The organism is Hymenobacter sp. BT18 (genome assembly GCF_012273015.1).
GTDB classification, from domain to species: Bacteria; Bacteroidota; Bacteroidia; order Cytophagales; family Hymenobacteraceae; genus Hymenobacter; species Hymenobacter lutimineralis.
The window spans coordinates 1,956,388-2,014,058 of the sequence record NZ_CP050954.1; the positions used below are offsets into that span (position 1 = coordinate 1,956,388).

41 protein-coding genes and 1 riboswitch (1 of these 42 running past the window's edge) are annotated in these 57,671 nt (G+C 58.7%); of the genes, 27 read left to right on the forward strand and 14 right to left on the reverse strand.

The annotated features are described in order from the left end of the window. A protein-coding gene (locus HER32_RS08275) for a lamin tail domain-containing protein (RefSeq protein WP_168681530.1) crosses the window boundary here: on the reverse strand, positions 1-2,261 show its 5' portion. Its footprint begins 343 nt before the window's first position; only the first 2,261 of its 2,604 coding nucleotides appear in the window; it begins with the start codon at positions 2,259-2,261; its stop codon lies off the left edge, out of view. A gap of 117 nt (positions 2,262-2,378) precedes the next feature. Between HER32_RS08275 and HER32_RS08280 the strand changes: the two genes are divergently transcribed. After that, positions 2,379-3,374, forward strand: a complete 996-nt coding sequence (locus tag HER32_RS08280) for an aspartate-semialdehyde dehydrogenase (protein ID WP_168681531.1) — start codon at positions 2,379-2,381, stop codon at positions 3,372-3,374. A 108-nt stretch (positions 3,375-3,482) separates the two neighbouring features. Here the strand turns inward: HER32_RS08280 and HER32_RS08285 are convergent, their stop codons facing one another. The 3 genes from HER32_RS08285 to HER32_RS08295 all read right to left on the reverse strand — a co-directional run bounded on the left by HER32_RS08285 (position 3,483) and on the right by HER32_RS08295 (position 8,741). Continuing rightward, complete coding sequence (locus tag HER32_RS08285) at positions 3,483-4,238, reverse strand: alpha/beta fold hydrolase (RefSeq protein ID WP_168681532.1); 756 nt, start codon at positions 4,236-4,238, stop codon at positions 3,483-3,485. Between the two features lie 127 nt (positions 4,239-4,365). Then, positions 4,366-7,827, reverse strand: coding sequence for a T9SS type A sorting domain-containing protein (locus HER32_RS08290; RefSeq protein ID WP_168681533.1), 3,462 nt, complete (start codon positions 7,825-7,827; stop codon positions 4,366-4,368). 380 nt (positions 7,828-8,207) lie between these two features. Next, positions 8,208-8,741, reverse strand: coding sequence for a YceI family protein (locus HER32_RS08295; protein ID WP_149069514.1), 534 nt, complete (start codon positions 8,739-8,741; stop codon positions 8,208-8,210). Positions 8,742-9,097: 356 nt separating this feature from the next. Between HER32_RS08295 and HER32_RS08300 the strand changes: the two genes are divergently transcribed. Beyond that, complete coding sequence (locus tag HER32_RS08300; protein ID WP_168681534.1) at positions 9,098-12,532, forward strand: PAS domain S-box protein; 3,435 nt, start codon at positions 9,098-9,100, stop codon at positions 12,530-12,532. A 123-nt stretch (positions 12,533-12,655) separates the two neighbouring features. Here HER32_RS08300 and HER32_RS08305 read toward each other — a convergent pair whose 3' ends face one another. Together HER32_RS08305 and dxs are read right to left on the reverse strand one after the other, a co-directional pair. Continuing rightward, complete coding sequence (locus HER32_RS08305; RefSeq protein WP_168681535.1) at positions 12,656-14,194, reverse strand: T9SS type A sorting domain-containing protein; 1,539 nt, start codon at positions 14,192-14,194, stop codon at positions 12,656-12,658. Between the two features lie 508 nt (positions 14,195-14,702). Further along, complete coding sequence (gene dxs / locus HER32_RS08310; protein ID WP_149069517.1) at positions 14,703-16,646, reverse strand: 1-deoxy-D-xylulose-5-phosphate synthase; 1,944 nt, start codon at positions 16,644-16,646, stop codon at positions 14,703-14,705. A 210-nt stretch (positions 16,647-16,856) separates the two neighbouring features. On the opposite strand from dxs, the gene HER32_RS08315 reads away from it, so the two are divergent. After that, positions 16,857-17,936 carry a YbhN family protein gene (locus HER32_RS08315; protein WP_168681536.1) on the forward strand — a complete coding sequence of 360 codons (1,080 nt, stop codon included), beginning with the start codon at positions 16,857-16,859 and terminating at the stop codon, positions 17,934-17,936. A gap of 18 nt (positions 17,937-17,954) precedes the next feature. Here the strand turns inward: HER32_RS08315 and HER32_RS08320 are convergent, their stop codons facing one another. Together HER32_RS08320 and HER32_RS08325 are read right to left on the reverse strand one after the other, a co-directional pair. Next, positions 17,955-20,537, reverse strand: a complete 2,583-nt coding sequence (locus HER32_RS08320) for an erythromycin esterase family protein (RefSeq protein ID WP_168681537.1) — start codon at positions 20,535-20,537, stop codon at positions 17,955-17,957. A 190-nt stretch (positions 20,538-20,727) separates the two neighbouring features. After that, positions 20,728-21,144 (reverse strand): lipocalin family protein, encoded by a 417-nt coding sequence (locus HER32_RS08325; protein WP_149069520.1) that lies wholly within the window; start codon positions 21,142-21,144, stop codon positions 20,728-20,730. A gap of 229 nt (positions 21,145-21,373) precedes the next feature. On the opposite strand from HER32_RS08325, the gene HER32_RS08330 reads away from it, so the two are divergent. From HER32_RS08330 to HER32_RS08350, 5 genes are all read left to right on the forward strand, one after another. Further along, positions 21,374-21,664: a LysM peptidoglycan-binding domain-containing protein gene (locus HER32_RS08330; protein WP_149069521.1), complete on the forward strand. Its 291-nt coding sequence runs from the start codon at positions 21,374-21,376 to the stop codon at positions 21,662-21,664. A 349-nt stretch (positions 21,665-22,013) separates the two neighbouring features. Further along, positions 22,014-22,127: riboswitch (SAM riboswitch) on the forward strand. Between the two features lie 374 nt (positions 22,128-22,501). Next, positions 22,502-23,884 (forward strand): O-acetylhomoserine aminocarboxypropyltransferase/cysteine synthase family protein, encoded by a 1,383-nt coding sequence (locus HER32_RS08335; RefSeq protein ID WP_149069522.1) that lies wholly within the window; start codon positions 22,502-22,504, stop codon positions 23,882-23,884. A 222-nt stretch (positions 23,885-24,106) separates the two neighbouring features. After that, the gene (metX, locus tag HER32_RS08340) at positions 24,107-25,144 is read left to right on the forward strand and encodes a homoserine O-acetyltransferase family protein (protein ID WP_168681538.1); all 1,038 of its coding nucleotides are present in this window, start codon (positions 24,107-24,109) and stop codon (positions 25,142-25,144) included. Positions 25,145-25,265: 121 nt separating this feature from the next. Then, the gene (locus tag HER32_RS08345) at positions 25,266-26,132 is read left to right on the forward strand and encodes a hypothetical protein (RefSeq protein WP_168681539.1); all 867 of its coding nucleotides are present in this window, start codon (positions 25,266-25,268) and stop codon (positions 26,130-26,132) included. A gap of 85 nt (positions 26,133-26,217) precedes the next feature. Continuing rightward, on the forward strand, positions 26,218-27,123 hold the full coding sequence (locus HER32_RS08350) for an LD-carboxypeptidase (RefSeq protein ID WP_168681540.1): 906 nt from the start codon (positions 26,218-26,220) through the stop codon (positions 27,121-27,123). Between the two features lie 76 nt (positions 27,124-27,199). Here the strand turns inward: HER32_RS08350 and HER32_RS08355 are convergent, their stop codons facing one another. From HER32_RS08355 to HER32_RS08365, 3 genes are all read right to left on the reverse strand, one after another. Beyond that, a complete protein-coding gene (locus tag HER32_RS08355) occupies positions 27,200-28,228 on the reverse strand; it encodes a M28 family peptidase (protein ID WP_168681541.1) in 1,029 nt (342 codons plus the stop codon). 114 nt (positions 28,229-28,342) lie between these two features. Beyond that, positions 28,343-29,848, reverse strand: a complete 1,506-nt coding sequence (cysS, locus tag HER32_RS08360; RefSeq protein WP_149069527.1) for a cysteine--tRNA ligase — start codon at positions 29,846-29,848, stop codon at positions 28,343-28,345. Between the two features lie 240 nt (positions 29,849-30,088). Then, the gene (locus tag HER32_RS08365; RefSeq protein ID WP_168681542.1) at positions 30,089-31,201 is read right to left on the reverse strand and encodes an endonuclease/exonuclease/phosphatase family protein; all 1,113 of its coding nucleotides are present in this window, start codon (positions 31,199-31,201) and stop codon (positions 30,089-30,091) included. Between the two features lie 119 nt (positions 31,202-31,320). On the opposite strand from HER32_RS08365, the gene HER32_RS08370 reads away from it, so the two are divergent. From HER32_RS08370 to HER32_RS08400, 7 genes are all read left to right on the forward strand, one after another. Then, complete coding sequence (locus tag HER32_RS08370; protein ID WP_168681543.1) at positions 31,321-34,797, forward strand: gliding motility-associated C-terminal domain-containing protein; 3,477 nt, start codon at positions 31,321-31,323, stop codon at positions 34,795-34,797. 121 nt (positions 34,798-34,918) lie between these two features. Continuing rightward, positions 34,919-35,389 carry a ribosome maturation factor RimP gene (rimP, locus tag HER32_RS08375; RefSeq protein WP_232066444.1) on the forward strand — a complete coding sequence of 157 codons (471 nt, stop codon included), beginning with the start codon at positions 34,919-34,921 and terminating at the stop codon, positions 35,387-35,389. Positions 35,390-35,479: 90 nt separating this feature from the next. After that, a complete protein-coding gene (gene nusA, locus HER32_RS08380) occupies positions 35,480-36,760 on the forward strand; it encodes a transcription termination factor NusA (protein ID WP_149069530.1) in 1,281 nt (426 codons plus the stop codon). A gap of 121 nt (positions 36,761-36,881) precedes the next feature. Continuing rightward, positions 36,882-39,929: a translation initiation factor IF-2 gene (infB, locus tag HER32_RS08385; protein WP_168681544.1), complete on the forward strand. Its 3,048-nt coding sequence runs from the start codon at positions 36,882-36,884 to the stop codon at positions 39,927-39,929. A gap of 214 nt (positions 39,930-40,143) precedes the next feature. Then, positions 40,144-41,001 carry a porin family protein gene (locus HER32_RS08390; protein WP_168679483.1) on the forward strand — a complete coding sequence of 286 codons (858 nt, stop codon included), beginning with the start codon at positions 40,144-40,146 and terminating at the stop codon, positions 40,999-41,001. A 99-nt stretch (positions 41,002-41,100) separates the two neighbouring features. After that, positions 41,101-41,655, forward strand: a complete 555-nt coding sequence (locus tag HER32_RS08395) for an OmpA family protein (RefSeq protein WP_149069532.1) — start codon at positions 41,101-41,103, stop codon at positions 41,653-41,655. A 183-nt stretch (positions 41,656-41,838) separates the two neighbouring features. Next, positions 41,839-42,366 (forward strand): hypothetical protein, encoded by a 528-nt coding sequence (locus HER32_RS08400; RefSeq protein ID WP_168681545.1) that lies wholly within the window; start codon positions 41,839-41,841, stop codon positions 42,364-42,366. A gap of 196 nt (positions 42,367-42,562) precedes the next feature. Here the strand turns inward: HER32_RS08400 and mscL are convergent, their stop codons facing one another. Further along, positions 42,563-42,985, reverse strand: a complete 423-nt coding sequence (gene mscL / locus HER32_RS08405; protein WP_149069534.1) for a large conductance mechanosensitive channel protein MscL — start codon at positions 42,983-42,985, stop codon at positions 42,563-42,565. Between the two features lie 153 nt (positions 42,986-43,138). On the opposite strand from mscL, the gene HER32_RS08410 reads away from it, so the two are divergent. The 7 genes from HER32_RS08410 to HER32_RS08440 all read left to right on the forward strand — a co-directional run bounded on the left by HER32_RS08410 (position 43,139) and on the right by HER32_RS08440 (position 51,112). Continuing rightward, on the forward strand, positions 43,139-43,927 hold the full coding sequence (locus HER32_RS08410; protein ID WP_149069535.1) for an enoyl-CoA hydratase/isomerase family protein: 789 nt from the start codon (positions 43,139-43,141) through the stop codon (positions 43,925-43,927). Positions 43,928-44,000: 73 nt separating this feature from the next. Further along, on the forward strand, positions 44,001-45,503 hold the full coding sequence (locus HER32_RS08415; protein ID WP_168681546.1) for a polysaccharide biosynthesis C-terminal domain-containing protein: 1,503 nt from the start codon (positions 44,001-44,003) through the stop codon (positions 45,501-45,503). A 76-nt stretch (positions 45,504-45,579) separates the two neighbouring features. After that, positions 45,580-46,014: a dUTP diphosphatase gene (gene dut / locus HER32_RS08420; protein WP_168681547.1), complete on the forward strand. Its 435-nt coding sequence runs from the start codon at positions 45,580-45,582 to the stop codon at positions 46,012-46,014. Positions 46,015-46,123: 109 nt separating this feature from the next. Continuing rightward, positions 46,124-47,134, forward strand: coding sequence for a sugar nucleotidyltransferase (locus tag HER32_RS08425; RefSeq protein WP_168681548.1), 1,011 nt, complete (start codon positions 46,124-46,126; stop codon positions 47,132-47,134). A gap of 88 nt (positions 47,135-47,222) precedes the next feature. Beyond that, complete coding sequence (locus HER32_RS08430; protein WP_149069539.1) at positions 47,223-49,019, forward strand: tetratricopeptide repeat protein; 1,797 nt, start codon at positions 47,223-47,225, stop codon at positions 49,017-49,019. After that, positions 49,012-49,788 (forward strand): DUF4292 domain-containing protein, encoded by a 777-nt coding sequence (locus HER32_RS08435; RefSeq protein WP_168681549.1) that lies wholly within the window; start codon positions 49,012-49,014, stop codon positions 49,786-49,788. The genes HER32_RS08430 and HER32_RS08435 overlap by 8 nt, the downstream gene beginning before the upstream one ends. Beyond that, positions 49,772-51,112: a murein hydrolase activator EnvC family protein gene (locus tag HER32_RS08440; RefSeq protein WP_232066446.1), complete on the forward strand. Its 1,341-nt coding sequence runs from the start codon at positions 49,772-49,774 to the stop codon at positions 51,110-51,112. The genes HER32_RS08435 and HER32_RS08440 overlap by 17 nt, the downstream gene beginning before the upstream one ends. Before the next feature lie 309 nt (positions 51,113-51,421). Here HER32_RS08440 and HER32_RS20405 read toward each other — a convergent pair whose 3' ends face one another. Both HER32_RS20405 and HER32_RS08450 read right to left on the reverse strand, forming a co-directional pair. Then, the gene (locus HER32_RS20405) at positions 51,422-51,625 is read right to left on the reverse strand and encodes a LytTR family transcriptional regulator DNA-binding domain-containing protein (protein ID WP_410503893.1); all 204 of its coding nucleotides are present in this window, start codon (positions 51,623-51,625) and stop codon (positions 51,422-51,424) included. A 15-nt stretch (positions 51,626-51,640) separates the two neighbouring features. Beyond that, positions 51,641-52,318 (reverse strand): GAF domain-containing protein, encoded by a 678-nt coding sequence (locus tag HER32_RS08450; RefSeq protein WP_168681551.1) that lies wholly within the window; start codon positions 52,316-52,318, stop codon positions 51,641-51,643. A gap of 368 nt (positions 52,319-52,686) precedes the next feature. Here HER32_RS08450 and HER32_RS08455 point away from each other — a divergent pair, with 368 nt between their 5' ends. The 5 genes from HER32_RS08455 to HER32_RS08475 all read left to right on the forward strand — a co-directional run bounded on the left by HER32_RS08455 (position 52,687) and on the right by HER32_RS08475 (position 57,538). Further along, a complete protein-coding gene (locus HER32_RS08455; RefSeq protein WP_187631984.1) occupies positions 52,687-52,911 on the forward strand; it encodes a twin-arginine translocase TatA/TatE family subunit in 225 nt (74 codons plus the stop codon). 11 nt (positions 52,912-52,922) lie between these two features. Continuing rightward, the gene (locus HER32_RS20360; protein ID WP_168681552.1) at positions 52,923-53,312 is read left to right on the forward strand and encodes a twin-arginine translocase TatA/TatE family subunit; all 390 of its coding nucleotides are present in this window, start codon (positions 52,923-52,925) and stop codon (positions 53,310-53,312) included. A 12-nt stretch (positions 53,313-53,324) separates the two neighbouring features. Then, positions 53,325-54,767 carry an Asp-tRNA(Asn)/Glu-tRNA(Gln) amidotransferase subunit GatA gene (gene gatA, locus HER32_RS08465; RefSeq protein ID WP_168681553.1) on the forward strand — a complete coding sequence of 481 codons (1,443 nt, stop codon included), beginning with the start codon at positions 53,325-53,327 and terminating at the stop codon, positions 54,765-54,767. Further along, the gene (locus HER32_RS08470; protein ID WP_168681554.1) at positions 54,767-56,773 is read left to right on the forward strand and encodes a LysM peptidoglycan-binding domain-containing protein; all 2,007 of its coding nucleotides are present in this window, start codon (positions 54,767-54,769) and stop codon (positions 56,771-56,773) included. Before gatA ends, HER32_RS08470 begins: the two co-directional genes overlap by 1 nt. A gap of 162 nt (positions 56,774-56,935) precedes the next feature. Next, positions 56,936-57,538, forward strand: coding sequence for a hypothetical protein (locus HER32_RS08475; protein WP_149069545.1), 603 nt, complete (start codon positions 56,936-56,938; stop codon positions 57,536-57,538). Positions 57,539-57,671: the final 133 nt, after the last annotated feature.

Consider the following 57,671-nt stretch of genomic DNA (forward strand, 5'->3'; position numbering starts at 1 on the left):
TGCGAGTTGCGCCGGCCCGGCGTGGCATAGCCCACACTAGCCGCCGCCGAGTGGTAGTTGGCTGCGTCGTTGCCCCCATCGGCCCGGATGCGCTCCAGCGACACGCCGTTTACATCATCGAGCAAAGCCAAGTGCTGCTTGGCACTGTACGGTACCCGCTCGAAAGGCGCCCCGCTCCGGTCAAACAGCGTAACGATGCCCGCATCATCGGGAAAGGTAGCCAGGTCATCGACCTCCAGAAAGGCGGTTGGCTCGGCGCTGGTTGGGTACTGGGCCTGCACCACATCGGGCCGCTCCGTAAGCACTACCAGCTGGCCGGGAGCCAGCACAAACGGCACCTCACTGATGGCGGAGGCATCCACGACGCCATCGGGTTTTTCGTTGCCCAGCTGCCAGCCCTGTAGGTTGATGTACTTAGCCGAGCGGTTGAGCAGCTCCACAAAATCGTAGCCGCCGGTGCGGGGGTTAAACAGGATTTCGTTTATGACTACGTCGCCACGCGCAGCCGCGGAAGGCAGGGCCACCGTAGCCGTAGCAGCCGCGCCCGTCGCATTGCCCACGCAGTCGGTGGTGCGCTGCACACTCACGGTTACGGGCTGGCTGGGCTGCAAAGGAGAAGTCAGGGTCAGGTCTATAGCGCGAAAATCGGGGCTGATGGGCGCTACCTGCGCAATGCTCTGCCCATTGACGCTGTACAGCGCCGGGTTGGCTGCCGCTACGCTGTCCAGCTTTTCGCTGAAGAACAACCGAATGGAGGTAGCTGTGAGGGCCAGGGCGCGCTGCAAAGCCGCCGGCCGATTGTCGGCGTTGGCCGTGCGCACGGCGTTGGCCCGCCCCGGTGTGCCCCCGCTGGGGTCGGTACTGGCGGTCCAGTTTTCGAGGCCCCCGCACGGGTTAGTCGTGTCTATCATCTCCAACGCCCAGCCTCCTTCATGCTTTTCCGAATCCTTGTACCAGGTATCCGAGTAGCGCACCTCAAACAGGGTTTGGCCCGCAGGGCTGCGCAGCACCAGTTGGTCGCCCCCGTTGCTGAGGCTGGGAAAATTGCTTACCCCGAACACTTTGCCGTAGCTGGCAAACTGCTCGGCACGGGTGCTGCCGCACACCACCGCATACTCCCCGGGCAGCAAAGTAGCGGTAGCCGGAAACACGGCCGGATTCCCACTGCTTCCGGGCTTGAGCAGGCGCACTCCGCTCAGGTTGATGATGTTGGCGGTTGGGTTGTGGATTTCCAGGTACTCCGAGGCAGGCAGGCCCACCACCGGCGTTTCATCCGCCAGTATTTCGGTGATGACGACTTGGTTTACGCCGGGCAGGATAGCGAAGCCACTGTTGGTAAAGCTCAGCGTAAAAGGCCCTGCTAGTACGTTCCCGGCCAGGTCGGCTATGTTGCGCAGCACGAGGGCGTTGCTGCCCGTCGGCAGATCAGCGGCCAGGGTGAGGTGCACTACGTTCTGGTTTTGCGCATCCCGCGTAGCCGTGAGCACCGCGGGGTCGCCGTTGAGCTGGTAGCTGCCAGTGGCCTGAGGCGTGGCTACAGCCTCATCAAACACCACGTCGAGCTGGCGGGCGGCGGTAGGCGTAGCGCGCACCACGCTTGGGGCCAGCCGGTCCGTCACCTTGAAATCATCAAACAGAAAATTGCGGCTGTTGCTGGACGAATACGTGAGCAGCACGCCCAGGTAGTTGCTTTGCAGGTAGGTATTGTCTTCGCCGATGCCTTCCAGCTGGTAGCTTTGCCCCGTGCCGGTGTAGTCTACTTCCAGCGTCCAGCCATCGGCCAGGGAGCGGGTGACGCGCACCCGCGCGAGGTTGTTGGTGGCGGAGTTCAGGCTCTGGTCGCGGCCATTTACCACGTACACGGGGCTGCCGGAGGCATCTTTCCGAAACAGGCTCACCTCATCGGGGGTGCCGCCCAGCCGCACAAAGTAGCCGCGGTTGCCGGCTCCTTTCAAGTCGGCCTGCTCCGAAAGCAGCCACACATCGGCATAATTGCCCGAGCTGGTGGCCAGCTTCAGATTGGCATAAAACTCCCAGGTAGCCCCATTGGCCGTGGTACTGGCCGTGGACAGCTGCAGCACCGTGCCGGTGGTAGCGGGTCCGTTCGCCTGTAGCTGGAGCTGCGCATTTACTTCGAAGCTGGCGGCGTCGCCGGCCCAGGCGGGGTTCTGGGTAAAGTTGCCGTCGGTGAATGATTCCGTTAGCTGGGCGGCAGCAGGCAGCGCCAGAAGCGCGAGCAGACAACAGAAGAGTAAGCGCACAGGGACAGCCGTTTAGGGTAGCAGATGCGTCGTTAGAAATCGGAGACGGGAGAAATATACCGAGAAATCAATCCGGATGCTAGTGTACATTTACACCCGATAAACCCTGTAAATCGTATGAAAGTAGCTGTCGTTGGCGCCACCGGCCTGGTCGGGGGTGAAATGCTGAAAGTACTGGCCGAGCGCCAGTTCCCCGTCACGGAATTGATTCCGGTGGCTTCCGAGAAATCGGTGGGTCAGGAAATCGAGTTCCAGGGCAAAAAATTCAAGGTGGTGAGCATGGACGACGCCATTGCGGCCCGTCCGGAGGTAGCCATTTTCTCGGCGGGCGGCACTACGTCCAAGGAGCATGCTCCCCGCTTTGCCGCCGTGGGTACCATAGTTATCGACAACTCTTCGGCCTGGCGCATGGACCCCACCAAGAAGCTGGTGGTGTCGGAAATCAACGCCAAAGACCTCACCCCCGAGGATAAAATCATTGCCAATCCCAATTGCTCTACCATTCAGATGGTGGTGGCCCTCAACCAGCTGCACGCCGCTTACAAAGTGCAGCGCATTGTGGTAAGCACCTACCAAAGCGTAACGGGCACTGGTAAAAAGGCTGTAGACCAGCTCCTGGAAGAGCGGGCCGGCCAAACGGCATCCAACCCGGCTTACCCCCATCGCATCGACCTGAACGTGCTGCCCCACATCGACGTGTTTGAGGATAACGGCTACACCAAGGAGGAGATGAAAATGGTGAAGGAAACCAAGAAAATTTTCGGCGACGACTCCATCCGCGTGACGGCCACCACCGTGCGGATTCCCGTAATGGGCGGCCACTCAGAATCCGTAAACGTGGAATTTGCCGAGGAATTTGACCTAGATGAGGTACGCGAGATTCTGCGCCGTACGGAAGGCGTGGAAGTGGTAGACGACGTGAAAAACAACGTATACCCCATGCCCAAAGACGCCCACGGCAAAGACGCCGTGCTGGTGGGCCGCCTCCGCCGCGACGAGTCTCAACCCCGCACCCTCAACATGTGGGTGGTGGCCGACAACCTGCGCAAAGGGGCCGCCACCAATGCCGTGCAGATTGCTGAGAAGATGCTTGAAATGGGGTTGCTGAAGTAAATCCTTATGCTGGTCTTACAAGCCCCGGAGCAACTGCTCTGGGGCTTTTTTGTGCTCGTGGGTGAGGTTGTGGCTGCACGAGCCTAACCTAGTAAGCCTAGGCCTTATTTACTCAAACACCACCCCGGCAAAGTCCACCACCGCCCGCCGCGTTAAGTCCGGCGCTTCAAAGTACCCCAGGTGCCCCACGTTATCGAGTAGTAGCGCGTGGCTTTGGGCCGGCAGCAGCAACTGGGGCAGCAGGCTGTCGATGGGAACGGCCACATCCTCCTTGCCCGCAATAAACAAGACTGGAAAGGCGGCTTCCCGTAGCACGTTGGTGCGGTCGGGCCGGTTTTTCATAGCCTCCAGCATACCTATTACGGTAGCCTCAGGAGTAGAACGGCCAATATCTTCCAGAAGCTGCTGGGGTTCCAGCATCCGCTCCCGGTTGGCAGGCGCAAACAGCGGCCGGATAAACGACTCCATAAACCGGGCTACGCCGTGACGGCGCACAAAGTCAATGTTCTTGTCGCGGTTGCCTTTCTTTTCCTCCGTGTCCGGCAGGGCCGTTGAGTGGAACAGCACCAAACCGGCTACCATTTCGGGGTAGCGCTCGGCAAAGGCCAATGCTACGTACCCGCCCATGCTGTGGCACACCAGCAAAACCCGTGGTACATTTTTCTGGCGCAACTGCCCAGCTACGTAGCGGGCCTGCGCCTCAATAGAGTAGTCGCGGATGTCGTGTACGTTGGTACCGTGTCCGGGCAGATTCAGGGTGAGCAGACGGTACTGATCGGGAAACTCGCGGGTAAACTCCGTCCACACTTCGCGCGACTCAGCAAAACCGTGGAGAAACAGAATAACAGGGGAAGAAGTAGACATAGCAGCAAAAACACGACAACGACGTGAGCCTGGTAATCCCAGGATTTGCCCGTAAAGGTAAAAGGCCACAGAAAAAGCCAGCCCCAAAGGGGACTGGCTTTTTCTGTGGCCTTTTACCTTTACGGGCTTACTTGCGGCTCAGCTTCAGCACCTGCTTTTGCGCGCCCTGCTGAACCGTGAGGTAATAAACTCCGGCCCCGAGTGCAGCACTTTGCGGCAGCGGAATCTCCTGCAGCCCTACCGTAGCCGTCTTTAGCGTACGAGTAAGCAGCGTCCGGCCCAGCACATCCTGCACGGTGCAGGTGATGGGGCTCTGGCCTACGCTGTAGATCTGCACCGTCACATCTTGCTCGAAGGGGTTGGGGAATACCGTTGCTTTGAAAGCCTGCGCCGTAGCAGGCAATTGCAGTGTCTTAGCATCCGAGAAGTTAGTTTCACCCGACACATCTACCTGGCGCAGGCGGTAATACACCGTGCTTCCGGGAGCCGCTACCACGCTGCCATCCACGAACTGGTAGGTAGTGCGGGCCAGCGTGTTGCCGGCCCCTTTCTGCTGCCCAATGGTACGGAAGTTTTTTCCGTCGAGGCTGCGCTCAATGGCGAAATAGTCGCTGTTTTTCTCCGAGGAAGTAACCCAGACCAGCTTAGCGCTGGTGCCGGTCCAGGTAGCCGTGAAGCTCACCAGTTCCACCGGCAGTGGTACACTCACCGTCACCTGCTTGGAGTTGGTGCAGGTACCGGTAGTGCCCGTCACGGTGTAGGTGGTGGTAGTGGTCGGGGTGGCTACCACAGTAGCACCAGTAGTAGAACTCAGGCCCGCAGCCGGCGACCAGCTATAAGTATTTGCTCCGCTGGCCGTGAGCGTGGCTGGGCTGGTACCCGAGGCCGGCGTTACCACGATGGTAGGCACCGGATTAACGGTAACCGTGACCGTGGATGTGTTGGTGCAACCGCTGGCGTTAGTCCCAGTCACAGTGTAGATGGTGGTGGTAGTCGGCGAAGCAAATACCGACGAGCCAGAGGTAGCGCTCAGCCCCGTGCTGGGCGACCAAGTGTAGGTTGAAGCGCCCAGGGCGTTCAGCACAGTACCGTTGCCTTCGCAGATTTCGGGGGAAACAGCCGTAGCGCTTACAGTCGGCAGCGGGTTTACCGTGAAGGTGAGGGTCTGAGTTGTTGAGTTACAGGTAGCCGTTCTGCCAATTACCGTGTACACGTACGTGGTGGCGGTGGAAGCCGTAGGCGTTACGGAAAGGGTGTTGCCCGTTTCAGCCAGGGTAGTTGCAGCGGCGCTTCCAATCTTTTGCGTCCAGGTATAGGAAGTAGCGCCACCGCTGGTTGTCGCCAGCGTAAGAGGCGTGCCGGAGCAGGTAGCGCCAGAGGCCGGGCCACCCGTTATAGCCGTAATGGTAGGCGTGGGGTTCACTGTGATGGTGCGCTGCTGGGCAGCGGAGGAGCAGTTGGCGTTGCTGGCTACCAGTGAGTATACCGTCGTGGCCGAGGGCGTCACCGTAATGGCAGCCGTCGTGCCGGCCGAAGTCGTCACCCCATCCGTTGTGGCCGTCCAAGCATAGGAGGTGGCATTGGTGGCCGTGGCCGTCAGCGTCACCTGCGTGCCGGAGCAGACAGTTTGCGAGGGACTAATGACAATGGTATTGATAACCGGCGTGGGGTTCACCGTGATGGTCGTCTGCTGGGCAGCAGAAGAGCAGTTAGCAGCCGACCGGCCGATTACAGAATACGTGGTCGTAGCCGAGGGCGTCACGCTGATCGAAGCCGTCGTAGACGAGATGGAGGAAGTTACGCCGTTGGTCGTAGCCGTCCAGGTGTAGGTTGCCGCTCCGCTTGTCGTCAGCGTCACCTGCGTGCCGGAACACACCGTCGAAGATGGGCTAACCGTAATCGGCGTAAGAGTCGGCGTGGGGTTCACCGTGATGGTCGTCTGCTGAGCAGCCGAGGAGCAGCTGGCGTTGCTGGCTACTAGCGAGTATACCGTCGTGGCTGAGGGCGTCACCGTAATGGCAGCCGTTGTGCCGGCCGAAGTCGTTACCCCGTTGGTCGTGGCAGTCCAAGCGTAGGAAGTAGCGTTAGTGGCCGTAGCCGTCAGCGTCACCTGCGTGCCGGAGCACACCGTCGAAGAAGGGCTGACAGCAATGTTCGTGATAACCGGCGTCTGGTTGACCGTGATGGTCGTCTGCTGAGCGGCGGAGGTACAGTTGCCCGTTGCCGACTTGCCTGTCACAGAATACGTGGTAGTAGCCGAAGGCGTCACATTGATTGACGCAGTGGTGAAGGAAAGCGTTGAGGTTACCCCACCCGTTGTAGCTGTCCAAGTGTAGGTTGCCACGTTGGTACCTGTGGTAGACAAGGTTACCTGAGTGCCAGAGCAGACCGTAGACGAAGGGCTAACCGTGATGGGCGTAATCGTAGGCGGTGTTACTACTGTTATGGTAACGTTGCGCGTGAGCGTCTGACCGCATACTACAGACGTAACAGTATACTGCGTGGTAACGGAGGGAGAAGCGGTTACGGTGGCGCCGGTGGTGGCACTTAGGCCCGTAGCCGGCGACCAGGTGAAGGTAGCGCCCGTGATGTTAGAAGAAGCGGTGAGAAGCGTAGAGCCCGTGCCGCAGGTGGTAGCCGAGGTAGGCGTTACGCTCAGCGTAGGCGCCGATGTCACCGTTACCGTCACATCCTTGGTCTGGGCATCGGTGCAGGTGGTGCCGCTGTAGGTTACCCGGTAGGTGGTAGTAGCCGTAGGGCTTACGGTAATGGCAGCCCCGGTGCCCACGGTGGTTCCAGTGGCCGGAATCGTCCAGGTGTACGTGCCGCCGGTAAGGTTTGAAGCGGCCGTGAGGGTAGTCGGGCTACCGGCACAAATGCCGGGCGCTGCGGGCGTTACCGTGAGGGTGGGCACCACCAGCGTAATCTGCTGGGTGGCAGTGCCGCAGCTGGCCGTGTTGGTCGTAACGGTGTAGGTAGAAGTAACAGTGGGCGTTACATTAAGCGTACCGGTCGTGTTCGACTGGGTAGTGATGCCGGGACCCGAGAAGGTATACACGGCCTGGGTAGCTGGGGGCACTGGCACCCCGCCGGTGGCCGTGAGCGTGGTGGTAGTACCCGAGCAAATGGTGGTAACGTTGTTGGTGGCGCTAAGTCGGAGCGAAGGCGTCACCGTAATTTCCGCACGCGTTACCTTCACCAAGTTACACAAGGTAGTGGTAGAGGTAATGCGGTAGAGAGTAGTAGTGCTGGGCGTTACAGTAATGCTATTCTGCACCCCGGCCGGCACGTTGGAGTAAGATTGTATGGTCGTAGTCTGGGTGCTGCCATTCACGGTGGTTTCAGCCTGGACTACAATGTTAGCCTCTGAATCCGGGTTAAACGTCAGCGTTACCGCCCCGCCGTTAGCCGTAGTAGGACAGGTAGTGGTAGTGGCCGAGCCGGTACCGTTGTTTACCGTAAGCGTGGCCGTACCGGTAGTGGTGGGATAAATCAGGTCCAGCTTTCCCGAACACTGGCCATAGCTGGTGCTTAGGCCTGCCCATAGCAACAGGCTCAGCAAACTCAAAAGGGAGTACCAGTTTTTCATAATGTATTTTTTTTAAGTGTCAGACTGCTAACGAAGTGGTAAGGGCACAGCGCAGAAACCTGTCCACAAATATACAAAATTTACTTCAATACTTCATAATTCACGATTGTCTGCCATTGCAGCATAACAGGTAGTTAAGCCGAAAATCAACTCGTATTTTGGTTACATTATATTAGAATAACACAAATCATACCTTGCGTGGGCCCAGGTACAGCTATGGGCACCTACCTTTGTTTTTCACTTTCTGAACGCGCTTTTACGGCGGTGCTTACGCCACAGATAGGCAACTTGGCGCCTTTGATATTCGTATAAGCCGCGCACGCCGCAAAAAAAAGACCCTCGGGGCCCGGGAGTCTTTTTTTTGCGGCGTGCGCGGCTTACTAGGCTTGCTTGGCAAACTGCACATTGGCAAACAGCTTTACCTCGTCGCCCACCACAATGGCGCCGGCTTCGGTAATCCCGTCCCAAGTAAGGCCAAACTCTTTGCGGCTGATCTTACCGCTCACCTCAAAACCGGCTTTCTGGTTGCCGTAAAAATCGGTAGCCGAGCCGCCGTACTCCACCTGCAAAGTAACGGGCTTCGTGGTGCCTCGCAGCGTGAGGTTGCCCAACAGCTGGTACTCCCCTTCCCCGGTTTTCTGCATCGAAGTAGATTCGAAAATGAGCTGAGGGTACGACTCTGCGTCGAAAAAATCCCCCGACTTCAAGTGTTGGTCACGTTGCTCCTGGTTGGTATCAATGCTGCTGATATCGGCCGTGAAACGAACCTTAGCCGTTGCAAAGTCATCCTCCTCGGTTTCAGCTTCCCCGGCAAACTGCTTAAACGAGCCCGTAACCGTAGAAATGACGAGGTGTTTTACCTTGAACTGAACTTCAGTGTGTGTGGGGTCGATAACCCATTTGGTAGTAGCCATGGTGCTGAAAGGAAAAAGTGAGGGTAGACGAAGAAAATAACCTACGCGCTGGGTGGCAGAGTAGTAGAACAAAGATATGAATAATGTACCTACATACGTGTACATACATCTATTTATTTTTTGTCTACCGCTCCCGCAGTGTAGTTGCCCAGGTTTGGAAGCTGCTAGGCTTCCCCCAACAAAGCATAGTCCGGCCTTTTTTAGAAATCCCATCGGCGGCTTCTAGTATATAGCGTGGCAAGTAGTACCTTACTTCTTGGGACTCACACCTACCCCATTCGTTTACCCGCCCGCTCTATTCGTCCGTGAATGCACCGCCTATAATACCAGCTGATTCCTGGCAACGGGATTTTGCTTTGCTGGAAGAAGTATTTGATGCCGTCGTTGTGCTCAACTCCGCCGGGCAGCTTACGTGGATAAATGCGGGTTTTCAGCAGCTGTTTGGGTTTACGGCACCCCAGCAGGTCCCCGATTTGCTTATCAGTGCGCTGGCTGGTACCGGCACCACCCCGGAAGTGTTCCGGCAGCAGCTGGCTACGGCCCGGCGCCTGCGCTACGAAGCGCCGTTCCAGCAGGCTAGTGGCGCCCTCCGCTGGATGCGTCTGCAAGTGCAGCCCCTGCCGGCAAGCCACGGGTCGGAGGACTTGTTTGTGGGTCTGCTCGAAGATATTGCCGAGTGGAAAGATATGCTACTGGAGCGGGAAGAGCGGTTCCGCTACCTCACCGAACACATTCCGGGCGTACTCTTTCAGTGGCGTGAGCTGAGCCCCGAACAATTTGGCCTCAGCTACATCAGCCCCCAGCTTGCCAATATCTTTGGCCTGCTGCCCGAGCAGGTGTACCATCTGGTTGATTTTCTGCATCCAGAGGACCGCCCCGGCTGGCATAAAGCCCTGCGCCAGGTACGCCGCCTGGGCGGCGAATGGTCGTTTGAGGGGCGCCTGCTGGTACCCGGACAGCCCATGCGCTGGTGCCGGGGCAGCGCCGTTTGCTCGCCGTCTGCCACCCACGGCCGCCTCTACAGCGGCATTCTGCTGGACGTAACCGACCTAAAAAACGCCGAGGAAACCGTGCAGGCCAACGAGCAGCGCTGGCGTTCGGCCATTGAGCGGTTCGGCGACGGCGCCTGGGAGTTCAACTACCAAACCGGGGAGGATTACTTCTCGGAAGCGTACCGCACCATGCTGGGCTACAGCGAGGAGGAGTTTGCTAAACTCCCTACCTGGCAGCACCACGTGCACCCCGACGACCAGCCCCTGAGCCTGGAAGCGGCCAACGCCTACCTGCGCGGCGAAACGCCCCTTTATTCGGTAGAGCGCCGCCTGCTTTGCAAGGATGGCTCGTATAAATGGGTGCTCACGCGCGGCATCATCACCAAGCGCGACGCCCAGGGCGAACCGCTCATCATGACGGGGGTACATACTGATATATCAGCCGTGAAGCAGGCCACGGCGGCCCTGGAGGCCAGCACCCTGCGCCTGTATACTACTATTTCCAACTTCCAGGAGGGCATTCTGCTGGAAGATGAGCACCGGCGCGTGGTGCTGGCCAATGAGGCCGTATGCCGCATTTTTCGGCTGGAAGCCACGGCCGAGCAGCTGGTTGGCTACGATACCTCCCTGTTGGGCCAGGATATCCAGCACCGGTTTCTGCAGCCCGAAGCATTCCTGGCCCGCTACACGGCCATTGTGCAAAGCCGCCAGCTGGTTACCGGGGAGCTGTTTGTGCTGGATGACGGCCGCACCCTGCAGTGTGACTTCGCGCCCATCTTCGTAGAAAGCCGCTACATCGGTCACCTTTGGAAGTTTGAGGACATTACCGAGCGCAAAAACAACGAGGACATGCTGCGCCGGCGGGAGGAGAAATACCGAGGCATCATCGAAAACATGAACCTGGGCCTTGTAGAAATGGACCTCGATCTGCGGGTAACCTACGTCAACCAAGCATTCTGCGACATCACCGACTACTCCCGGGAGGAATTTGAGGCTCAGCCCGTGATGATGTACATGCTTAGCCCCACGGATCTGGAGATGATGCGCCAGAAAGACCGGCGCCGGCAGCTGGGCGAATCGGAAACCTACGAGCTGGTGATTACCAGCAAAACCGGCGACACCAAATGGCTCCTGGTGAGTGCGGCACCCCTCTACGGCGACGACCGCAAGGTATTCGGCACCATTGGCATCACCCTCGACATCACCCACCAAAAGCGCCTGGAAAACCATCTGCGCGCCGCCAAAGACCAGGCCGAGGACTCGGCCCGGGCCAAAGAGCTGTTTCTGGCCAACATGAGCCACGAAATCCGGACGCCCATGAACGCCATTCTGGGCATGGGCCAGCTGCTGGCCAAAACGCCCCTCAACGCCGAGCAGCAGAACTACCTGCACGCCATTGCCACCTCCGGCGAAAACCTGCTGGTTATTCTGAACGATATCCTCGATTTGTCGAAAATCGGGGCTAGCCAGCTCTTGATTGAGCGCATCGGGTTCAGCGCCGTGACCTTGTTGAAGCAGGTGGAAAAAAGCCTGCACTTCCGGGCCGAAGAAAAGGGCCTCAGCTTTGGCGTAGTGGCCGACGACCAGTTGCCGCCCGTGCTGCTGGGCGACCCGTACCGCATCACGCAGGTGCTGCTGAACCTGGCTGGCAACGCCATCAAGTTCACGGAAAAAGGCGCCGTAGCCATCCGGTGCGAATTGCTGGACGCCACCGATACGGATGTGCTGCTGCGCTTTGTGGTAGCTGATACGGGTATTGGCATCGACGCCGACTACCTAGTGGATATCTTCAATGAGTTCAGCCAGGAAGACTCTTCCGTGACGCGCAAGTTTGGCGGTACGGGCCTGGGTTTGAGCATTAGTCGCCGGCTGGTAAACCTGATGGGCGGAGAAATTGAAATCGACAGCCAGAAGCACCAGGGCACGCGCAGCCAGTTTACGTTGCGCCTAGCCATTGGTACGGCCGCCGATCTGCCCCAGAAAACGCTGATTACCTCGGCCACCCGGGAAAGACTGCGGGGCCAGCGGGTGCTGCTCGTGGAAGACAACCACTTCAACCGGCAGATTGCCAAAGGCTTCCTGCAAAACTCCGGCCTGGTGGTAGTGGAAGCCGAGAATGGGGCCGCCGCCGTGGAGCTGGCCCGCGACCACGCCTTCGATGCGATTCTGATGGACGTGCAGATGCCGATTATGAACGGGCTGGAAGCGACGGCCTATTTGCGGCACCAGCTGGGCCTTGTCACGCCCATTATTGCCCTCACGGCCAATGCCATTAAAGGAGAGCGGGAGAAATGCCTGAAAGCGGGCATGAACGACTACCTGGCCAAGCCTTTCCAGGAAGAAGAGCTATTGAAGCTCCTGTGCCTTTGGACCCTTGGCGAAAGCACCCTGGAACCAGGCCCGGCACCGGCTACGGCTCTGGCGCCCACCCCGGCCCCGGCTTTGTATAACCTCGACATTGTGCACAAAATCGGGCAGGGCGACGCCTCCTTTACCGTGCTTATGTTGGAGTCTTTTATCGAAAGCTGCCAGGAAGCCATTACGGAGCTGGAAGCGGCCGTTGCCGCCCAAAGCTCGGATGCTATGCGCGCCGCCACCCACAAGCTCAAGCCCAGCCTGGAGCACCTGGAAGTGTTTCGCCTGCTGCCCACCGTGCAGGAGCTGGACGTCTGGCGCCAGCCCTTCGACGCAGCCGTGCTGCTACCACGAATTTCGGAAACTGTGGCCGGGCTCGAAGAGCTCATCACCCACATGCAGCAGGAGCTGCACACGCTGCAGGCCGAGCTGGGGACGGAGTAAAAATTCGTTACTGAAGCCCCACAGGCATTTTTGCTCTTTACTACTGGTGAGGCGAGAAAACAGGCAGTCACAAAAAAAGCCAGACCGGTAGGCCTGGCTTTTTTGTGGTAGGAGAAAGAAAGACTAGCGACGACGCACCTTTAGCATCTGCTGCTGCTCGCCCTGGCGCACGGACAAGTAGTAAAGGCCGGGGGCCAGACTCGAAAGACGGGAAACTTCGTATACGCTCACGCCAGCCTTGGTGCTCAAAGTCTGTGTGAGCAGCAACTTGCCCATCATATCATATACCCGTACCAGAGCCGTACCGGTAGCGGCCTCACCCAACGACACTTTTAACGTCTGTTCGAAAGGGTTGGGATAAGCCGTTACCTGCAAAGGGCGGCCGCTAACGGGTACTTGCACCGTGCTAACATCAGATAAGGCAGCCGTTCCGTTTCGGTCAACCTGCTTGAGGCGGTAGTAAAGCCGGGCGAAAGGAGCCTTGGCCATGGCTTCATCGACGTAGCTGTAATCGGTGCGGGCTACCGTGGAGCCGGCCCCGCTACGCTTGCCCACCGCCACAAAGGTCTGCCCATCTATACTGCGCTGCACCTCAAAGTAATGGTTGTCGCGCTCGGAGGCCGTAGCCCAAACTATTCTGGGGCCCGCGGCGCTCCACACGGCTTTAAAGCCAGTGAGTTCAACGGGCAGCGTGCCAGTCACAGTAATGGTGAGGTTCTGTGTACTGGTGCAGTTGCCAGCGGCCGTAGTACCCGTCACCGCGTACGTAGTCGTGCGCTGGGGGGTCACCGTGATGGAGCTGGTGGTGGTAGGCAGCGTAGTGGTGGTAGCCCCTATCGTAGCCGTCCACGTGTAGGTAGAACCAGAGGCGCCATTGGCGGCCGCAAGTGTCACCGACTGGGGAGTATCGCGGCTGATGGTGTTATCGGCATCGTTGGAAGTCAGGGACAGGCTGTTGGCATTGACTGTAATGGAGCCTTGCGCCGCGCCGCTGGAGCAACTCGGAATAGCCCCTCTGACGGTGTACGTAGTGGTAACACTGGGTGTAACCGTAAATGAAACCGTTCCGCCGGTGGTAGAAGTTGCTGTGGCCACCGTAGTACCGGCCGCATTTACAAGCGTATACGAAGAGTTGGCCACCAGATTGTTGGCCGATATTGTAACCGGCGTACCGGGGCAAACAGCCCCCACGGCATTGGATGCTACTGTAATCTGGTTGGTGGCTACATTGATAGTCTGCACCGTGTTGTTACCGCAGGTAGTGGTATTGGCGCGCACGTAGTAGTTGGTGCTAGTGGTCGGAACAACATCTGCAAACGCATCCGTAGAAGATTTCAGAATGGTCTCGGTACCACTGGCGTTGATGGTGTAGAACGTGTAGATGGTACCAGCCGGCGGGGTCTCGCCGTTCACGGCGGCCGTCAACCGCACCGTGGTATTGGGGCAAACGGTACCACTAACGGTAGAGCCGCTTTGCGAAGCCGTCAGGCTCAGAACCGGGCTAGAACTGAAGGCTATTACGTCGAACTTATCGTTGGAGCAACTGGTAAGACGGCTGGTAAGCTGATACGTGCGGCCGGAGGAAGCAGTAGGCAGCGTAAACGTGACCGTGTTTGTATTAGCCGTGGCAACGAGGTTGTCGAGCGTCGCCGTTTGTAACACTGGCCCAAGCGTAACCGTGAAATTCCCACCGTTACCGCTGCCCTGCGGCACAGCAATACCCGCAGCATCCCGGAGTTCAAAAATTGATTCTCCAGTCTGGGCTTCCAGCGTAATGATAACACGATTGGAAGTGGAAGATGATGTGCCTGGACAGTAAGTGAAACTTCCCAGGTTGGTACCATTGGTTACCTTCTGCCCGGTAACAGAATTGGGGGCAACCAACGAAAAGTTGGAGGAACACTGTGCCAGTGCACCATGAATAGTGCCACCCAGAAGCAGAACCACCAAGAAAGTGAGGTTGTAGAAAATCTTCATGCGAAGGGTTATCTGGTAATTAAGAGAACTGTGTTCCGCACATGAACGGTTAAGCTCCTCGTACTGGTTCACTATTCCATAGTTTATTTTGAATACATTATTATTCCAATCACCAAAGGCATTATTTCACGCAAGGGACTTGTCCTTTTACCAGAACATCAAATTATAAGGAAACCATTCAGGGGCATCCCTGCTAGACCAGGGTGGGTTCAGGCCTTGTGGTTGCTTCTACCTTTCCCGCCATTTCGCGCAGGGCGGCAGCAATACCGTCGGCGTCGAAACCGCATTCTTTGTAGAGCTCATCCTGGGTGCCGTGCTCTACAATCCGGTCGGGGATGCCGAGACGCTTTACGGGGAGGCTGTAGCCGTGGTCGGCCAGGAACTCCAGCACAGCCGCGCCAAATCCTCCTTGCAGGCAGCCATCTTCTACCGTCACAATGGCTTTGTACTGGCGCGCAATGGCATGGAGCATTTCCTCATCCAGGGGCTTGCAGAAGCGCAAGTCGTAGTGCCCGGGGTTGAGTCCTTCTGCTACCAGCTTCTGGGTGGCTTTTACGGCGTAGTTGCCAATGTGCCCAATGCTGAGCACCGCCACTCCCTGGCCTTCGCGCACTACGCGGCCGGTGCCAATGGCCAGTCTCTTCAGAGGCTTGCGCCACTCCGGCATCACGCCTTCGCCGCGCGGGTAGCGGAGGCTGAAGGGGCCGGCGTTTTCAGGCAGCGTAGCGGTATACATCAGGTTGCGCAGTTCCTCCTCGTTCATGGGAGCGGCCACTACCATGTTGGGGATGCAGCGCATGTAGGCCAGGTCGTAGCAGCCGTGGTGGGTAGGACCATCGGCTCCGGCAAAGCCGGCGCGGTCGAGGCAGAACACCACGTGCAGGTTTTGCAGGGCTACATCGTGCACTACCTGGTCGTAGGCCCGCTGCATGAAGGAAGAGTAGATGTTGCAGAAGGGTATTAGCCCCTGCGTAGCCAGCCCCGCCGAAAACGTGACGGCGTGCTGTTCAGCAATGCCCACATCGAAGGCGCGGTCGGGCATGGCCTTCATCATGATGTTCAGCGACGAGCCCGAGGGCATTGCCGGCGTCACGCCCATGATCTTGTCGTTCTGCTCGGCCAGCTCCACCAACGTGTGCCCAAATACATCCTGGTACTTGGGCGGCTGGGGTTTGTCGGGGACTTTCTTGTATATCTCCCCCGTGATTTTGTCGAACAAGCCGGGGGCGTGCCACAGGGTCTGGTCTTTCTCGGCCAGCGCGTAGCCTTTGCCTTTCACCGTCACGCAGTGCAGCAGCTTGGGGCCGGGAATGCTCTTCAGGTCGTGCAGAATGGTAGCCAGGTGCTGCACGTCGTGGCCATCCACGGGGCCGAAGTAGCGGAAGTTAAGGGCTTCAAACAGGTTGCCTTGCTTGAGTAGCGTGGCTTTCATGGCCTGCTCCACGCGGCGGGCTATCTGCTGAGGATTGGGGCCGAACTTGCTGAGCTTGCCCAGCACATTCCATAACTCGTCGCGCACCTTGTTGTAGGTGCGGGAGGTAGTAATATCGGTGAGGTATTCCTTGAGCGCGCCCACGTTGGGGTCGATGCTCATGCAGTTGTCGTTGAGGATAACGAGCAGGTTGGACTTTTCTACCCCCGCATGGTTGAGGGCCTCGAAGGCCATACCCGCCGTCATAGCGCCGTCGCCGATGACGGCAATGTGCTGGCGGTCGAACTCCTTTTTATAGTCGGAAGCCACGGCCATGCCCAGCGCGGCTCCAATGCTGGTGCTGCTGTGGCCCACGCCAAAGGCGTCATAAGGACTTTCACTGCGCTTCGGGAAACCCGACATGCCGTGGTAGCGGCGATTGGTGGGGAACTGGTCGCGGCGGCCGGTCAGGATTTTGTGGCCGTAGGCCTGGTGGCCCACATCCCAGACCAGCTGGTCGTAGGGCGTATTGAACACGTAGTGCAGCGCGACAGTCAGCTCCACCACGCCCAGGGAAGCCCCAAAGTGGCCTCCGTAGATGGATACCGAATCGATGATAAATTGCCGCAGCTCCTGGCTTACCTGCACCAACTGGTCGGGGCTCAGCTTTTTAAGGTCGTCGGGCGAGTTTATAGCGGCCAACAAGGCACCAGGTTCAACAATCATCTTCGGAAATAAAGTAGGGACGAAACTGACGAGACAACAGGGAGTTAAGCCGAAAGGTTGGCCGCTTCTTTTACCCCGGTGCCACGTAGTGGCCAAAGGTACGAGTTTTCCCTACTACCGGTTGAGCCGGAACGACATTCCTGCCCGCACGTACGCCTCCTTACTGGGGCCGATTAATGGCTACCTTTGTGCATACTTTTCGCTTCGCTTATGCCCGTAACGCAGCCCACCCAGGAACAGCAACTGCTCGACAAGCTCCGGCCTTCGCGCATTGTGCTGCCCGTGCTGCTGGGCCTGAGCGTGGTGGGCTTTATGTTCTGGCGCAGCTACAAGCCCGGCGACTTGGCCCCGCTGGCCAACGCCAGTCCGCTGTGGCTGCTGGTCACCCTGCTGGTGCTGGTGGCCCGCGACGCCGGCTACGTGTACCGCATCCGCCACATTTCGGAGCGGGTGCTCAGCTGGCGCGCTTCGCTGGACGTGATTATGATCTGGGAGTTTTCCTCGTGCATTCTGCCCTCGGCGGTGGGCGGCACGTCGGTGGCGCCGTTCCTGCTCAACAAAGAAGGCATCACGCTGGGCAAGTCGTTGGCCTACGTGATGGTAACGGCCCTGCTCGACAACCTCTACTATGTGGTGATGGTGCCGCTGGTGGTGTGGCTGGCGCACGAGGGCCTGTACCCCGATGAGAACCTGAACAGCGGCTTTATGACCACGCTGAAGGTGGCCTTTGGGCTCAGCTACGTGATGGTAACAGCCTACTCCGTGCTCATGCTGTACGCGCTGTTCATCAACCCCTTGTCGGTGAAGCGTGTACTGGTGCGACTGTTTTCCTTGCGCATCCTCCGCCGCTGGCGCCCGAAGGCCTACCAGCACGCCAACGAGATGGTGTGGGCCTCTACCCAGATCCGGGGAAATGGGGCAGGCTACTGGCTGCGGGCGGTGCTCAGCACCGTGTTCGTGTGGACGGCGCGCTACTTGGTTATTGGCTGCCTGATTGCGGCTTTCGTGCCCACCACGCCCAGTGAATTCACCATGATGTTTGCCCGCAACATCACATACAAAGTTATCCTGCTAGTGGCCATTACGCCGGGCGGAGCGGGCATTGCGGAAGGCGCATTTCCCACGTTCTTCGGCAAGTTCATCGGCACACCTACCATGACCAACTTTATCGTGCTGCTTTACCGCATCGTCACGTACTACTTGTATTTGGTATTAGGAGCCGTGTTTCTACCCCGCTGGATTACGCGCGTATTCGGGCGGCGGCCCGAGCCCGGCAGCCTGGGCCTGTAGCTTTAGTTTCTTACTCCTTTACTTCTTGGTGGCTTCCAGCTCCGGGGCCAGTTCGGCGGGTAAGGGACGCTGATAAGTTCGCCAAAACTCGGGGCGGTACGGGGTATGCTGCAACTGCACGTGTACCATCTCGGCAGCTCGGGGGGCAAGCTTCGGGTTCAGGGGCAAGACTGCGGTACCCGCGGGTAGGCTAGTAAAGTACTCCTCCCCGCTGCCTTGGTAGTAGAAAGGCCTCCCTCCCAGCCGGCGGCCGATGGCCAAACTCTGAGACACGCTGACGGCAGTGTGGTAGCGGCCGTTGCTTCCCTTTTCATAGAGCACAATATTGGCCGACCGGTTCTCGGAGAAGACTTCGGTATAGAGCCGGGAAATCTGATTGTTGCGGCCGTAGTATTTGCGGGAAACAGAGTTATAACGGACGGTATCAAACTGCCACAAGGCCTCGTAGCGTACCACGGCATAATCATCCTGGCGTACATAGACCTTGCCCGAGTAGCTTTTTTCCAGGTAGGTACCCGTGCTGCGGTGGGTAGCGCGCTTCACGGCAAAATTGATAACGTACACCGTAGCTCCGGCATATTGCTGGATGGTATCCAGGCGCAACACGTACTTGCCTAGCGTAGCCGACTTGAACAGCGGGGACGTCCGGACGGGGTCAGTTGTTTCGGCCCCACTCCCGATGGGTAACCCTACGGGCCTGGTAGAGTCAGCTGGCTGAATGACCAGGTGCTTTTCCTGAACCCGGCGCTTAGTGAAGGGCCCGGCCATCAGAAAGCCGCCATCCCGATGACGGTACCCGGCCGGCTCGAACAACTGGCTTGTATACTCCAGCTCGGTCTGCACCGTGTCGAAGTTGCTGATGCGGCGGTGCGTGTACACCTGCGCCAGGTAATCCTGCTGCTCGTAGTTGGTTTCGGCCGCCTGAATCACCTTTTTCATGATGCGCTTTGGATCCTGGGACTGGGCACTTACCCGCACATTGGCCAGGGCAAAAGCGGCCGGCACCAGGTGGAGCGTGAGCTTACCCGCAGGTTGCGCCGCCAGGATGAGTGCCTCGTACCCAATGCTGCTTACCTGCACCAGCTCACCCCGCCGCACTTCCAGCCGGAAGCTCCCCTGCGCATTAGCCGTTACTCCTGCACTCCGGGCGGGCACGGCTACCGTTGCAAACGGCACCGGCCGGCCCGTTTTGCGGTCGAGCACCGTACCATTAAGCGTCAGGGCAGCCCCCGTTTTCCCAATAGGCCGAGCCGCCGGGTTCAGGCGGCCAGGAGCAACTGGAACTTCGCTGGGTTTTGCCGGGGTTTCGGCTGGCTCCGCCGCTACGGCCGGCGCGGCCCCGTGCGGCGGGTTCACCGACTTCAGGAACAGGAACCCATCCACTACTTCACTCCACGGGCCGGTTTGGGGCTTGTATTCGAAGGCATAGGTGGTCAGCACTTTGCCGGGCGCATCGTGCTTCAGGCTCACGAAAGCGTATTCCTGGCCCGTGGCCAGCAGCTCGGCTTCCAGAGTGCCCGCGGCCGGCACTGGTACGGTTTGGTAGCCGCCCATGCCCAAAAAGCCATGGGTGCCGCCACCGGCCAGCGTGCCCAGCACATACACAGCATCTTCACCCAGAGCAGCTTTCACGGCCCGGCCCATGGGCTTATAGGTTTTGATTTCCGCATCGTCGAGCTTTTCCACCTTGTTCGACAGATGCGGCAGGGCACCCCAGCAGACTACTTTTTCCTGCGGGTGCTGGCGCAGATACCACAGCAGGTTGGCGGCCATCTGCGCATCACGGGGGTTGCTGTCGGTGGCTTTAAACTCGGTGGAGTCCTTCACGCCGGGGTCGTTGGCGGCATAGTCGTGGGCGGCGGCCTGCAGGCTCCGCAGATTCTGGAGCCAGAAGGTGGCCCGTTCCCGCCGTTTGGCATCGGAGCCAGCCGCCACTTTTTCCAACAAACGGCGGGCTTTGCCCAGCTGCAGATCGAAGAGCTGGATCTGGTGAGACGGCGGAAACAGAAAATGCTCCCCCATCATGCTCAGGCACTCGTCGAGGTAGTCGTAGGCAATGCCATCGGCTCCTTTTTCGGGTTTGAGCAGATTTTCCAGCTCTTCCAGCAGTTCCTCCTGGTAAGCTCCGCTCAGCTGGTAGTCGAACCCGGCTACTTTTAGTTTACCGGGCCCTAGCAGCGGTAGCACCTCCCGAAATTCGCGGGTGCTGGTCCACACGCCAAACACGCTGTTGTCGATGGCTTCAGCGGCCGAAGTACCGGCCTCCATAGCCCGCTGAGCTCTATCAAGCTCATAAAAGCCACTTTCAAAAGCCACCGTGGTGAAGCCCAAGCGCGCCTGCAGAAACTGTAGCAGCCGGACTTTGGCCTCAAACACGTTGCCTTCGCCGTGGGTGGGCTCCCCCAGCATAACTACCCGGGCGCCGCCTATTTCCTGGCGCAAAAATTCCAGGTCACCGAAGTCGGTATCTGTAGGACTAATGCTGCGAATGGGGTGCGCAGCCATTGCCGAGCTGGCGGGAACAGTTTGCGCTCCGCAAATCGTGGCAATGGTACTACACAGCAAGGTTAGCAGCCAGCGGTAGAGGTAATGATTGGGCATAGAAGGCCAGGGAATAAAAGCTAATGCGCCGTAAGCTACCAAGTGGTGCCGAGTTGGCTTGCTTAGGTGAGCCATCCGACGGGGTAAAAGCTGCATGGCGCACGGCCATATATCAAAAAAGCCCTTCCGCACGAGGCAGAAGGGCTTTTTCGAGTTTTTCAGACTGCTTTTTTAAACCTGGCAGCAAAGGTTATTCTTTTTCGAGGCGCAGCTCGGCCCCCGCGGGGCTCTTCAGCGTAAGCTTGTCGTCGGTCAAGGTTACTACGTCAAAGGTGTTGCTTTGGGCACCGCCATCGGGCGTCATCGTGATTTTATTGGTTCCCTGGTCGAAAGTGTATTTGCCGGCCGTGCTGCCCGCGGGCGAGGCCATGTTGTACTGACCGTTGGCGTAGAACGTAATTCGTTCGTCTTCCTGGGCATCCGTCTGGGCTACTTTGTCGCCAGTGGCGCTCAGCTCCTTGTCGGTTTTCCAGACTTTGCTGTCGGTGCCGTAGAGCATGTTTACGCCCTCAACTTTGCCTTCTTTGCTACCACAGGACGAGGCAAACAAGGCGACCAGCACCAGCAAAGCGGCCAGGTAGCGGAATGGGTTGGTTTGATTTTTCATCGGAAAGAATAGGGAGTTGGTGAACGGAGAGAGTTCAGGGTAAGCAGCTAACTGGCACTATATAGCCAACCAGCCACTTGTGCCCCTCTTACGGCGCAGGTGCAGAAGATGTTTGCGCCCACTCGGTACAAAAACTAATTGCCCCGATCGGCGTATGAAAGCGCAACCCTGCAGGCATCTCCCTGATAGCCGGTTACTTCTCCCTACACCTTTAAACTTTCGCACCACCATGGGACTATTTGATTTCCTTTCCGACAAAGGCGAAAAAAAGCCAGTTACTCCCGTAACGAACCCCGCTCCCGCTGGCAATACTGATTTCTTCGGCAACGCCAACCAAACTACCGCAGCTACCGGTGACACCTACACCGTAGTTAGCGGCGACTCGCTCTCGAAAATTGCCAAGCACCACTACGGTGACGCTGCCAAATGGCACCAGATCTACGATGCCAACAAAGCCACTATTGGCGCCAACCCCGACCACATTGAGGTAGGCCAAGTGCTAACGCTGCCTAAGCTGTAAGCCAGAAGCCATCCTGTTAATATCCAAAAAAGCCACGCCCCGAAGCGTGGCTTTTTTGTTGGTTTTTCGTGCTAAACCAGCATTAGTTTTAACCGCTAACGCTTGAATCAGCTACGTTTACCTTCCCCTGCCAATTAGCTTTTTCGCACTACCCGCACTTTCCTAACAGCTAATATCATCTTACTATTTATTGAATATCAAGTAGTTGTTTGTTGACAACAAAGCAAACCATCGTCTTTCCGATTTTTAAGAAAAAAATCCAGAGGCTATTGCATATGTCAAATTCATGGCTATACCTTTGCAATACCAACCCGGTACTCCCCCGCTCGCGGCGGGGTAGTTTTCATAGGATTTATACAGAAGCGGCGAGAGAACAGGCTCCGTGACCCGCTGGCAACCTTCGACCGCGCGAAAGGTGCCAATTCCTGCCCGACCAGCCTTACGGCGGCGGGGCATATAACCTTCGAGTACCATGGAAAACTCCTTCGCTTTCGCCTCTACCTTCCCCACCGCTCCGGCTGCTGCCTTACTTGCCGCTCAGCCCTGGGGTTTCCGCGTGGCGCCCTTTGGCCCAACTACCGAGCGAATGCGAATGCGCCCCTGTTGCGGCGCGTGTTGTTGCTGTTGCTAGCCTCCCGGCCTCAGCTTTCCCCCTGCCCTGCACAGCCCAGTGTTGCCGCTTTTCAACGCACTGTGGCAGTATCGCCTAACCTGACCCGCTGTTAATCAGCCGCTTTTCAGATTCGATACGGGTTCGGCTACGTGTCTTCGTAGCCCGTTTTTTCCCTGCTTTCTCTCCCGGTTTCTTTTCCCTCCGCCTTCAAATCAGCCACAACTATGTCCACGCAAAGCCTCCAGTTCGAAACGCTCCAACTCCACGCCGGCCAGCAGCCCGACCCCACCACCGGTGCCCGCGCCGTGCCGCTGTACCAGACCACCAGCTACGTATTCAAAAATGCCGAACACGGTGCCAATCTGTTTGCCCTGAAGGAGTTCGGCAACATCTACACCCGGTTGATGAACCCTACCACCGACGTGTTTGAGCAGCGCGTTGCGGCGCTGGAGGGCGGAGTAGCGGCGCTGGCCGTTTCCTCGGGGCAGGCGGCCCAGTTTATTGCGCTTAATAACATTCTGCAGGCCGGCGACAACTTCGTCTCTACCTCCTTCCTGTACGGCGGCACCTATAACCAGTTTAAAGTAGCCTTCAAGCGTCTGGGCATTGAAGTGCGCTTTGCCGATGGCGACAAAGCCGAAAGCTTCGAGGCGCTGATTGACGAGAATACCAAGGCCCTGTACTTGGAAACCATCGGCAACCCCAGCTTTAACGTGCCGGACTTTGAAGCCATTGCCGCCATTGCGCAGAAGCACGACCTGCCACTCATCGTGGACAATACCTTTGGGGCGGGCGGCTACCTGTTCCGGCCCCTGGAGCACGGCGCCCACATTGTGGTAGAATCGGCCACGAAATGGATTGGCGGCCACGGCACCTCCATTGGCGGGGTGATTGTGGATGGCGGCAAGTACGACTTCGGCAACGGCAAGTACCCCCAGTTTACGGAGCCCTCGGAGGGCTACCACGGCCTGGTGTTCAATGACGTATTCGGCAAGAACGGCCCCTTTGGCAACATTGCCTTCATCATCCGGGCCCGGGTAGAAGGCCTGCGCGACTTTGGTCCCTCGCAAAGCCCTTTCAATGCCTGGCAGCTACTCATTGGCCTCGAAACCCTGAGCCTGCGCGTAGAGCGTACCGTAGAAAATGCGCTGAAGATTGCCGAGTGGCTGGAGCAGCACCCGCAGGTAGAAGCCGTGAACTACCCTGGTCTGAAAAGCAGCCCTTACCATGGCCTGGCCCAGAAATATCTGAAGCGCGGCTACGGCGGGGTGCTCACCTTTGCCATCAAAGGCTCCAAGGAAACGGCTACGCAGTTTATCGACAGCCTGAAACTCATTAGCCACCTGGCCAACGTAGGTGACGCCAAAACGCTGATCATCCAGCCCTCGGCTACCACGCACCAGCAGCTCTCCGAAACCGAGCAGCAGGCCGCAGGCGTGACGCCCACGCTGCTCCGCCTGTCAGTGGGCATCGAGCACTTCGACGACATCCGCGCTGATCTGGCCCAGGCGTTTGAGGCGGTGAAGAATGCCGCGCCCCTGGAAAGTGCCGACAGCACGCTGCTGCCAGAGCCCGAAACGGAGCACGCGGCTCCACTGGAGGTCTAAGTCTATTTACAGGAAGAAGCCCGGCTGCCCGAATAGAGCAGCCGGGCTTTGGCCTTTTCTGCCGCAGTACCGGCACACAAGCCGCAACCCCGCGTACCGGCCGGCTTCTTTACCCCGGCTCGGGCTGAATTGGCAGTTCGCAACCGCAGGTGGTGGGTAAGCTACTTACCTTCGGCACTTGCTGGTTCAGCCCCCGGCTGGGGCTTTTTGTTACCGTCGTATATGACCTCCCAACCACACCTATATACTCTTCCTCATCCGCTGCCGCTGGAAAGCGGAGCACTTCTTCCCCACGTTCAGATAGCCTACCATACCTACGGCCGCCTGAACGCTGAAGGCACGAACGTCATTTGGGTGTGCCACGCCCTGACCGCCAACTCCGATGTGCTGGCTTGGTGGCCCGGCTTGTTTGGCCCAGGCTGCTACTACAATGCCGAGGAGCATTTCATTGTGTGCGCCAATATTCTGGGTTCCTGCTACGGCAGTACGGGCCCACTAAATGCCCGCACCCCGGGAGAAGGGCCGTGGTACCAGGCGTTTCCGCTGCTTACCGTTCGCGACTTGGTGGCGGCCCACGAGCAGCTTCGGCAGCACCTGGGCATCCGGCACATTCACACCCTGATTGGGGGGTCGATGGGCGGGCAGCAGGCCTTGGAATGGGCCGTGCAGCAACCTTCCCTGTTCAGCAACCTAGTGGTGCTGGCCACCAATGCGCGGCACTCGCCCTGGGGTATAGCCTTTAATGAGGCGCAGCGCTTGGCCATCTTCGCCGATGCCACCTATCACACGGCCTCGCCTACGGGTGGGGCAGCGGGACTACGGGCAGCCCGGGCCACGGCCCTGCTCAGCTACCGCAGCTACCAGGCCTACGGCCAAACGCAAGCCGAACCCACCGACGATCAACTAACCGATTTTCGGGCCAGCGCCTACCAGCAGTATCAGGGCGACAAGCTGGTGGCACGCTTTAACGCCTATACCTATGTGGCCCTGTCGCGCACCATGGATACGCACCACCTGGGCCGGGGGCGGGGTGGAGAGTTAGGCCCGGTGCTGGCCGGCATCCAGGCGCGCACGCTGGTTATCGGCATTAGCTCCGACGTGCTGTTTCCGCCCGCCGAACAGCAGCTACTCGCCCGCCATATTCCCGGGGCGATGTACGCGGAAATGGACTCGGGCTTTGGCCACGACGGCTTCCTGATTGAAACCGCGCAAATCACCCAGCTTCTGGAGCAGTTCCACGTGCGCACCGCCGTGTATTAACCGGCAGCTTAAGATTTTACCAAGCCAGCTCTGCGGTCCACCTGCTCAGCCTGGCACCTGCCTTGCGTATGCCGCAGAAGGCATATATTCGCTTGCGAACCCGCCCTCGCAAGCCCCGCCCATGCTACCGCTCCTTACGGCTCCCCTGCTGAGTCTGCTGACCAGTTGGCTGCCCTTATTCGGAAAACCCGACCCCACCGTGAAGACTGACTTCCGGCAGATGGTGGCGGCGGAGGTAGCCTTCGCGGCTTATGGCAGTCAGCACAGCGTGCAGGATGCTTTCAGCCGCTACCTGAGCACCGCCTGGATGTTCGGCGGCGGCGCTTTTCAGACGGGCGCTGCCCTCTACGGCAATCAGCCCGAACAGCCCGGCCGCATCTTGTGGCGCCCTACGTACGCGGATATTTCGGCCTCCGGCGACCTGGGCTTTACCACCGGCCCCTGGGAGTTGCGGCCCGGCGGCGCCAATGAGAAGCCCGTTGCTTTTGGCGACTTTGTAACCGTTTGGCAGAAAGGCAGCAACGGTACCTGGCAAGCTATTTACGATGGGGGCATCTCCCATATGGCTTACACCACTGCTCCTAAGGCAGCCTGGCCCACTACTTACCCCGTAAAGCGGCCGGCAACAGCCGATACTGCTCAAGCCCGGCTCGGCCTGATAGCCGCAGAGCAAGCCCTGGTGCAACGCGCCCGATTAAGCCTGCGCCAAGCCTATAAGCCCGTACTGGGCCCTACACAAGAGCTCCGTCTTTTGCGCGAGGGGCAGCTTCCTTACGTAGGAAACGGCGCCCGGGCACTGGTTGAGACCTCGCCCAAGGCCGTGCAGCTTACGCCCCTGCGCACGGGCGTTTCGGCCGCTGGCGACTTTGGCTACACCCTGGGCTACCAGGAAAGCAAACCCGAGCGGGGCTTTTTCCTGCACGTTTGGCGCCGAAGCTCAGACCGTTGGCTGCTGGTGCTGGAAGTGCTGAGCCCTGATGCGGTGTAGCTGCTGCCAGGGCCAAGGGCAGTGCTTTACGGAAATAGAAATACTGCCTTACACCAGACGTCGGGGTTTCTCCTAGTTTTGCCTTATGTCCGCTATTGCTCCTTCTCCACTTCGCTCCGGCGACCAAGTTGCCATTGTCTGCACGGCCCGCAAAGCCTCCCACGAAGAACTGGCGGCGGCCGTAGCTACCCTCGAGGGCTGGGGACTGCGCGTGGTTTTAGGGGAATCGACGAATGTGGCCCACCACCAGTTTGGCGGCGACGATGCGCTACGCCGCCGCGACTTGCAGCAGCAGCTCGATAACCCCGCCATCCAGGCCATCTTCGTGGCGCGCGGCGGATATGGCACCCCGCGAATTATCGACCAGATTGACTTTTCACGGTTCGGCGACTCCCCAAAATGGCTGGCTGGCTTTTCGGATATTACCACCCTCAACTGCCACCTGTTGCGACTGGGCTACCAGAGCATTCATGGAGTGATGCCCTTGCTGTTTCACCAGGAAGGCGGGGCCGAGTCGCTGGACAGCCTGCGCCGGTCCCTGTTTGGCGAGGTCTTGCCCTACGCATTACCGGCCCATCCACTCAACCAGCTCGGTGAAGCGACGGGGGAGCTGGTTGGTGGCAACCTGAGTTTGCTCCAAACCCTCACTGGTACGGCTTCCGATGTGACTACCGCCGGCCGCATCCTGTTCCTGGAAGACATCGACGAATACCTGTACGCCATCGACCGGATGCTGGTGCACCTGGACCGAACCGGCAAGCTGCGCAACCTGGCCGGGCTGCTGGTAGGGCACTTCACCAACCCGCAGGACAATACCACGCCCTACGGGCAGACGCCCAACGAAATCATCCAGCAGTACGCCGCGAAATATGGCTTTCCGGTGGCGCACGGCTTCCCGGTAGGCCACGAGGCCCACAACCTAGCCTTAATTGTGGGCCGGGAAGCCCGCCTTACTGTATCGGCCGAAGGGGCCCGGGTAGCTTACGTATAGGCAGCAGTTGCAGCACGCCGCGGCTAGCACACAAGGGCCGGCTTCCCTGGACGCCTATTAATGAGGCAGGGCAGTATTATTCGCCGTACAGCACCTGCACGAGCGTCTGGCCCACCGCCTTCAGCGTGCGGCGGTCAATGACACTCATATTGTCCTGGGTGGTGTGGTGGTAAGCGGGGAAGGTTTCATCACCAAACGGGAGGGTATCGATAATATCGATGGTAGGCACCCCAGCCTGGTTGGTGTAGACGTGGTCATCGGTGATGCCGCCCATATCCTTGAACAGGAAAAAGTCGGAGTAGCCTAATTGGGCGGCCGTGTCCCAAACCTTTCCTACGATGGGCAAAGCATATTGGCGGGAAAGCTGTTCACGGCTGAACTTGCCATTTTTGGCGCCTACCATATCCAGCAAAACGCCATAGCTGGCTTTGTAGCCCACGGGCAGCACGTTTTGAGCCCAGTACTGGGAGCCCAGGCACCAGCTGTCTTTGCCCAGGGCTTCCAGCTGATTGGTCAGGTTTCCCTGGGTGGTGTCGTCGTGACCGTAGTCTTCGGCATCGAAGAGAATAAAGTCTACGCCGACCTTGGGCTGGAGACTGTCGGGCTGGGCAGCCAGTACCCGGGCCATTTCCAGGGCCACCCCTACCCCGCTGGCCCCATCACAGGCCCCATCAAGCGGTGCGTTCTTGTGCTCTTTGTCTTTGTCAGCGAAGGGGCGCGTGTCCCAGTGCGAGAAAATGGCCACGCGTCGGGTCGCCTGGGGGTTAAACTGGGCAATGATATTGCGCGACTTCAGCATCTTGCCATCAAAAGCCATGGCTTCGAATGGCTGCTCCCGCACCGTGAGGCCATACTTCTTGAATTCCCGCACTAGCCAGTCGCCGGTATTTACGTGGGCCTTCGAGTTGGGCACCCGGGGCCCGAAAGCCACTTGGCGTGCCACGTAAGCATAGGCTGAGTCGGCATTGAAGACGGGAGCCTTGGCCAGCTTATGCTCCTGCACCCCGGTAGTCGACTCAGTGGTTTTCTTTTCATCCCGGCACCCGGCGGCAAACAGCAAAGCAGCCAATGCAAAGGAAGCGAAACGAGGAAGTCGGTAGTTCATAGCAGCGGGAAAGTCATTAGCCAAGGCAAGCGGCTTAAATACCGATGGCCTTTGCCTTTTTATTGGTTTTGAGCCAGCCTTGGTGCTACGCAGCGGGGCGTAGGCCAGCGTTGGCTACTCTTCACTGTAAGCCCAGTCAACGCCGGCTTTGGTGTCTTTCACCACAATTCCCTGCTCTTTCAGGGCGGCGCGAATAGCATCTACTTTGCCGTAGTCTTTGGCTGTTTTGGCTTCCTGGTAAAAGCCCAGCGTCAGCGTCAGCAGATCTTCCACATTGGCCCGCGGCTCGTCCTGCAAGCCCAGGACCTCTTCTACCAGCGCCCGGTAGGTGGTAGTAGCCTCCGTGAGGGCAGCCTCGCTGAGCTGGGCCAGCGTGGCCAGGTTGGCTGCGTAGCCATTGAACTTCCGCAGCAGGTTGAAGAGCGAGGCCACGCACCGGGCCGTGTTCAGATCATCATTTAAGCCGGCAAAGCAGTCCTGGGTAAGCTTGCGCAGCTCTGCGTCGGCGGCTGCGGTATCCGCTGTCCGCTCCGTGCCCTCGGGCAACACGAGCTTATCCAGCACGCGCAAGCCATTCATCAGCTTGCGGTAGCCTTTGCGGGCGGCCTGCATGGCCTCGTCGCTCACGTCTACGGTGCTGCGGTAGTGGGCCTGCAGGAGGAAGAAGCGCGCCGTCATGGGCGAGTAGGGCTGGGTGAGGATGCTGCTACCGCCCCGGAACAGGTCGGAGATGGTAACGAAGTTGCCAAGCGACTTGCTCATCTTCTGCCCATTCACCGTAATCATGTTGTTGTGCATCCACACCCGGGCCTCGTCGGAGTGGGAGTGGCTGGCCTGGCTTTGGGCAATTTCGCACTCGTGGTGCGGGAACATCAGATCCAGCCCACCGCCGTGGATGTCGAACTCGGCGCCCAGGTACTTGCGGCTCATGGCCGAGCACTCCAGGTGCCAGCCGGGGAATCCTTCGCCCCAGGGCGAAGGCCAGCGCATGAGGTGGCGGGCATCGGCCTTTTTCCAAAGGGCGAAGTCGAGGGGACTGCGCTTTTCCTCCTGCCCGGCGAGGTTGTCGCGGGAGCCAGCCAGCAGTTCTTCCACCACGCGGTTGGACAGCTTGCCGTAGCCGCGCCCGGCGGCGTTGTAAGCCGGCACATCAAAGTACACCGAGCCGCCCGCCTCGTAGCCAAAGCCGTTGTCGATGATTTCCTGAATCAGCTGAATCTGCTCGGTGATGTGGCCGCTGGCGCGGGGCTCGATATCAGGCGGCAGGCAGCCCAGCACCTCCATGTGGCGGTGGTAGAGGTTGGCAAACTGCTCGGCCACCTGCATGGGCTCCAGCTGCCGGGCCCGCGCCATCCGGCTGATTTTATCTTCGCCTTCGTCGGCGTCGCTTTCCAGGTGGCCTACGTCGGTGATGTTGCGCACGTAGCGCACGGTGTAGCCTAGGTAGCGCAGGTAGCGCGTCAGCACGTCAAAAACCACCGGCCCGCGGGCATTGCCAATATGGGCTTCGCTGTACACGGTAGGCCCGCACAAGTATACGCCCACGAAAGGCGCATGCAGGGGTTGAAAAGCGTCTTTTCGGCGGGTAAGCGTGTTGTAGAGCGAAAGTGGGTGCTGCATAAGGACAAAAGTAACCGCTGTTTTCGCAGATTGAGAGCGGAAGAAGATTTAAAAAGTGTGCCATCCGCATGAGCAGTGGCAAAGAATGCATTAACAGCCTGAGGCTGCTTTTGATCTGCTATTTTCCTGATTTAGCCGCAACAAAGTCTAAAAGACTGCTTTTGCGGCACAAAAATCAGTTGAGTTAGTCTATAAAGTTCCATGAGCGGTATATTCATTCCAGCGCCTGGTATATAATTCCTACTGTTTGCTTGCCGGAAGCAGGCGGTAGGTAGCGGATGTTGGAAAATGGTCGGAGTACGGAATTTCCTCGTGCACCCGAAAATTTTCGACCTGCCACTGCGGCCCGGCAAACTGGTTATCAATGCGCACGAATGGCAAGCGGCCGTTGTAGGTAGCGCCCACCCCGTTGCCGGCCGTGGCCTGGGCATTCTGCAGCTTATCAGCTAGCTGGTCGTAGGTGTAGCTGTAGGGCAAGTCGTTGAGGTCAGCGCAGAAGAGGATGGGGTAACGGCACTGGTCCATGTGCCGGCGGAGCGTATCGACCTGCCGGGCCCGGGCTACCAAGCCGCGCTTAAACCGACGTAGCAGCCCCAACCCCTTCGCCTTGAGGCCTGCCTTGCTGGAATAGCTATCCACAATATCCTGCTCGGCCATGCTCATGCTTTGCAGGTGGGCGTTGTAAATGCGGATGGTGTCGCCCTGGGGCAAGCGCACATCCGCAAACATGGCGTGGTTCTGCGTGAGCCGCCCAAACGGAATGGTGCCGCGGTGCACAATGGGGTAGCGGGAGAAAATGGCCAGCCCAAACTGCGCGCCAATGCCATTCTGCAACGTCACGGACACGAAAGGGTGGCGCTGCTGGTACTCGCCGATGCGCTGCACGCTCTGAAAAACCCGCCCGTTTTCCCGGGTAGGCTGCGGCTCGTTGTAAAACTCCTGGAGGCACACCAGGTCAGCAGGCTGCTCGGCTACCCACTTAATCAGGGCCTTGGACGTGGTGTAGTTTTCGTCGCGCAGATGTCGGTACACATTAAAGATGCGTACGTTGGCGCTCAGCACCCGCACAGCCGGACCATCGGCCGGCGCAGGGCTCAGCAAGTGCAAGGCTACACCGCGCTGCACGTGCGGCCAGGTGAGCACCAGCGCGGCCAGGGGCAGCAGGGCTACTGTCCAGCGGCGCAGCACCCAATACACCAGCCAGGCGCCCGTGGCGGCCAAGGCTACGGGCAGGCTCATGCCCACAAAAGCGGCCGGCCACAGCTGATACGGGGGAATCTGCAGTGCGCCAATGGCCAGCAGCACCCAGGCCACCGTGAGCAAAGTGCACTTAAAGGCAAACGAACGACGCACGAATTCAAACACGAATGAGGGCGCAAAATACGATTTCCCGAGGTTTCCGGCGGGCCATGCCACCAATCGGCGCTTTACGGTATCTTTCCGTTCTCTTAAGCTTTACATTCTGCCAGTTAATGAAGCGTTTTTACCGGTGGTTACTCGTGTTGGGCACGCTAACCACGTTCGGCTCGGTCACGCGCGGCGCTTCTCCTGCCCCGGAGAAGAGTCTGGAGTTTATTGAAAACCGGGGGCAGTGGCCCAAAGCCGTCCGCTACGCCGCCAGCCTGCCGGCGGGCCGGTTGTTTTTGCGCCCTACCGGCTTCACGTATTCCCTTTTCTCAGCCGAGGACCTGGCCCGGCACAGCCACCAGCAGGCTAGTACGACCCCAGCGCAAGCCGCGGGCCTGCGGGGCCACGCCTACACCGTCAGCTTCGAAGGCAGTAACCCGGCACCCCAGGTTGCGGGGGCTGTGCCTACGGCCGAGCGGCGCAACTATTTCAGTGGCTCCGACGCCCGCCAGTGGGCTACCAATGTGCGCAGCTTCCGCCAAGTGCAGTATCAACAGCTGTATCCCAAAACCGATATGCAGCTGTATGAAAATGCCGGCGGGCAACTCGAATACGATTTTCTGGTGCAGCCAGGCGGCCGGCCCGAAGCTATTCGCCTGCGCTACCAGGGTACCAACACGCTCCGCCTCCAGGAAGGCAACCTGGTGGTAGGTACATCGGTGGGCTCAGTTACGGAACTGGCCCCGCGGGCCTGGCAGGATATCAAAGGCACCCGGGTGCCGGTGCCGTGCCGCTACACGCTACGCGGGCAAACCGTGGCCTTCGAGTTTCCCCAGGGCTACCGTAAGGAAGTGGCCCTGACTATCGACCCTACCGTGGTGTTTTCTTCCTATACCGGCTCCAGCGCCGATAACTGGGGCAATACCGCTACCTACGACGAGGAAGGCCACCTCTATTCCGGCGGCGTTGTGTTCAACCCCGGCTACCCGGTTTCGGCCGGGGCCTTCAGCACCACCTTCGGCGGGGTTATCGATATCGGCATCATCAAGTACGACACGCGGGTGAGCGGCCCGGCAGCCCGCCTCTACGCCACGTATCTGGGCGGCGAAAATACCGAAACGCCCCACAGCCTGGTGGTGAATGCCAAAGGGGAACTGCTGGTATTCGGCTCTACTTCTTCCAAGCAGTTTCCCACTACCCGGGGCGCTTTTAGCCGCACCCTGCAGCCGGGCCGCAGCTACAGCGTATTTCAGGACTATACGTATGCCAACGGCTCGGATTTGTTTGTGGCCACCCTTTCGCCGGAAGGCAGCAGCCTGGTAGCGTCCACGCTCATTGGCGGCTCCGGGCAGGATGGCCTGAACATCGATACCTACACCCGGGCGGAAAACTACCTGGCCCGCAATTACGGCGACACTTTCCGGGGAGACATTACTACCGATGAGGAAGGCAACGTGTACGTGGCCTCCTGCACCAACAGCACCGACTTTCCCGTCCGGAATGGCCTGAACCGGGGCTACGGCGGTGCCCTGCTCGATGGCGTAGTGATGAAGTTTTCCCCCACCCTCAACCAGCTGTACTGGGCCAGCTACCTGGGCAGCAGCGGGGCCGATGCTGCCTATTCTATCCAGCTGGCGTCGGATGGCTCCATTTACGTGGCCGGGGGCACTACCGGCACCAACTTCCCCGTCACCGCGGGCGCCCTGCAGCCGGCTCCGGCCGGCAACACCGACGGGTTCATCGCCCACCTCTCGGCCGATGGCACCTCCCTGCTGCAGGCTACCTACCGCGGCACTTCCCAGTACGACCAGGTGTATTTCCTGCAGCTGGATGCCGCCGACAACGTGTACGTGCTGGGGCAAAGCTTTGGCAACTTTCCTATTACCCCGGGCTTGTACGACAACCGGCGGCGGCGCGGGGGGCAATTCATTCAAAAGCTGGACCCTCAGCTCAGCTCTCTTACCTACGCTACCGTGTTTGGCAGTGGCAGGGGCGGCATCGACCTATCCTTGACGGCCTTCCTGGTAGATGAGTGTGAGCGGATTTACGCCTGCGGCTGGGGCGGCAGCGTAAACAGCGGCTACACCAATGGCACCACCGAGGACCTGGTAGTGACCAGCAATGCCGTGCAGCCGCGCACCGATGGCTCCGACTTCTACATTGTGCAGTTTGGGGCCGGCGCCCGGGCCATTGAATACGCTACGTACTTCGGCGAAAACGGCGGCCGGGACCACGTGGATGGGGGCACCAGCCGCTTCGACAAGCGCGGCGTAGTGTACCACGCCGTGTGCGGGGGCTGCCGGGGCTCCTCCCAGTTTCCCATTCCTCCGGGCGCCAACACGTATTCCACCCGCAACAACAGCTCCAACTGCAACAACGCCGCCTTTAAGATTGACTTCGAGCTGCGCATCGCCAACCCCGGTCCGGCCCAGGCCGTCTGCGCCGACGGCAGCCCTATTCCCCTGACGGGCAGCCCGGGCGGCGGCAGCTGGTCGGGACCGGGCGTAAGCAAAAACGCCGATGGCAGCTACATCTTCACGCCCAGCCCCGATCTGGTAGGGGAGCAGCGCCTAGTGTATTCGGTGGCCTCTACCGGGACATGTTTCACCAAAGGCACCCTGCGCATGACGGTGCGCCCCGTGTTGCCCGTCGACTTTACGCTGGCGCCCCAGCAATGCTCTAATGCCGGAAAAATAACGCTGACGGCTACGCCGGTAGGTGGCACGTTCAGCGGACCGGGGGTACAAGGCAACGTGTTTGACCCGGCCGTAGCGGGTCCCGGCACGCACACCATCCGCTATATCCTGCCCTCCGACCAGTGCGGGCAGGCCAGCCAGCAGATTGTCATTCTGCCTCCGCCTTCCGTAAATGCCGGCCGCGACACGGCCTTGTGCAGCTTTCAGAATACCCCGTATCAGCTGTTGGGCGCTTCTCCGGCGGGGGGCGTGTGGTCGGGCACGGGTGTTACCCCCGAGGGTATGTTTACGCCGCCGGCTGCTACCACTAAAGCCCAGCGCCTCACGCTCACCTATACCTATACGGCCGCCAACGGCTGCCCGGAGTCCGATGACCGGTTTGTGGTGATGGCCCCGCTGAACACGAATCTGGAGCCCTTGCCCGTGCCGGAGTGCCCCGCTTATCCGGGCAAAACCGGCTTGGCGCCCTTCACCATCCGCTTCTCGTCCCCGGCCCAGTACGCCAACGAGTACGACTGGGACTTCGGCGACGGTACCCCGCACGGTACCACGGCCGACGTAGACCATACCTATACCCAGGCCGGAACCTATACCGTAGCCATGTCGGCTTACTACAACAGCAGCTGCCAGGTGCAGACGCGCTACCTCCAGATAATAGTAGCCGACCCGCTGGTGCCCAACATCATCACGCCCAACGGCGACCAGTTCAACGAAACCTTCGTGCAGCATTACACCTGTCTGCCTGTCAACCTGAAGGTATTTTCGCGCTGGGGCCAGGAGGTGTACAGCACCAACAACTACCAGAACGACTGGAACGGCGGCCAGCTGCCGGGAGGCATCTACTACTTTCTGCTCCGCGATACCGACGGCCGCCAGTACAAAGGCTGGCTGGATATCCACCGCTAGGCCGCGCCTCCAGCGGCCTGGTTGCGTTGCGGGATATTTCGTTGTATCTTTGCCCCAGCAACTAAAGAATCAGAGAGGGGACGCGTAGTCCCCTCTTTCTTTTATCACCTGGTTCGTCTTTATGAAATTTGACCGCGCCCAGATTGCCGAGATGCTGCAGGACAGCCTACCCGGACCGGAGCTGTTCGTCGTCGGCCTTACGGTATCCGATGCTATTCGCCCCAAGGTCACGGCCATTCTGGACGGGGAGCAGGGCCTGGGCATTGATGAGTGCGCCCTGGTTAGTCGTCGTTTGGCCCGCCGCATTGAGGAGGCCTACGGCGAAGAAGCCAGCTACACGCTGGAGGTAACGTCGCCCGGGGCCGACCAGCCCCTGACCGCCCCCCGCCAGTACGTTCGCCACGTGGGCCGTACGCTCAGCCTCAAGCTCGCCGATGGCACCGAGAAAACCGGCACCCTGGAAGCCGTGGAAGCTGGCGGCATTCAACTGGCCGAAACAGTAAAAGAGAAAAACAAAAAGAAAACCCTGCCCGCCGTCCTGTTGCCTTTCGAGACTATCCAGGAAGCCAAAGTGGTTATTTCATTTAAGTAAGTAGCCGGAAGGCCAAACGGCTGATTGTATATTCATAAACATGCAACCTGCCTCCTTCCAGCCCATCAACAATTCAACAATTTAAATCAGATGAACAGCCACGTCCTGATTGAATCGTTTGCCGAGTTTGCCCGGTCCAAAAACATTGACCGTCCCACGATGATGAGCATCCTGGAAGACGTATTCCGGACCATGATTCGCAAGAAGTACACGACGGATGAGAACTTCGACGTCATCATCAACGTGGACAAGGGCGACTTGGAAATCTGGCGTAACCGCGAGATTGTGGACGACAACTCGGAGGATATCTGGGACTTCGACAAAATTCCGCTGGCCGAAGCACAGAAAATCGAGCCGGACTTTGAAATCGGCGAATCGGTAGCAGAAGAAGTGAAGCTGGAAGACTTCGGCCGCCGCGCCGTGCTCATGGCCCGTCAGACGCTCATTCAGCGCGTGAAAGACTTGGAGCGCGATAACCTCTACCAGACCTACAAAGATCAGGTAGGCGAAATCATTGCTGGCGAAGTGTACCAGGTGTGGAGCCGCGAGGCCTTGATCTTGGACAAGGACGAAAACGAGTTGGTACTGCCCAAGTCGGAGCAGATTCCGAAGGACCGCTACCGCAAGGGCGACACCGTGCGCGCCGTGGTACACCGCGTAGAAATCCTGAACGGCACACCCAAGATTATCCTTTCCCGCGCCGCGCCGGCTTTCCTGGAGCGTTTGTTTGAGCAGGAAGTACCCGAAATCTACGATGGCCTGATTACCATCAAGAACATTGTGCGCGAGCCCGGCGAGCGGGCCAAAGTAGCCGTAGAAAGCTACGATGACCGCATCGACCCCGTTGGTGCCTGCGTAGGCATGAAAGGTTCCCGGATCCATGCCGTCGTGCGGGAGCTGGAAAACGAGAATATCGACGTTATCAACTACACCAACAACCTCGAGCTTTACATTCAGCGGGCCCTGTCGCCGGCTAAAATCGGCTCGATGAAAATAAACGAACAAACAGGCCGGGTTTCGGTGTTCTTAAAGCCAGACCAGGTTTCGCTGGCCATTGGCCGCGGCGGCGCCAACATCAAGCTGGCCTCGCGTTTGGTGGGCATGGAAATCGACGTATTCCGCGAAGCCGGGGATTACGAAGAAGACATTGCTCTGGACGAATTCCGGGATGAAATTGACGCCTGGGTGCTGGATGAGCTGAAAAAGATTGGCCTCGACACGGGCCGAGCCGTATTAGCCGTCAGCAAAGAAGACCTCGTTCGTCGCACCGAACTGGAAGAAGAAAGCGTGGAAGAAGTCTTCCGCGTCATTCGTCAGGAGTTCGAAGACGAGGAAGAATCCGAAACCCCTCCAGCCGACGCCGCCCAATGAGGGCGCAGCGGCCGGTACGGCAAAGGCATTAAATCAAGCCGGGTGGCTTGATTTAACGCTGCCCGGCAAGATTTAAATAGTACCTTTGCAACTGATTAAGAGTATCGTTCGCGAGCATAGAATGGCGGAAGCAGCACCTAAACGGCTACAGCAGGCAGCCAAAGACCTGAATATTGGAATGGCCACGGTGGTAGAAACCTTGGCTAAAAAAGGGCATCAGGTAGACAATAAGCCTACCACGAAGCTGACTGCCGAGCAGGTAGGACTGCTGGAGAGAGAATTTGCTTCTTCAGCACAGGATAAAATTGATGCCGTTAAGCTCACCCAGGCCAAGCGCCAGAGTGAGCTTGAAGCACATCCGCCCAAGCCAGAGCCCCAGGCTCCCAAGGCACCGGCTCCTGCTCCCGCCCCGGTTGCTACTCCCGCTCCCAAGCCCGCCGAAGAGCCTAAACCGGCTCCCGCACCTGCCGCTACGCCCCCTGTGGTCGAAGCCCCGAAGGCGCCGGGCCTGAAAGTATTGGGAAAAATTGAGTTGGATGCTAAAGGCCGCCCGGTGCCCCCGCGCCCCGTGCCGGCCCCCGTTGCAGCGGCTCCCGTTGCTACGCCTCAGCCTACACTAGCACCCGCGCCGGCTCCTCAGCCGGTGGCCGAAGTAGCTCCCGCTCCCAAGCCTGAGCCTACTCCGGCTCCTGCGGCTGCACCTGTAGCGCCTACGCCGGCAGCCGCAGCTCCGGCGCCTGCACCTGCTCCAACTGAAGCACGTCCCTCGCAAGCGCCGCTGGCGGCTGCTCCAGTTGCCGAACAGCGGCCAGCGGCCCCAGCCCCCGTGGCTGCGCCAGCACCTGCTCCGCAGCCTGAGGCAGAAGCATCGGAGGCGGCAGAGGATGCCGGTACCATCGTAGCCAAAGCTGACCAGCTGAAAGGCCTCACGGTGTTGGGCAAAATCGAACTACCCGTTGACTCTTCCCGCCGTGGTGGAGGCCGTGGCCCACGCCCCGTAGCTTCTTCCGACGTTCGTAAGAGCGGCTTGGGTGCTGATGCCAAGAAGAAGCGCCAGCGGCTGCCAGTACCTGGCACGCCTGGAGGCAACAATCAGAATGCAGGACCAAATACAGGTCAGAACCGGCCGGTAGTTCCTAGCCAGGGTGGCCGCCCAGGCCAGGGTGGTGGCCGCCCGGGCGACCAGCGCGGTCCGCGCCCCGACCAGCGGCCCGGCCAGGGTGGCGGTCAGCGCCAGCCTTCTCCCGCACTTACGCCGGAGCAAAACGAAAAGCAGATTCAGGAGCAGATCAAGGCTACGCTGGCCAAGCTCAGCGGCGGCCGTGGTCAGCAGCAGAACCGCGCCAAGTACCGCCGCGACAAGCGGGCCGGTGTGGCCGAAGCCAGCGAGCTAGCTCGTCAGCAAAACGAGCTTGACTCGAAGACGCTGAAAGTAACCGAGTTTATTTCGGCTAACGACTTGTCGTCTCTGATGGACGTGTCGGTAAACGAGGTAATTAAGGTGTGCCTGAACATGGGCATGTTCGTATCCATCAACCAGCGCCTCGACGCCGAAGCCATTACCGTTATTGCGGATGAATTTGGCTACGACGTAGAATTCCTGAGCGCTGAGGAAGAGGATACCGTTATCGAAGTTGAAGACAACGAAGAAGACCTGCAGCCCCGGGCTCCTATCGTCACCATCATGGGTCACGTCGACCACGGTAAGACGTCGTTGCTTGACTATATCCGGAGTGCCAGTGTGGCCAAAGGCGAAGCCGGCGGTATCACCCAGCACATCGGTGCCTACGATGTAATGACTAAGTCGGGCAAGCGGGTTACTTTCCTCGATACACCGGGTCACGAAGCGTTTACCGCCATGCGTGCTCGGGGTGCCAAGGTCACGGACATTGCCATTATTGTGGTAGCGGCCGATGACTCGGTGATGCCCCAAACGAAGGAAGCCATCAACCACGCCCAAGCGGCGGGGGTACCCATCGTTATTGCACTCAACAAGATTGACAAGCCCGGCGCCAATCCCGATAAGGTCCGCGAGGAGCTGTCGGTAATCAACGTGCTGGTAGAAGAATGGGGCGGTAAGTACCAGAGCCAGGAAGTATCGGCCAAAACCGGCCTGGGCATTGACGACCTGCTGGAGAAAGTCCTGCTGGAAGCCGAGATTCTGGAGCTGAAAGCCAACCCTGACCGCAACGCCATTGGTACCGTTATCGAAGCTTCGCTGGACAAAGGCCGGGGGTACGTAACCACCATTCTGGTGCAGACGGGCACCATGCGCGTCGGCGACATCGTGCTGGCAGGTCCGCACTTTGGCCGTGTGAAGGCCATGACCGACCATCGCGGCAAGAAGATGAAGACGGCCGGCCCGGCCACGCCGGTGCAAGTACTTGGTCTGACGGGCGCCCCGCAGGCCGGCGACAAAATCCAGGTGATGGAGACGGAGCGTGAGGCCCGTGAACTGGCTACGCAGCGTCAGCAGTTGGCCCGTGAGCAAAGCATGCGCACCAAGAAGCACATCACGTTGGACGAAATTGGTCGCCGTCTGGCAATTGGCTCGTTCAAGGAGCTCAACGTCATTGTGAAAGGCGACGTGGACGGCTCGGTAGAAGCACTGGCCGACTCGTTGCTGAAGCTGAGCACGCCGGAAGTGGCCGTAAACATCCTCTCGAAGGGTGTGGGCGCCATTTCGGAATCCGACGTTCTGCTGGCTTCGGCTTCCGACGCCATCATCATTGGCTTCCAGGTTCGTCCTTCGCTGAGTGCCCGCAAGCTGGCCGAGCAGGAGCAGATCGATATCCGCCTCTACTCGATTATCTACAACGCCATCAACGAGGTGAAGGATGCAATGGAAGGCATGCTGGCACCAACGGTGAAAGAAGTTGTAGTAGCCAATGCCGAGATTCGTCAGGTGTTCAACATTACCAAAGTGGGCACCATTGCCGGCTGTATGGTAACGGACGGCACCTTCACCCGCAAAACCAAGGTGCGCCTCGTGCGCGACGGGATTGTGGTACACTCGGGCGAAATCCAGGACCTCAAGCGCTACAAAGACGACGTGTCGGAAGTACGCCAGGGCTACGAGTGCGGTATCTCGCTGAAAGGCTTCAATGACCTGCGCGAAGGCGACAACATTGAGGGCTTTGAAGAGCAAGAAGTGAAACGTACGCTGTAAGGCCTGATACACTTGGTTATGAACCCCCAACCTGCTAGCAGGTTGGGGGTTTTTGTTTACCGAGGCAGCCACTGCATCACATAAATAGCGGGTAATCAGCGCATCGCGCAACTGATATCTCGGCTGGTGATAGGTTCAGCAGGCTTTTGAGCATACCTACTTAATGCTGCTCACATCATCATGCGATTGACGCAGGCAGGGGCACACGGTACTTTTGTATCACAACACGAACGAATTGTACTCATCGTGTTCGACCATAATCCGTTTCTGCCCTCTTCACTCTGCTGCTATGAAAGCACTTACCCTCTGCCTGGCTGTATCCTGCCTGGCTACCACCGCTCTGGCTCAAACAAAACCAGCTGCTAAAAGCACTGCCAAACCTGCAGCTGCGCGTACGACCACTACTACGGCTAAGCCAGCGGCCAAACCTGCGGCAGCTAAGCCAACTACCACTACTGCTAAGCCCGTTGCTACGGCCCGGCCGGCAACAGAGTCTGCTGCTCCAGCCGCTACTGCCAAACCAACCGCCACTAAGGCTGCGGCTCCAACGAAGGAAAGCAGCGCTTCTGCTTCTATTCAAACCTTTGGCAAAGGCTCAACGGTTGCCAATTTGGGCTTGGGTGTAGGCTTAGGCTATGGTTATGGCCTGCTGGGAGGCACCGGGAAGTCTATTCCAGCCCTCAGCTTATCAGTTGAGCGTGGAATGTATGAGGGCTTAGGCCCAGGCGTTATCGGGGTAGGTGCTATGGTTGGTTATAAGGCTTATACTTGGCGCTCCGGCGACTACAAGGCTACCTGGAGCAATATTTATGTAGGAGTCCGCGGCACTTATCACTACAACTTCACTGACAACGAGAAGCTGGATACCTACGCTGGTCTTGCCCTTGGTGCCCGCATTGAAAATTATTCAGACAACTATGGGTACGCCGACTCAAACGCTTGGGGTGGTACCTACGTAACCAGCGGCCTTTTCCTTGGAGCTCGTTACTATGTCACCGACAAAATCGGGGCATTTGCTGAGGCTGGGTACGATATGTCTTATCTGAAGATCGGTGCTTCGGTGCGCTTCTAGTGTAAAGAGGCTTTTACCCTATCCACGCTGATACGGCCCAGTTTACAATTCCTTCAAGCCTAGCAAAGCTCCGCCTTACCACCTTTCCTGCCTTTAGCTATGAAAACGCTCTTGTCATTCTGCACGCTGTGGATAGTCCTGCAGTTAGTTGCCGCGCCGGCACAAGCCCAGTTAGGCCTGCTCTGGCGAGTTGAAGACAAACTGGCCGACAAGGCTTCACAAAAAGTAGCTGACCGCCTCAGCAAAAAAGCCGAAGCTGCCGTGGAACGCAAAACCAACGAAGCTACCACTGAGTACTACAGCACCCTGCTGGCCGATGGTAAAATCGTCTGCCACGGCATTCAGTTCGAGCCCGGCACGGCTACCATCACGGCAGCGTCCCAGCCAGTTGTTCGGGCTTTGGCCAATACGCTGGCCGCTAACCCCGACGTTAAAGTTCGGATTGAAGCGCACACGCTGCGGGAAGGTAATGCAGCCACTAACCTCACCTTATCGCAACGCCGGGCCGATGCCGTTCGGGCTGCGCTGGTACGCGGCGGGGTAGATGCAGCGCGCCTGACGACGAAAGGCTACGGAGGCACCAAGCCCCTGGAAACAGATTCCTCCACGGGCCTCGACAGCCTTAACCAGCGCACTGAGTTTATTAAGCTATAAGCCGGGCAAAGTACCAGCTGGTGTACTGGTACTCGCTCCGAATTACGCTATAGAGTTATTGCATTGATTTCCGTAGCCACCCTGGCTCCAGTGGCTGAGGTATAAGTAAAGCAAGTGAATATGACTTGCTGGAGCTTGCTCCTTTTATGACCTGGTGGAGGCGAACGGTGGCTTCACCTCGTTGTGAAAGCAAAAATCCCCGAAACGATGTTTCGGGGATTTTTTTTGTGGGCTACCTACGAATTAAGCGTTGAAGAACAAGAAGCGCTTGGCTTTCTTATGCTTCAAAGGTTTTCCTTTGGGGTTGATGCCCGGGGCCGGGCGGGTCTGACCGCGCTTCTGCGTGGCGGAACCCGTTTTATCGCGGAAACGGCGTACCACGAATCCCCCATTGCCGCTTTCATACTGCCGGGAAGTACCCCGCCCCATACTAGTACTTCCACCCGCCCGAGCTTCAAGCACTTCTATTTGCTGGTCGCGCTTGGCCTGATCAGGATTCATAGCCATCCGGCGCTGCATACGAGCAATATCATTGGCCGAGGCCTTCCGCTTGCGCGGGGCCTTTTGTTGGGCCGCTGGCGCTTCAAATACAGGTCCGGCAGGCCCTTGTGGGGCATCAGCCTGGGCATGGGCTTCACTTGTAAAGCCGACTATGCCTGCGGCCACTACCAAAGCCGCTACCAGGTTCTTCATGCTATTTTGATAAAATGAGATGCCTATATACAAAAATGGCGCTACCGCACTGGGTAGCAGCCATTTTTCGCTCTAACGGCTTGGGTGCGAAGGTAGTTCAAATTTTAGGACTTCCACATCCCTTCTTGCAACTCACTCGCCTGACAAGCACGGCCTTACGGACAAAGCACGCGTACATCAGGCCCCCGCGCTTATGCTGGTGACGTAGCTTGGGCTACCGGGCCCTCAGCGCGTCCCGGATTTCCATCAGCAGCACCTGTTCTTTGGTGGGCCCTGGGTCGTTTACGGCCACTACTTCCTGGGGCTTCTTAAAGCGGTTAGCCAGTTTTACTAGCCAGAAAATGGCAAAAGCCATCAGTAGGAAGGCAATAACAGCATTAAGAAACAGCCCGTAGTTCAAGGTAGAGGCGCTGGCCGCTTTGGCAGCCGCCAGGTCTTTGTAGGAATTACCATCCAGAGCAATAAACCAGTCTTTGAAGTCTAAGCCGCCCGTGAGCAGTGTAAGCACCGGCATGAGGATATCGTCGGTCAGTGATTTAACGATGCCCCCGAAGGAGGCCCCGATGATGACGCCTACGGCCAGATCCAGCACGTTGCCCTTCGAAATAAACTCCTTGAATTCCGAGACGAAGCCCATACGCGAACAGTGGTTTTAGATGGTTAGAAGATGTTACGGCTGAATATAGATGTTTTTCAATAACCCCACGGTAGCCTATTCAGGCGCCCTCACCGGACGTGGCCTTTTACTCTATCTTTGCGCCCGTCCATTCCTCACCCATCTTCTGCTTCTATGCCCTCCTTCGCCAACCTGCTCTACGACCTCGACGCGGCCAGCGGCATTCTGACGCTTACCATTAACCGCCCTACCAAGCTTAATGCCTTGAGCAACGCCACCATAGGTGAGTTGCGCGAAGCCATGCAAACGGCGCTGAACGATGCCCAGGTGCGCGGCATTATCCTCACCGGCAGCGGAGAAAAAGCCTTTGTAGCCGGCGCCGATATTGCGGAGCTGACGGTGCTGGACGATGTGGCCGGCCGCCAGGCCGCGGAGTTTGGGCAGGAAGCTTTTGCCCTGATTGAAGAAAGCACCAAACCCGTTATTGCTGCCGTCAATGGCTTTGCCCTGGGTGGTGGCTGCGAGTTGGCCATGGCCTGCCACTTTCGGATAGCTGCCGAAAATGCCCGTTTCGGCCAGCCGGAAGTCAACCTGGGCTTGGTGCCCGGATATGGCGGAACCCAGCGCCTGCCGCAGCTGATTGGCAAAGGCAAAGCCCTGGAGCTACTCATGACGGCCGACATCATCAAGGCAGACGAAGCACTGCGCCTGGGCCTAGTCAACCACGTAGTGCCGCAAAGCGAACTGCTGGATTTCACCCGCCAATTGCTCACCCGTATCCTGAGCAAGGCACCAATAGCCATTGGGCTGGTAATCGACTGCGTGAATGCGGCCTACGACAAAGAGCGCCAAGGCTATCAGGCCGAAGCCAATGCCTTCAGCCGCTGCTTCGATTCGGACGATTTCCGGGAGGGCACCAGTGCCTTTCTAGAAAAGCGCCCGGCCGTATTTACGGGCCGCTAGTCGGCTGTAAACACAACCGGCCAAATGGGACGTGGCCGCCTTTCTTCTCTGTTCACCTGATTTCCTTCTGCATTTGAGCGTCGCCAAAAAGCTGGCCAGTCAAACGGCCGTGTACGGCATCAGCAGCATTCTGGTACGCGTACTCAACTACCTGCTGGTGCCTATCTATACGGCCCGGTTTGTGGCAGCCGAATACGGCATTGTGACGGGGCTCTACGCCTACGTCTCGTTTCTGAACATCGTGTTCACCTACGGGATGGAAACGACATTCTTCCGCTTTGCCAACCGCCCGGATGCCGACCGCCGCCTGCTTTACGACCGGGTGATGAGCCAGGTAGTAGTGAGTACCGTGGTCCTGACAGGGCTGCTGGTGCTGCTGGCCCGGCCGCTGATGCAGCTGCTGGATTTGCCGCCCGGCCGGGAGCGGTACGCCATCTGGCTGGCCCTGATCCTGGGGCTGGATGCCCTGGCGGCTATTCCATTTGCCCGCCTGCGCCTCGAAAACCAGGCCCGACGCTTTGCCACCATCCGGGTGGCCAACATCCTGCTGAACGTAGGCCTGAACCTGTTCTTCATCGTGCTTTGCCCCGATGTGCTGGCGGGCAAGTACTTGGCCGGGTTACAGCCGCTGGTAACCCAAGTATACGACCCATCCATCGGCGTTGGGTATGTCTTCCTGTCGAACCTGGCGGCCAGTGCTTTTACGCTGCTGCTCCTGGGCCGGGAGCTGCTGGATTTCCGGTTTCGGCTGGACGCTACGCCCCTGGCCGCCATGCTGCGCTACGCCTACCCGATTATGCTGATGGGCCTGGCCGGGATGGTAAACGAAACCCTGGACCGGATTCTGCTGCCCCAGTGGCTGCCCAAAAACTTCTATCCCGGCCAGAGCAGCCTCACGGCGGTGGGCATTTACGGGGCCTGCTACAAGCTGAGCATCTTCATGAGCCTGGTTATCCAGGCTTTCCGCTACGCCGCGGAGCCCTTCTTTTTCTCCCAGAGCACCGAAAAGAATTCCCCCAGAACGTTTGCCCTGGTCCTCAAGTGGTTTACACTTTGCTGCGCCGTTATCTTTGTTTTCATCAGCCTGAACATTGAGGATTTTGCCTGGGCGTTTCTGCGCCGGCCCGAATACCGACAGGGCATTGCCGTAGTGCCGGTGCTGCTGCTGGCCAACCTCTTTCTGGGCGTGTACTGGAACCTGTCGGTGTGGTTTAAGCTCACCGATAAAACCTATTACGGCACGTATATTGGCGGCGCCGGGGCCGTGCTTACCATTGGCCTCAACTTCCTGCTGATTCCGGTGCTGGGCTACATGGGCTCGGCCCTGGCTACGCTGGCCTGCTATTTTACGATGGCGGCTATTTGCTGGTGGCTGGGCGAGCGGCATTTCCCCGTGCCTTACCCCGTGGCGCGGCTACTTCTCTGGTTGCTGGCAGCGGTGGCGCTGGTGGCGCTGGGGTGGCTGGTGCAGCCCGAGGCCTACTGGCTACGCCACGGGTGGCACCTGCTGCTCAGCCTGGCCTTCGTAGCGGCGCTGGTGCTGGTAGAAAAGCCGCAGCGCCTGGTGCGGGGCTAGGCCGGTATCGGCAATAACGTCATACTTCTCCGCGGGCACTGGCAGCTTGTGGGGTTGTAATCAATACATTTGCTGCATGCTCATTCCCATTATCAACCGTTCTCACCACCCGCTACCTGAATACCAGACGGCCCACGCGGCTGGCCTCGACGTGCGCGCCAACCTCGCAGAGGCCGTTACGTTGAAGCCCCTGCAACGCGCCCTTATTCCTACGGGTCTTTTCCTCGAAATTCCGGTAGGCTACGAGGTGCAGGTGCGGCCCCGCAGTGGCTTGGCGTATAAGCACGGCATCGGTATCGTCAACAGCCCCGGTACCATCGACGCCGATTACCGGGGCGAGCTGAAGGTATTGCTCGTCAATCTCTCTGACACTGACTTTCTGGTGCAGGACGGGGAGCGAATTGCCCAGCTGGTGGTGGCTCGCCACGAAGTTATTGACTGGCAGCCCGCTGAAGCACTGAGCGAAACCGCCCGCGGCAGTGGCGGCTACGGCAGTACCGGCGTGCAGTAGCTCCCAAACAGAGGGCGTATGGGGCCGGGTGTGTAACCCAAGCGCCCCTTTCCAGTAGTACGTACCCACACATACTTTTACTTTTCCGCTTTTCAAACTCAGCCACTCTATGAAAATCATCGTCCCGATGGCCGGTATGGGCAAACGCATGCGCCCCCACACGCTTACCGTACCTAAACCGCTTATTCCCATTGCCGGCAAGCCCATTGTGCAGCGGCTGGTAGAGGATATTGCCAAAGTGTGCGGCGAACCAGTAGATCAGGTAGCGTTTATTGTGGGCCGCTTTGGGGCGGAAGTTGAAAAAAGCCTGCTGGCCATTGCCGACTCCATTGGGGCTAAGGGCACTATTCATTACCAGGACGAGCCGCTGGGTACGGCTCACGCCATCCTGTGCGCCAAGGAAGCCCTGACGGGCCCGGTGGTAGTAGCCTTTGCCGATACACTATTCAAGGCCGACTTCACCCTCGATTCCTCCGTGCCCGGCACCATCTGGGTGCAGCGCGTGGATGACCCCAAACCATTCGGCGTGGTGAAGCTCGACGAGCAGGGCCGTATCACCGATTTTGTGGAGAAGCCCCAGGAGTTCGTATCGGACTTGGCCATTATCGGCATCTATTACTTCCAGGACGGCGGCTACCTGCGCGAGGAGCTGCAGTACCTGCTCGACAACGACATCAAGGACAAGGGCGAGTACCAGCTCACCAATGCCCTGGAGAATATGAAAAACAAGGGTACCACCTTCGTGCCCGGCCGTGTGACGGAGTGGCTCGACTGCGGCAACAAGGATGCTACCGTGTACACCAACCAGCGCTACCTGGAGTACCTGCAGGAACGCGGCGAAGAGCTGATATCGTCGTCGGCGCAGCTGCACAATTCTGTTGTAATTCCGCCCGTGTACATCGGCGAAGGCGTGGTAGTACACAATTCAGTGATAGGGCCACACGTTTCCCTGGGCAACCAGTCGACGGTGCGCGACTCGGTGGTAGCCAACTCCATTGTGCAGCAGTCGGCCACGGTGCAGCACGCCAACGTGACCAACTCCATGATTGGCAACCACGCCACGCTCACTGGCACGCCGGCCGACCTGAGCCTGGGCGACTACAACAACCTGCGCGTTTGACGGAGCCTTTTCGGCCACGGCAGTGTTATACAGGCCCCTTCCTGGGCTGCCGTGGCCGTTACGTTTCGTTGTTTTTCCTCTTCTCCCCATGTTCCGTTTTCGCGCTGTTGTTCTGCTGGCCTTGGTATTGCTCCTTGCCCCCGAGGCTTGGTCGCAAGCGGCGGGCGTAGCTCAGCCGCCGCGGCGCAAGCTCACGCGCAAAGAAAGGCGGGAGCTAAAGCACCAGAAAGCCGTAACCGAAGCGCGCCAGCAAATGCGGGAGCTGACGGAAAAAGAGCGGGAGCTGAGTGAGTCCTACTTCGTGGAGGGGGTGAAGTTTGCCCTGCTCGAGGACTACACCAAGGCCCTCGAACGGCTGTTGGCGGCCTACCGCATCAACCCCAACAATGCGGCTATCAACTACAAGATTGCCGAAACCAATCTGCTCACCGGCAACCTGAAGGATGCCACTAATTTTGCCAATACGGCTATTCAGCTCGATGGCAAAAACGCGTACTACTACCTGCTGCTGGCCCAGATCTACGCCTCCCAAAAGCAGTTCGACGCGGCGGCGCAGGTGTATACAACCTTAATCAAAAACGTGCCCGACTCCGGGTACTACCTCTTTAACCTGGCTGACCTGTACCTGGCTCAGAACAAGCTCGACGAAGCACTAACCACCCTGAATGAGGCCGAAAAGCAGTTTGGGGCGCTGGATGAAGTTTCGTTTAAGCGCCAGCAGATCTACCTGCGCCAGAACAAGCTCGATCAAGCCCTCAAGGAAGGTGAGTCGCTAATTGCTGCCAACCCCGACGAAGTGCGCTATGTGCTGGCCCAGGCCGAAATGTACGCGGCCAACAACCGGCTCCCCGACGCTATTCGGGTTGCCAACCAAGCCCTACAACAGGATCCTGGCAACGCCCAGGCCCACATGATTTTGGCCGACGTGTACCGGCAGCAGAACAACCCTGTCGAGTCGCAGCGCTACCTGAAGCAGGCCTTCGAAAGCCCGGGGCTGGACATCGACCAGAAAGTGCGCATCCTCGTCGACTTCATCAAGCAGCTTCCCAACCCAACCCTGGAGAAGAATGCCCTGGAGTTAGCGGCCATTACCACGCGGGTCCACCCCAAGGAAGCCAAAGCCTACGCCGTAGCCGGCGACATCCAGGCCCTGACCGAACACCGCAAGGAAGCCCGGGACAACTACCTGCAAGCCCTGCGCTTCGACAGCTCCAAGTTTCAGCTCTGGCAGCAAGTCGTGAGCATTGACGCCGAGCTGGGGCAAACCGATTCCCTGCTGGTGCATACTGACCGGGCTCTGGAGCTCTTCCCAAACCAAGCTGTATTCTGGTACTTCAACGGGGCAGCCCAGTTGCTCAACAAGAATGCTACCAAGGGCGTGAAAGCCTTGGAATATGGCCGCAAGCTGGCCGCCGACAACCCCGAGCTGCAGGCTCAGTTTGACACTCAACTGGGCGACGCCTACCACGAGCTGAAAGACTTTGTGAAGTCGGATGCCGCGTATGAGGCGGCGCTGGCGTTTGATGCCAACAACGCCCAGGTGCTCAACAACTACAGCTACTACCTGTCCCTGCGCGGTGAAAAGCTCGACAAAGCGAAAGCCATGGCCAGCAAGCTGGTAAAGCAGTTCCCCGATAACGACACCTACCTCGATACCTACGCCTGGGTGCTGTACAAGCAAAAGGACTACGCTGGTGCCCGCACCCAACTGGAGAAGGCGCTGCGTACCACCAAAGATGGCACCGTAACGGAGCACTATGGCGACGTTTTATATCAACTTGGCGATATTGTCGGGGCGCATGCACAGTGGCAGCAGGCCAAGCGCCAGGGAGGCGCTTCCAAGCTGATTGACCGCAAGATTAAAGACCGAAAACTGTATGAATAAACGCTGCGCCCCGCTTGTAATAGGGTTGCTCATGGCTGTACTGGGGGCCTGTACCCGCAAAGCCATTCCTACCCAGTCGCGGGCAGAAGCGCCGAAGGTCGAGGATGCCGTCAACGCTGCCAACCTGGATTTCCGGTATCTGTCGGCCAAAGCCAAGGCACAGATTGAAACCGGCGGCGACAAACTTCCCAACGTTACCCTCACGCTGCGCATGCGCAAGGATAGCCTCATCTGGCTTTCCATAGCCGCGCCGGTAATTGGCGAAGTGATGCGGGCCCACATTACTCCCGACTCCGTGCAGGTAATTGACCGGCTGCATCGGGAGTATTTTGCGGGCAACTTCACCGCGTTGCGGCGGCGCTTCAACGTACCCGTCACCTTTCAGCAGGTGCAGGCGTTGCTGGCGGGCAACTACGTAGCCGCGCCGGCGGGCTCCTCCCCTACCGTGAGCACGGAAGGGCCTCTGCAAAAAGTAGTGTACCAGCAACAGGCCTTGCTGGTGGAGCAACTGCTGGAAACCACCCGGCGCCGGGTGCAAAAGCTGGCCGTGAAAGACGACAGCACCCAGCTGCAGTTTACGGTGGACTTCTCCGATTTCCGGCCGCTGGAGCGCCTGCCCCAGGAGTTTGCCAATGCTTTACTCGTGGTGATTGAGCAGCCCAAGGCCAAGCCCTCCTCCGCTTCCATCAACTTTCGTAACGTAGACGTCGATAAAGAGCGTCTTGCCTTTCCATTCTCGGTGCCCTCAGATTATGCCCGGAAAAAGTAAGGCCTGGCTGGCGTTAGCGCTGATCGGCTTCCTGTTGATGTGCGGCCCCGCGTGGGCGCAGCGCAGCCGGGGCCGCACCAGCAAGTCACGCACGCAGCTGGAACGCGAGAAGCGCACTGCTCTCAAGCGCATCCAGGAAACCACGCGCATTCTGCAGCAAACCCAGCAGCGGAAAGAAGCCACGCTGGGCCAGCTGAATGCGCTAAAGGAAAAAATCACCGTTCAGAAGAACGTCATTCAAACCATATCCTCTGAGCTAAAGTACCTAGACTCGGATGTGCGCCAGACGGAGACGCAGGTGCAGCACACCCAGCAGAACCTGGAGCAGCTGCGCGCCGAGTATGCCCGACTGATTTACGCCTCATCCAAGACGGCCAACAGCTACAACCGCATCATGTTCCTGTTTGCGGCCGAGTCGTTCAACCAGTTTGTTCGGCGCCTGCAGTACGTCCGCCAGTACGCCGAGGTGCGCAAAGCCCAGGCCGCGGAGATTAGTCAAACACAGTCCCGGCTGCACCAGCAGCTTACGGGGCTCACGGCCAAGCGCCAGCAGAAGTCCAGCTTGCTCAACACCCAGCTGAGTGAGAACCGCAACCTGCTCGTTATTAAAACCCAGCAAGACCAGGTAGTTACGCAGCTCAGCCGGCAAGAGCAACAGCTGCAGCAGGAGCTGGCCAAGCGCCAACAGTCGGTGCGCCGGCTAGACAACCTGATTGCCCAGCGGGTACGCGAGGAAATAGCGCGGGCTGCCCGGGCCGCGGCGGCGCGGGCCGCTCGGTCAAATACGGCGGGCCGCAGCAGCACTTCCGGCCGCAGCCCGGGCGCGACCGGCCGCAACGAAACGGCCGAAAGTGAAGCCGCCGTGGAGCGTACCGACCGGGTAACGCTGACGCCGGAAACGGCTATTCTTTCCTCTTCTTTTGCCGATAACCGCGGCCGCCTGCTGTGGCCCGTGAGCCGGGGGTTTATTTCCCAGCGCTTTGGCAAGCACCCGCACCCCGTGCTCAAACACGTAGTCATCGAAAACCGCGGCGTGGATATCCAAACCAATTCGGGCGAGGCGGTGCGCTCCGTGTTTGAGGGCAAAGTGCTGACTGTAGCCAGTGTGCCGGGGATGAATACCATTGTGATGGTGCAGCATGGCGAATATTTTACCGTATATGCCAAGCTCCGCAGCGTATCGGTCAGCGAAGGGCAGACGGTACAGGCTCGTCAGCAGATCGGGACGGTGTATACCGATTCGGAAGGTACCAGTGAGGTGCAGTTTCAGGTGTGGCGCAACAGCGCTAACCTGAACCCCGAAAACTGGCTGGGCCGCAAATAGCCGGAACCCGCTCAGAGACCTAGCTGACAAAAATCCTATTACAGGATAAGAGCCCTTTTCTTTACGGTTGAGCTTCAAGCAAAAAAAAACACCGTACAGCGTACGGTGCCTTTCTGAGCTATGAAAACAAACTTAGCTATCAGTCTATCCTTCATGCTGGCGGCAGCAAGCAATAAAGGGAGCCCCCGATAACAGGCGAAAGATAGGAAAATTCCGGCGTTTCGGAAGCCAACTATTCGCCAAATATTGATTAATCCTCGATGAATGACTGTTTTTAACGGTAACTATCCCCGAAAGGTTTGGGACAAATCAAATAATATTTAGCCTACCCAGCAAACCCGTCTTGTACGAATTTCCGATTGGAATGTACACAGCGCCTTTTGGGCCATCTACCAATACGGCGTCGCCCTCTATAGCCTGCAGGCAAGCCAAGCGAATAATATACTTCCGCTGAATCCGCGTAAAGTCCTTTGCAGGCAGCTTGGCTTCCATGTCTTTCATGGTGGTGTACACCGTGAGCCGCTCGGCCTAGGTATAGATATTTACGTAGTCGCCGAGGGCCTCCAGATAGCAGATATCCGCCAGCTTGATTCGTAAGAGGCGCTGCTCGTGCTTTACAAATACCTCGTCGCGACCGGCAGTGAGCAAGGCCTGTGGGGCGTCGTTGGCCAACTGCAGTAGTCCATCCAGCCGTTGCTTCTCCTGCTCCAGGCGTAGATTGGTTTTCCGCAGTTCCAAGTGCGTCGTTACCTCCTGGGCCAGCAGCTTCAACGCTTCCCGTTGCTCCCGGGTAAGCGTGTGCGGTTCCGTGTGCATGGTGCACAGGGTGCCCAAGGCCTGCCCGGCCGGGCTCACTAAGGGGGCACCAGCGCAAAACCGGACGTTGGCATGGCCTAAGAGCAGGTCAGTGTCCTTAAACCGCGGGTCCTGGGAAGCATCGGGTACTTCCAGGATAGTTGTGGGGTCCTGCAAAGCCTGCTGGCAAAAAAGGTTAGACTGGGGCGTTGCTGCGGAGTATACAGAATCCGAACCATTCTTAAACCACTGATACTCGGTGGGCAGCAGCGAAACCAGCGCCAAGGGAGTGCCACAAATGAGAGCTGCCAGCCGGGTCAGGCCCTGCAGGGAAGCTTCTGGGGCCGCCTCTGACGCGGGCTGGTTCTCCAATGCATCCAGGCGGCGCTGCTCATCCGAGACGACGCGCATAAGGGTAGTTTCTGATAGCGCGGTAGCGGAAGAAGCTGGCCTGACTCCCATAGAACGGGGGATAAGATGGAAAATGTAAGCCCACTAAACACGTATGCCTGAACTACTGTAATTACGGTAAGCGCGTTTCAGTTCCCGGGGCGGCTAACCTGCACGTAAGTCAAGCAAACCAGCGCCCGAATACTGAACTCCGTTAAGTACGTACGGAACGCCGGGCGGTTTTGGATTCAGCACACACGCCGCACCCCATGTTCTGCGTTGGGAGACCCCGAAATAAAAAATTATCGGGTACCTTTACCAATCCCAAGCAGCGCCGCTGTGCGTATAAGGGACTTTCCACTTCAAACCCGCCCACCTGGGCTTTTCTTATGCTGTTTGCTTCGTTGTTTTTGGGTATTGGCGGCCTCGGCGGCACCGAAATCCTGCTGATTGTGCTGGCCATTATTCTGTTGTTCGGGGCTAAGCGTATTCCAGAACTGTTTCGTGGGATGGGCCAGGGTATTCGGGAGTTCAAGGATGCCTCCAAAGAGGAGAAGCCGGAGTTTCGCGACCGGCCAGCTAACCCCAATGATCCTAACCAACCCCGGTACTAAGCTTTTCTGCCATGCATACTCCTTTGTTTCTCTTCCTGGGTGACCTCGGCGGTGGTGAGATTATGCTCATCATGGTGGTCATCCTGATTTTCTTCGGCGCTAACAAGATTCCGGAGCTGGCGCGTGGCTTGGGCAAAGGCATCCGCGAGTTTAAAGACGCTTCCCGGGAAATCCGGAGCGAGTTTGAAAACGCCGGCCAGCCCCAGCAGCAGCCTTACCAGCAGCAGTTCCAGCAACCCCAGTTTCAACAGCCACAGTACCCGGCCACGGCCGCTACTGAAGCCCCCTCGGCCCCGGTAGTGCCTGTAGCCGAAACCCCGCTCGCGCCACCCATGGATGGGGGTATTACCCCGCCCGTATCGCCCACCGCTGAGCGCCCCCGCCTCGACCAAGTGAACTAAACCCTTTTCGTCTTGAGACGCTTCAACTCCCTCACGGAAGTTCGCCACGAGCTGACGGCAGGCACTACGACCTGCCGTCAGCTCGTGGAGTATTATCTGGATAACATCAACCAGAAAAATCCGCAGCTGAATGCTTTCCTGGAAGTGTGGCCCGAAGAGGCCCGCGCCCAGGCCGAAGCCGTAGACGCCAAGCTGGCCGCCGGAACGGCGGGCAAGCTGGCCGGTATGGTGATTGGCCTGAAAGACGTGCTGGCTTACAAAGACCACGCCTTGCAGAGCAGCAGCCATATTCTGGATGGCTTCAAGTCGTTGTTTACCGCCTCCGCGGTGCAGCGCCTGCTCGACGAAGACGCCATCCTCATCGGCCGCCAGAACTGCGACGAGTTTGCCATGGGCGCCTCCAACGAGACGTCGTACTTTGGCCCGGCCCGCAATGAAATTGACCCAGACCGCGTACCGGGCGGCTCGTCCGGTGGCTCGGCCGTAGCCGTGCAGGCCGATATGTGCTTAGCTTCCATTGGCTCAGACACGGGCGGATCGGTACGCCAGCCCGCGGCTTTCTGCGGAATTGTTGGGTTTAAACCGACTTACTCGCGCATTTCCCGCTACGGCCTCGTGGCTTACGCCTCTTCCTTCGACCAGATTGGTACGCTCACGCGCTCCGTGAACGATGCCGCGCTGCTTTTAGAAGTAATGGCCGGCCCCGACAATTTCGACAGCACCGCCAGCCAGCGGGAAGTGCCCGCCTACAGCCAGCAACTGGAGCCCGCCCCGCACTACCGCATTGGCTATATCAAAGACTGCCTGGAGCGGCCCGGGTTGAATCCCGAGATTAAAGCTGCCACGGAAAATGTCCTGGAGCAGTTCCGCTCGCAGGGTCACGTAGTGGAAGCCGTCGACTTCCCCTACCTCGACTACATCGTGCCTACATACTACATCCTCACCACCGCCGAAGCCAGCTCCAACCTGAGCCGTTTCGATGGGGTGAAGTATGGCTACCGCGCCCCCGATGCCACGGATCTGGAGTCGCTCTACAAGAAGACCCGCGCTCAGGGCTTCGGCCCGGAAGTGCAGCGTCGCATCCTGCTGGGCACCTTTGTGTTGAGTGCCAGCTACTACGATGCCTACTACACCAAGGCTCAGCGCGTACGTCGGCTTATCAAAGACACTACCGATGAGCTGTTGCGCCAGTACGACTTCCTTGTACTGCCCACCACGCCTACCACCGCTTTTCACATTGGCGATGTAAATAAAGATACGCTGGCTATGTATCTTGCTGATATCTTTACAGTTCAGGCATCGTTGGCGGGCGTCCCGGCCGTGTCGGTGCCGAATGGAGAAGACAGCGCCGGCTTGCCGATTGGGTTGCAGATTCTGAGCGGAGCCTTCCGCGAGGAGCAACTGCTGGCCTTTGCCAAGGCTGTCACGGAAACCGTTAGCCCAACCGTGTCCTGATGAAAAAATCGTTGCGCACCTCTGCCCTTCTTCTGTTGCTGGCCGCTGCGGCCCGCCCGGCCCTGGCCCAAACGGAGCCCGTGCTACAGCCCGGACAGGTAAGTGCCGACGATACACTACAAGCCCAGCAACAGCTGCTCCGCGCCGATTCGCTGGTGGCCGAGCCCGCCTTTTCGCCCGACTCAGCCAAGCTGGTGTGGCGCCAGACTCCGCCCGAAATGCGGGACCTGGTAGCCGACCGGATTGGCTGCTACGAGTCGGAGATGCCGTTGGTGTTCAACAACACGGTTATGGCTTTCGTGAACTACTTCACGGTGCGTAACCGCCAGTACACCCAGCGGGTGCTGGAGCGGCAGAACTTATATTTCCCGCTGTTCGAGAAGTATCTGGCCAAGTACCATCTACCCCAGGACCTGAAGTACCTGGCCGTGGTAGAATCGGCGCTGCTGCCCCAGGCCCGCTCCCGGGTGGGCGCCGTGGGCTTATGGCAATTCATGGGCCCCACCGCCGGGGACCTGCGCCTGCGCCGGGATGAGTTCATTGACGAGCGGATGAACCCGGAGAAATCGACGGAGGCGGCCTGCAAGTTCCTCCGGGATTTGCACCGCTACTTCGGCGACTGGGAGCTGGCGTTGGCCGCCTACAACTACGGCTCGGGCAACGTGAACAAGGCCATCCGACGGGCGGGGGGACAGCGTAACTTCTGGGCTATCTACAAATACCTGCCCAAGGAGACGCGCGACTATGTGCCCACGTTTACGGCCATTCTCTACACGCTCAACTACGCCAAGGAGCACAACCTGCACGATGCAGCCCTGAACTACCGCTACCCGGAGCCGACGGACACGTTGCTGATTTCGGGCCGCTCCCTGGATTTGTACAAGCTGGCGAAATCGGTGGGCCTCGATTCGACGGCTATTCTGGCCCATAATCCCGAGTTGCGCAAACACTATCTGCCGGCTTCTTTTCAGAACTATCCACTACAGGTGCCGGTGTGCGTGCGCACCGAGCTGGCCGTGCAAGACCGGACCGCCTTGCTTGATTTCTGCAAGGTAACGGTGCCGCCCCCGGCTCCGCTGACGCCAGTTAGCCCCTTGCTCCCGCCTCCCGACTCCACCCAGGCTGCTGTGGCTGCGGCAGCGCCCCCAGCGCCTGAGAAGCCCCGCTACCGCCGGGCCCGGCACACCGTGCGCCGGGGTGAAACGGTGGCCAGCCTAGCGGCTCGCTATGAGGTTGACCCCAGCCAGATTCGGCGCTGGAACAAGCTGCGGCGCGGCCAGAACCTAACGCCCCGCCAGCAGATTTTTGTGTACGTGCCTGTAGATGCCGAATCAGCGTCCACAGTTGCGGCAGCTGCTCGGCCTAGCGTACCTGCTCAACTACCCGCGGTAGCTACAGCTACAAAGGCAGCCAAGGAAACGGCTCCTGAGGAAGCGAAAACGCCTTTACCATCTGTAGCAGAAGACGCATCACCCGTTGTTTCTCAATCTGCGCCCCCCATTGCCGCGAAAAAGCCGACGACCAAAACCACCCGTCAGCCACGCCCAGTTGAACCCGTCGAAAAGCAACCTGAAGTTGTGGCAAATCTGCAGCCGGTTGCCTCCTCCTCCGACGACAGCCTGCCTACGGAGTACGTAGTACGCAAGGGGGACTACCTCACCAAAATTGCCCGTGAGCAAAATGTATCGGTCGGCCAGCTTACCGCCTGGAATAAGCTCGAATCTAAACAGGTTGTGCCGGGGCAGAAGCTAACCTTGCGGGCTCCCGCTGATATGCCCGCAGGAGCAGAGCCACGCCCAGAAGTGGCTCAGGCAGTGCAGACGCCTGCGAAACGCTCTACCCACTCTGCTTTACCCACGCCCCGCGTGCACCTGGTACAGCCCGGCGACACGCTCTACAATATCTCGCGGCGCTACCAGGGCGTGACGGTGGATAAACTCCGTAAACTCAACAACCTGACTTCGGATGAAGTAAAACCGGGCCAGAAGCTGATTGTGCAGGGATAATTTTGCTGTGAACCACATGTTTATGGGAGTCTTGCACAAGCAAGGCTCCCATTTTCTTTTAGAAAATTTGTGTGCACGAAAAAGATAGCCCATCCGAGGAACTTTTCCTGGAAACGGGCACGAAGGTTGCAAAAAGCCCTGCCACACTCTTTTCTACTAGCTATGAAAACAACAGCACGCTTCGTCCTGGCCGCTACTCTCCTCTTGGGGGTGGCGGCTTGTGACTCCAAAGAGAATGACCCACAACCAGAGGCTCCAGCCCCGGCAGCTACGTTTACCATGGGCAGCAGCATTTATTATCCGTCCCCAAACGTCATTGCAGCCATCAGCTACCCCTCGGGGGACGTTCAGCACCAGGCCATCCTGAACGATGAGTTGCTGTATGTTCACTTTGATGCCAAAGAAGGCCGGGACGCGGTAAACTTCACGATAGAACGCAGCCAGCTTACGGCCGCTATTATCGGCACGTATACGCTGAAATCAATGCCGAATACGGAAAGTGGTGCTGCTGATGTCCGATATGTATACTACCGCGAGAATAAGCCCGGAAGCATATCCGGCAGCATTTACGACAGTAACAACTCGCATATGGGCGGACAGCTGACTGTAACAGCCTACGATGCCAAGCGCCACCTGCTGAGCGGCAGCTATGAGATGCGCATGGAAAATATTACGGACCCCACCGATGCTTCCTGGGACCCCACAGACAAGGAGCGGTGCAACCTGACGTTGTGGGGCACATTTTCCAACCTTCCAATTCAATAGCTCCAACGGAGCTGCTTAGGACAAGCGCCCCGGCCGCCTGCGGTTCGGGGCGCTGTTGTGTCCGCTGCATGCCGCGCAAACTTTGATTCCGGCGGTTTTCGCCCCAACTTGCTTCTTACCCCGCCCCGCGGGT

Coding starts and splice junctions, on each gene's coding strand:
- HER32_RS08280 (WP_168681531.1), top strand. CDS start 2,379: ATGAAAGTAGCTGTCGTTGGCGCCACCGGCCTGGTCGGGGGTGAAATG.
- HER32_RS08285 (WP_168681532.1), bottom strand. CDS start 4,238: ATGTCTACTTCTTCCCCTGTTATTCTGTTTCTCCACGGTTTTGCTGAG.
- HER32_RS08290 (WP_168681533.1), bottom strand. CDS start 7,827: ATGAAAAACTGGTACTCCCTTTTGAGTTTGCTGAGCCTGTTGCTATGG.
- HER32_RS08295 (WP_149069514.1), bottom strand. CDS start 8,741: ATGGCTACTACCAAATGGGTTATCGACCCCACACACACTGAAGTTCAG.
- dxs (WP_149069517.1), bottom strand. CDS start 16,646: ATGATTGTTGAACCTGGTGCCTTGTTGGCCGCTATAAACTCGCCCGAC.
- HER32_RS08315 (WP_168681536.1), top strand. CDS start 16,857: ATGCCCGTAACGCAGCCCACCCAGGAACAGCAACTGCTCGACAAGCTC.
- HER32_RS08320 (WP_168681537.1), bottom strand. CDS start 20,537: ATGCCCAATCATTACCTCTACCGCTGGCTGCTAACCTTGCTGTGTAGT.
- HER32_RS08325 (WP_149069520.1), bottom strand. CDS start 21,144: ATGAAAAATCAAACCAACCCATTCCGCTACCTGGCCGCTTTGCTGGTG.
- HER32_RS08330 (WP_149069521.1), top strand. CDS start 21,374: ATGGGACTATTTGATTTCCTTTCCGACAAAGGCGAAAAAAAGCCAGTT.
- HER32_RS08335 (WP_149069522.1), top strand. CDS start 22,502: ATGTCCACGCAAAGCCTCCAGTTCGAAACGCTCCAACTCCACGCCGGC.
- metX (WP_168681538.1), top strand. CDS start 24,107: ATGACCTCCCAACCACACCTATATACTCTTCCTCATCCGCTGCCGCTG.
- HER32_RS08345 (WP_168681539.1), top strand. CDS start 25,266: ATGCTACCGCTCCTTACGGCTCCCCTGCTGAGTCTGCTGACCAGTTGG.
- HER32_RS08350 (WP_168681540.1), top strand. CDS start 26,218: ATGTCCGCTATTGCTCCTTCTCCACTTCGCTCCGGCGACCAAGTTGCC.
- HER32_RS08355 (WP_168681541.1), bottom strand. CDS start 28,228: ATGAACTACCGACTTCCTCGTTTCGCTTCCTTTGCATTGGCTGCTTTG.
- cysS (WP_149069527.1), bottom strand. CDS start 29,848: ATGCAGCACCCACTTTCGCTCTACAACACGCTTACCCGCCGAAAAGAC.
- HER32_RS08370 (WP_168681543.1), top strand. CDS start 31,321: ATGAAGCGTTTTTACCGGTGGTTACTCGTGTTGGGCACGCTAACCACG.
- rimP (WP_232066444.1), top strand. CDS start 34,919: ATGAAATTTGACCGCGCCCAGATTGCCGAGATGCTGCAGGACAGCCTA.
- nusA (WP_149069530.1), top strand. CDS start 35,480: ATGAACAGCCACGTCCTGATTGAATCGTTTGCCGAGTTTGCCCGGTCC.
- infB (WP_168681544.1), top strand. CDS start 36,882: ATGGCGGAAGCAGCACCTAAACGGCTACAGCAGGCAGCCAAAGACCTG.
- HER32_RS08395 (WP_149069532.1), top strand. CDS start 41,101: ATGAAAACGCTCTTGTCATTCTGCACGCTGTGGATAGTCCTGCAGTTA.
- mscL (WP_149069534.1), bottom strand. CDS start 42,985: ATGGGCTTCGTCTCGGAATTCAAGGAGTTTATTTCGAAGGGCAACGTG.
- HER32_RS08410 (WP_149069535.1), top strand. CDS start 43,139: ATGCCCTCCTTCGCCAACCTGCTCTACGACCTCGACGCGGCCAGCGGC.
- dut (WP_168681547.1), top strand. CDS start 45,580: ATGCTCATTCCCATTATCAACCGTTCTCACCACCCGCTACCTGAATAC.
- HER32_RS08425 (WP_168681548.1), top strand. CDS start 46,124: ATGAAAATCATCGTCCCGATGGCCGGTATGGGCAAACGCATGCGCCCC.
- HER32_RS08430 (WP_149069539.1), top strand. CDS start 47,223: ATGTTCCGTTTTCGCGCTGTTGTTCTGCTGGCCTTGGTATTGCTCCTT.
- HER32_RS08435 (WP_168681549.1), top strand. CDS start 49,012: ATGAATAAACGCTGCGCCCCGCTTGTAATAGGGTTGCTCATGGCTGTA.
- HER32_RS08440 (WP_232066446.1), top strand. CDS start 49,772: ATGCCCGGAAAAAGTAAGGCCTGGCTGGCGTTAGCGCTGATCGGCTTC.
- HER32_RS08450 (WP_168681551.1), bottom strand. CDS start 52,318: ATGCGCGTCGTCTCGGATGAGCAGCGCCGCCTGGATGCATTGGAGAAC.
- HER32_RS08455 (WP_187631984.1), top strand. CDS start 52,687: ATGCTGTTTGCTTCGTTGTTTTTGGGTATTGGCGGCCTCGGCGGCACC.
- HER32_RS20360 (WP_168681552.1), top strand. CDS start 52,923: ATGCATACTCCTTTGTTTCTCTTCCTGGGTGACCTCGGCGGTGGTGAG.
- HER32_RS08470 (WP_168681554.1), top strand. CDS start 54,767: ATGAAAAAATCGTTGCGCACCTCTGCCCTTCTTCTGTTGCTGGCCGCT.
- HER32_RS08475 (WP_149069545.1), top strand. CDS start 56,936: ATGAAAACAACAGCACGCTTCGTCCTGGCCGCTACTCTCCTCTTGGGG.